A 56787-nucleotide genomic window follows, 5' to 3' on the forward strand; every position below is an offset into this window, starting at 1 on the left:
TCCGTCGGCTCGCCGCCTACCGGGCGCGCAACCTTGCGGGTAAACACCATCGCTACCACCACGCTGACAATGATAATACTCAGGATCATCAGCAAGATGGCGTTACGCAGGTAGTGCCACGCTTCGGCCATGACGACGCTGACTGGCGTCACAATCGCCAGCTTCCATGGCGTCTGACTGTTACCAATGTCGATGGTGCGCCAGGTCACAAACGCCGGTTCTTTTAGCAGGGCATCGTCGGTGCGCACCACCGCTTCCGCGCCGATTGTCCCCGTCCAGGGTTTACCCGTTGCCGCCTTATCAGGGCTGGAAACCACTTTGTTATCCGCCGAGAGCAACAGCGCGTAACCCGTCCCCTCCCATGGCTTGATGGCGCCAATCATTTTTTGCAGCGTTTCCAGCGAGAAATCCGAAGTCACAGAGCCCTGAAACTTACCGTCGCGGATAATCGGCGCCGCGATGGAGGTCAGCATCACATCCACACCGTTATAGGGGTAGATATACGGCTCGATAATCACCTCTTTCTGGCGCTGACGCGGCAAAAGGTAGTAGTCGCCGCTGCCCGGTGTTTCATAATCCACCAGGTTGTGTAGCGCCGGGTTACCACTGTTATCCCGGTCAACATAGCGGGCGTAGCGGCCAGCCGGATCCTGATCCGCTTTTCCCGCAAACTCCGCGTCTTTGCCGTCAAACGTATTGGCTTCAAAGGCCAGTGACATCGACAAAAAATCAGGGTGCTGATGCAGATAATCGGCCAATAACTGGTCCAGGCCACGCCGTTCTGTCAGACCGGCCTGATGTAATGCCCAGGCACTGTTGCCTAAATCGCGCGCGGCGTTCAGCGCAGAGTCGAGCTGTTGCTGAACACGTAATGATTCAGTGAGCGCAATTTGCTGGAGATGCCTTTTGGCGACCGCTTCTTGCTGGCCCATAGATTGCCAGAGCAACAGGCCAATGGTGACCAGGAACCCGGTGGTGATGGTGACAAAAATAGACGCCAGCATGAGTGTTCTGGCTGTGAGTTTTTTACGTGTGCTCATGTTTCCCCGCTCGGGCAATCGCCCTGTGGCAAATAACCCAATTAACTCATGCTTCATATATCGGTAAAGCCTGCTTAACACTTCACAGAAATTTGCATGAAATTTTTTTTACCCGGAAGGAGGTTCATTGAGCGTGCTGAGGAAATCAGAGGGTCTTTCCCTGATAGATTTGATAACCCAAATCGACAGTGTTGTGGTTGAGCGCGTCATTTTTTAGCTTATTCAATAACATCTGTGCTGCCATTCTGCCGATATCGAAGCGCGGCGTGATCACGCTTGCCAGGCTTGGGATCATCTGTTTCCCCATTTCCAGGCCATGAAAACCGGCGATGGAAATGCGCTCCGGGACGGCAAGGTCGTGCTCGCGGCAGTAAAACAGCGCGCCCATCGCAATATCGTCATTCGTGCAAAAAACGCCATCCAGATCCGGGTGGGTTTTAAAGGCTTCGGCCATAAGCTGCGACCCAAGGTAGATAGACGAGCTCGCGCGGGGGTTGATACGGTAAGCCTCCAGTTGATGCTGATTCATGGCATCGCAATAACCGCAAAAGCGCTGCTCATCACGCATATCGTCTTTCGAACCCAGATAGATAATTTTACGCCGCTGACGCTTAGCCAGCATGGTGCTCACCATGTCAAAGGCGGCCTGACGATTATCAAACCCCACTTCCATATCCATTTTGGCGCCCTGCACATCCATCAGTTCAACAATCGGGATTTTGGCGGAGCGCAGAAACTTAACGGTACGAACGGTATGGTGCTTTTCGGAAAGAATAATGCCGTCGATATTGTAGGAGAGCAGATTGATCACCGACTCCTCTTCGGACTCTTTGTTGTAATTATAATTAGCGATAAGTGTCTGATAATTATGGTCGGATGTCACAGACTCAATGCCCGCGAGAATGTCAGCAAACAACTGATTCTGGAACGAGGGGATCAGCACACCCAGTGTATAGCTTTGCGCATTGAGCAACATGCCGGGCGCACGATTGGGTATGTAGTTGATCTCTTCCATGATCATCGCGATGCGCTCGCCGGTGGCCCTGGATACGGTTTTAGGCGAGCGGATATACCGGCTGACGGTCATTTTGGTGACCCCCGCCAGCGTGGCGATATCCTGAAGTGAAATTCTGTGATTTCTCATCGTCTCTCCCTCCCCAGGGGAAGCGGTTTATCCACTTCCCCCGGGAATACCGTCATTGCGAAAAATGAAGTTAATGCAGGATGGCGTTAAGCGTCAGCACACCCAGTAAACCCATAAACGAAATTAGCGTTTCCATTACTGTCCATGTACGCAGTGTCTCACCAACGCTGAGATTAAAGTAGCCTTTGAACAGCCAGAATCCAGGATCGTTGACGTGTGACGCAATTACGCTACCCGCACCGGTAGCCAGCACCATCAGCGCCGGATCGGCATGGGTGACATTAATTATCGGCAGCACAACGCCAGCGGTCGTGATGGCCGCCACGGTGGCAGAGCCCAGCGCGATACGCAGCACGGCGGCAACGGTCCAGCACATCAGCAGCGGCGAGAGAGTTGTGCCCGTCATCAATTGTGAGATGTATTTGCCTACTCCGCTATCAACCAGAACCTGTTTGAACGCCCCACCGCCCGCAATAATGAAGACAATCATTGCGATAGCACCGATGGAGGCGCCGACCATTTCCATCACTTTTTCGAGATTACGACCATTGCGCAACCCGAGAGTGAAAATAGCGATCACGATGGCGATGAACAGGGCCACCGCCGGGTTACCGACAAACTCAAAGAAGAGACGCGCGCTATTGCCTTTTGGCAGGGTAATTTCACAAACCGCGGCAATTGCCATCAGGATCACGGGCATTACCGCCGCGAAAATACTGTTCCAGAAGCCCGGCATTTCATGATCGGCAAAGATATGCGGGTTGAATAACCCCTCCGGCGGCGCTTTTTCAAAACGCGTCAGCAGTTTCGAAAACAGCGGCCCGGCGACAATAACTGTCGGAATAGTAATGATCATGCCATACAGCAGGGTTGTCCCCAGATTGGCTTCAAAAATGGTGGCGATAGCGGTCGGCCCCGGATGCGGCGGCAGAAAACAGTGGGTTACGGACAGCGCGGTCACCATCGGTACACCGACATAGAGCAGCGGCAGACCAGACGACGCCACCACGGTAAACACCAGCGGCAACAGCAGGACAAAGCCCACTTCGAAAAACATCGCCAGCCCCACGACCAGACCGGTAATCACCAGCGCCCATTGCACCCGCTCTTTACCGAATGTCGCAATCAGCGTCGTGGCGATACGCTGAGCGGCACCGGTGTCAGAAATTAGCTTCCCCAGCATGGCGCCAAAACCAAGAATCATCGCCAGGCCGCCTAACGTTCCGCCAATTCCCCCCTGAATGGAGTGCAGCACGGCCTGCGCATCCATACCTTCGGCAAATCCCACAACGGCGGCAACCAGCACCAGGGCGATAAACCCATTAACTTTAAAACCAATCATTAAGACCAGCAGCAGCGCTACGCCTGCCGCGATAATCAGTAATGGCATAATCTTGTCTCTTGTTATGTGCCGAACCAGCAGCGCCGCAGCGCTGCATCTTAGTACTAACGAGTCACACAGCGACCAGCATGCCGCCGTCAACGAACAGAAGATGACCGTTAACAAAATCAGAGGCTTTAGAGGAGAGGAACACCGCAGCGCCAATCAGCTCTTCCGGGTTACCCCAACGCGCCGCAGGCGTACGTTTGCAGAGCCAGCCGGTGAAGGCTTCGTCTTCGACCAGCGCTTTGGTCATCTCGGTTTTGAAATAACCCGGAGCAATACCATTCACCTGAATGTTGTGTCGTGCCAGCTCAACGCACATGCCACGGGTCAGCATTTTTACCGCGCCTTTGGAAGCGGCATACGGCGTGATGGTGTCGCGTCCCAGTTCACTCTGCATGGAACAGATGTTGATCACTTTCCCGGCCTGACGCTCAACCATGCGACGGGTTACCGCTTGCGATACCAGGAAAACCGCCGTCTGGTTAACCGCGATCACGTCATTCCACTCTTGTTCCGGGAAGTCATTAAACGGGTGGCGGCGCTGGATACCGGCATTATTGACCAGAACATCAATCGGCCCGGTTTGTTCTTCGATACGTGCAATAGCGGCATCGATTTCTGCTTTTTTTGTCACGTTAAACGGAGCGGCCACAGCGCGGATATCCGCTGCGCGCAGTTTTTCAACAGCGGCATCAGCCCGCTCCTGATTAATATCGTTAACGATGATTTGTGCGCCGTATTTCCCAAGGCCGGTTGCTAATAAGTAGCCAATACCCTGTGCGGAACCGGTAATCAGGACATTCTTGCCCGCCAGTGAAAAAAGGTCGTTCATGGTCTTATTCCTTATCACGATGCATTAAAAAACGAGTTGAACTTTGGCGGCCTGGGTTTTATCGCCCGCGAATTTCAGCGCCTGCTCCAGCTCGGTGAAGGGGTATTCGCCGCTTAATAACGGCAGGGGATCCACCACGCCATTCGCCAGCCAGGAGACAGCGGTATTGAATTCAGTGGTGAAACGGAAGGAGCCTTTCAGGGCAATCTCTTTGGCGATGAGCATCATCATCGGGAAATCCGCTACCGCTCCGCCCATCCCTACCTGAACCATCGCCCCTCTGGCGCGCGTCACTTCCAGGCAAGTGGTAATGGATGTCGGATTCCCCGACACTTCGAAGCTGACATCGAAGTAACCTTTTTCCGCTTTCCACGGCGTCAGATCAGCGCTACGCGGATCGAGGAGCGTGTCGGCCCCCATTTTTTGCGCCAGTTCCAGCGAGCGAGGGCTGATATCCGCGCAGACGATTTCTGCCGCGCCCAGCGTTTTCACCGCGCTGACAATCAGGCAGCCAATCGGACCTACGCCTGAGATAAAGACACGTTTGCCTTGTAAGTCACCGGCCTGATGAGCAGCGTGAATAGCAACCGCCAGCGGTTCGGCAAAGGCCATGATTTTGGCATCGGCATTACTGGAGAAAGGAACGCATTGCGCGGTATCCACCACTTTAAAGCGGGTAAAACCACCGTCAACATGCGGGAAATACATGGCGCTGCCAAAGAAGCGCATTTCCGTACACTGATTTTCTTCTTTCGCCAGGCAATATTTACAATGACCACAAGGTTTTGATGGATTTACCGCAACAGTCTGTCCTTCTTGTAATTTTTCTGAATCTGAATGAACAATTTTGCCAATAACTTCATGGCCTAACACCATCGGTGCTTTAACAGCAAAATTACCGACCTTGCCTTCCTGATAATAATGTAAATCGGATCCACAAATCCCCCCTCGGGTTATTTGTACCAATGTACCTTTATTATTCCATTCAATTTCCTGGTCGGTAACGTCAACAGTTTGCTTTCCCGCTACAACGCAGGATTGAGTTTTAATCTTCATGTTTCCTCTCTGGTCAGGACGTGGCCTGGTGGGCATTTAAACGGTTTTCCCTGACCTGAATTGTGACGGATGTCACGCTCAAAAATTGTTACACTGCAATGTTACGCATAACGTGACGCGCTTTATAATTCTGCTTTTCATGTGCAGAAAAACATAAACGCATCGCTATTTGCACGGTAATATCCGCGTCATCAAAATGAGACAGGAGTAATTAAATGCGCGGTGAGAGTTATATTTTAATGGGGGTATCGGGAAGCGGAAAAACACTGATTGGAGCCAAAGCCGCCGCCGTACTTGGTGCGAAATTTATTGATGGGGACGACCTCCATCCGGCAAAGAATATCGATAAAATGTCAGCCAGCATTCCCTTAACCGATGAAGACAGATTGCCATGGCTGGAACGATTAAATGACGCGTCTTATAGTCTGTATAAAAAGAATGAAACCGGTTTAATTGTTTGTTCGGCATTAAAAAAACGCTACCGCGATATTCTGCGCAAAGGCAGTCCAAATGTGCATTTTCTGTGGCTGGACGGCGATTATGAAACCATTCTGGCGAGGATGGCGAAACGGCAGGGACACTTTATGCCGGTTGAATTACTGAAAAGTCAGTTCGCCGCGCTGGAACGCCCGGAACGGCAAGAAGATGACGTTATGCGCATAGACATCAACCATGAGGTCGATAATGTGGTTGAGCAGTGCGTGCAGGCAGTTGCAACACTGCGGGCAAAAAAGGGATAACCCACTAAAGCGTTATCAAGAGTGATAGCGGCAAGCCGCCGCCACACGACTGCCTCCATTTCAACGCGCCGTGGATACCGCTGAGTGCAGAATCAACTCGGTAATTTCAGAAGGTCGGCCAAGCCGTAGCGGAAAACCGTTCCACAGCCCGGCACCGTTACTGACATACAGCGTCATTGGGCCGACCGCGTAACGACCGGAGATATAGCCGTTATTGAGGGGTTTCACCAGTTGGTCAAGCCCCAACACCATCCCACCGTGAGTGTGACCGGAGAGCTGCAACTTCACCCCCGCGGCGGCGTTATCATCGGCGGTACCTGGCCGGTGGTCGAGCAGGATAACGGTGTCATCGGGGCGAGTGCCTTCCAGCGCACGTTTCAGGTCCGGCCCATCAAAACCGTAATTTTCCGCCACTTTATCCGGCACGCCTGCCAGCACAAACGAGGCGTCACCGCGCGCAATACGTACATGCTGGTTGGTCAAAAAGGGAATGCTCAGCGTCTGCCAGGCAGGCGCCCAGCTTGCGTAGTCGAAATAGTATTCATGATTGCCGGTGATGGCATAGACACCATCCGCCGCCCGCAGTTGTGTTAGCGGTTCGACATCCGGCAGGCGATCCTCTACGGAACCGTCTGACATATCGCCGGTAATCGCGATGAGATCCGGCTGCAGGGCGTTGGTTCTGGCAACAATCTGCTGCACCCACTGGCGGGGCAACAGGCGCGTGGCATGAATATCAGCCAGTTGTACCAGCCGGTAGCCATCAAAAGCAGGCGGCAGTCCGGGAATCGTCACATGGACGGTACGAACGCCAGGCACGCGCGTAGCCTGCCAAACGCCAATCCCTGCCAGCACCACGGACAGTACCAGCAGAGGTAGTGTGATGGGCAAGCCGGGGAGGGTTTTACGGGTCAGTAGCCCGACAAGTAAAGCGAGCATATCGCGCAGCAGAAGGAAACTGGCGAACAGCACCACGGCACCAAACAATCCGCCAGCCAGCATCACAACCGGGCGCGGCCATTCTGGTGAAAATGAACTCCCCCACAGCCAGCGGCTAAAAAAGCGGAACTCACAAATGCCCACCAGCACAAGGAACAGGCCAAAACGGAGAACAGGAGACAGTGGAAGCCACCAGATAAAACGAGAACCAATATAGAGTGCCGGTAACAACATCCAGATAAAAAACATCGTTATCTCCCTACCTGCGTTTGCATCACAAAGCGCGCGTAAATGAACCCTTTTAAAATTAGCACGTTGTTGTAATGCGCCGGTTGCTGTTTTCTTACGCGCTGCGGCATCTGGTTGAGGTATTTCATAGATTGAAGCCGAACTGTACCTCGGCGTGGTTCTCGGGGTCGAGGCCGCGCCGGATAGTAAGAAAATCGAAGAAGTGACTACCCGCGCAGTGACGGTTTTTCTGCTCGCCTATCGGGCCTGATTCAGGGCAAAAAAAAGCGTATGTCGCCATACGCTTTTGTTTCTGTCACTCTGAATATCAGGCGCCGTAATAGGCGCTGGAATAGAGTGTTTTCACATCTTGTACCGTTGGCTGATTGGGATTGGTCAGGGTGCACGGATCATCCACCGCGTTGTGACTCATCCGGTCGAGTATCTGCATAAATGCGGCCTCTTTAATTTCAACCTCGCCGCATTGCCCAAGGGTTTCTGGAATATTCAGACGCTTATTCAGGTCCTTAATGGCGGTAATCAGGTTGCCAATGCCCAGCGCTTTCTCCAGCTTCTGGTACTTATTGGTATAGATAGAATTATATTGAATGATATACGGCAGCATAATGGCGTTCGCCAGACCATGCGTAATACCAAACTCCCCGCCAATCTTATGCGCCATAGAATGCACTAACCCCAGAGACGCATTGGTGAACGCAATGCCCGCCAGTGCAGAGGCATTATGCATGTGCATACGCGCATTCAGGTCATTTGGCGACAAATAGGCGATTTCCAGATATTCGAACACCAGGCGAATGGCTTCAACCGCATAGGGATCGGTAAAGGAGTTGGCGGCAGTCGAGACATAGGCCTCAAGCGCGTGTGTCATCACATCCATCCCGGTATGCACGGTGACATGCGGCGGCATTTTTGCCGGAATGGTCGGGTCCAGAATGGCAATATCCGGCACCAGATCTGCCGCCACAATCGGGTATTTGATGTGATGAGCCGTATCGGTGATAACCGAGAACGCGGTGATTTCAGAGGCGCTGCCACTGGTGGACGGAATGGCGACAAAACGGGCTTTATTACGCAGTGCGGGCATGGAGCCGACGGGAATAATGTCTTCAAACGTCAGGTGCGGATGCTCGTAGAAACACCACATCACTTTGGCCGCATCCAGCGCGGAACCGCCGCCGAGTGCCACAATCCAGTCCGGTTCAAATGCCAGCATGGCTTTCGCCCCACGCCAGACCGTTTCAACAGAGGGGTTGGGTTCGACATTATCAATGACGGTGCACTCCATCCCGGCTTTCTTTAGCTCGCTGATGGCCCTGTCCAAAAAACCAAAGCGCTTCATTGAACTGCCGCCCGTGACCAGCGCGGCTTTTTTCCCTTTAAGGGTTGCCAGATGTTCTAATGCGTTTTCGCCATAAATAATACTGCGCGGAATAGAGAATGAAAGTGTCATAGAAGACTCCATAAATTTAAGATAAAAGATTGGGTTTTATTTTGCGCGCAGGCAGAAAAAGGAACGGGAAATAAGATGTGCGCAGAGTAAAAGCAAATCTTTGGCAGGACACCGGACGATTGTGGCAGCAATGCCCGAAGGAATTTGTGATGAAAGCAGAGGAATTAGACGGTACCGTTCTGGGCGTCTTTTTTCGCGTGCGCAAGAAGAAGATGGGCGTTAAGCAAAGTGCGCTAAAGCGCGGGCAGGCGGTTCAGCGATTGTCTGCCCCGCCTGAAAAAAGAAGTGGGAATTAAAGCCCCGGATACTCGGGTGAAGGATCCGGCCAGGGCGTTAACAAATCGAAACCGCTGTCGGTAACCGCCACCATATGTTCCCACTGCGCCGAAAGAGAACGATCTTTGGTGACCACCGTCCAACCGTCGGACAGCACGCTTGTCGCGGCTTTACCGGCGTTGATCATCGGCTCAATGGTAAAAATCATCCCTTTTTTCAGTACCAGCCCTGTCCCCGGGCGACCATAGTGCAGGATCTGCGGTTCTGCGTGATATTCCTGCCCCACGCCGTGGCCACAGTACTCTTTCACCACTGAAAAACCGGCAGACTCCGCCACCTGCTGAATAGCCGCGCCGATATCGCCCAGTGTCGCGCCGGGGCGTACGGCTTTAATCCCGGCAACCATCGATTCATAGGTGATATGGGTCAGTCTCCTGGCACGCACGGAGGGCTCACCCACAAAATACATGCGGCTGGTATCGCCGTACCAACCATCCTTGATGATCGCCACGTCAATATTGATGATGTCACCCTCTTTGAGACGTTTCTCCGACGGAATGCCGTGGCACACCACATGGTTGACCGACGTGCAGACGGTGCGGGTATAGCCGTTGTAACCAATGTTCGCCGGGATCACCTTTAATTCGTGGCGAATGAAATCGTGGCACAGTTTGTCGATCTCATCGGTTGTCACACCCGCGCGAACGTGGGGTTTGATCATCTCCAGCACTTTTGCCGCAGCGTGTCCCGCCGCGCGGGCCATTTCAATCTCTTCCTGAGAGTGCAGTTTGATGTTCGTCATCTGGCTTCATGCTCCATTTGCAATGACAGCGGCTCATCGTCAACCAGCTTGTTGATATCCACGCTGCCCTTAAGCTCCGCCCGAACCAGCAGGCGAGTGAGTTCCTGATGCGTCAAATGCGGATACAGCTCTGAAAGCATGCCGATTTTCAGCCAGTGCTCTGCCTGTGCATTGATTGAACGGCTCAGTGCGTTACTGGCAAGACGCAGGTTTTCATGCATCAGGTCCGAGATTTTAACGATACCCATGGTCTATGCACCTCCTTATACGAATCATATATGAAACGTATAATACATACTCTAAACCTGAAGGGGAATTTATTAATTCGCCTGCTAAAGACGGAAAAACCTGCTTTTCGCTATGCAATTTGCCAAAAGCAGCCTAGATTTTGTGAACAAGGGGATTTTTCCGATTTACCGCAACTGCAGCAAAAGGAAGAAAGTACACATGGCCCTTCACCCGGCAACACAGTTTCTTAATTCGTCACAAACCATTCGGCTACCGGTTTTCAGCGCCGAGCTTGCTTTTATTAAAAACGTTGAAGAAAAGCTGGCTTCGTTAAATTTACCGGTCAGTAACAAAGCGGTGATTCTGGCGATTATTCGCCATCTTGAAGAGGAGAGTGACCCGGAAAAAACAAGGATGTACCGTAGTGCTCTGGAAATGGTTGTCAGTAGAACACCGGACGATCTTTGAAAAGCGTGGCGACGAAACGCGCTTCCCAAAAAGTGGAACACATCGCCCCTGCCCGGACATTCTAACTACTACACATAAGGGGCCAGCGGGGACAAAAAAAGTAACAACTTTTTGATACTTAATGTTTTTTATCACCAATACCTGGCGCAACATTATTCAGTTGTAGCAGTTTGCTATTTTTTACGGTTTGCTGATTCCAGCCGGTTCCCTTGTCTGCCGTATGGTCGACAAGTTTGATACTTTCCTGAACCTCTTTAATAGCAGCCAGAATGGCTTCCCGCCGTGATTCCCGCGGTTCCTGTTCGAGATTACGGGCAAGTTGAGCAATGAGTGCCTCGTGGGAAATAGGGGCATCCGCTTCAAGCAGCTCGAGAATGGCATCACCCATAACCAGTTCCACCAGACTCTCTTTGATATTTTTAATCATGCTGACTCCAGAATGCATTTCATGCGAATTCGCGATGACGGCAGCCGCAGATAATTAATCAGCCTCGCGGCTCAGTAATACTCGCAAGATATCAGCATAATGCGCTTCAAGTTCGGGGCGAGTATTTTTTTCAATACATCCAGCAACGGCAATGCAGAGACTATGGCGAGTAATATACCGCCCTTCACGTAACATTTGGATAACAATAGCGCCTAATGTCTGCTCCAGACTAAGCTTGCCATTACCCGAGTCGCCCGCCGTCTCCTGCGGGCCGTCACTGTGTGAGTTATTCATATTTCACCTTACTTATGCATTCAGGAAAATACCTTACGGACAGTAACCATTAACACTGCTAAACAATAAGCATGGCGGGCATTGTGGCATTAGCCGGACATAATTGAAAGGATATCCGATCCTGTTAGCAAAGATAACTGCCCCGGAACAGTGACATTAAAAGCATGATACGTTAAAAAACAGTGTGTCTCACAATGTCAGATGTTTAAGATTTTACTTATCTAATTAATATCAAAGCCAAATAACTTACTGAAACAACAACAATAAAAAAAGCCGAAGGTGGTTATTCACCTTCGGGGTGGTTTAATGAATCTGATAGCTGCTGTGGTAAATTCTGCTGTGAGGTTGAGGCGAAAAATGCTGGTGCGTTCGCACCTCATCAATCGCCCGGGAATAGCTCATTCGCAGGTTATGGTCAGTTGCATTAACCCGTTTATCATCCAGAGTGTGAATTAGTGTGTCATGCGTTATTTCCGCGCCACACTCAAGTAATTGAACCAACGCCTCGCTAATAAGAATTTCTGTGGCTTTGTCGGCTGTTTTTACTGTCATCATCGCCTCCTCATGATTTATATGTCAGGCTGCGGGTATCATCAATGCGCGCAGCCTGGTACATTCATTTACTGCATTTTACGCAAAACCATTTTCCTTGCTTCCTGATAAATAGCCTTACGTTCTGCAATATTTGTTTTCTCCTCTTCCATCAGAAGAGTCAGGCTTAACCCGCGCGTGGTCACGGGTAAATTGTTTTTAATTAAATATGCTGCTGCGAAGCCTATCGCTTCACGAATCAGTTCATCCCGGGTCAAACTTACGTTACCGGATTGTTTAGTCATATAAAGGAAAAAGTCTCCTGTTTCTTTTAGAAAGAAAAATTTACATATTTCAGATACATGTCATTGGGCCTTGAATAATTACTGGCAATGGATGCGTAAATATTTCGCCACCCGTATTCCGTAATGAATCGGGGTATCCGGGAAATCGTTATGAGCCGGACGAATAAAGGCGATGCGTCCTTTTCCCTGGGCCAGTTTGCAAGGCGGCGTATCAAGCTATAAATGAAATCCAAATGGGATTAGCGGCCCGAGTTACGTGCCTGAAAAAGACCCGTTAAAGGGGCTCAGCCTTTTTTCACGGCTGCTTTTAAACCGATTTTTACGGCGTTGGCACGTTACCGGGAACTAATTCTCAGTAAGTGGATTGTGACCATGGCGGGCATTTTTGAGCAGCGAGTGCCCCAACCAGATTTGAGATAATTCGTATTCATTCGTCACCTCCTCAGCGTGTTGTGTTAACATCAGCATTAGTGACTCACGTGATATTTCCTTGTTACTGGCGATATGGCACAGTACTGCTTCACCGATCGCGATATAACCTAACTCATGTTTATCAATGGTTTTTACCAAACCCACCTCCTTTATTTTCAGCCATAAATAATGGCTCGCATTTTTATTATAGCCAGGCGGTTATTCGCCAAATAATATTCAGGGGATTCTTAACAAGGTAATAGAATGGATGAAACGGGGGAACGAGCCGTAGCAAAAGGGAATGCATGCATGTTGCGGGATATAAAGCGAGGAACAGAACAGAGTGAAAGGATTATCACGTAGCGGTGGCTGAACAATGCGAGAAGAATAAACAGAGGGTGGACGGAAGTGAGCGTCTCACTTCCAGCACCGGACACAGAACAGCATGCGCATTACCTTTCCACGCTATGCCCCATGCAACGCGATAGCAAATCCCTGCTCCCGCCAATGGGTAAACTGTTCTTGCTGATGACGCGATAACGCTTTACCGGTCCAGACGAAAATATGCAGGCCAGGAAAAAGCTCCGGACGAAGGGTTTCCAACGGCTCCGCGAGGACGTCAATATTCCAGTCATGCTGAGACAACCGCCAGGCTTCCAGCCACATCCGGGTGCGATCATCGTTGCCCCAACCAATAAACAACGCGTCTTTCCCCATCTTCTTACGAGAACGGGTAAGGCATAAGACGGCGTAATCAATTAAGACACCATCTAATAAACTACACATGGCGCGAGCCGTACTCTGATCGAGCGAAAGCCGTTGGCGTACAGGGACAAAGACATGATCGATAAGAACATCGGCGGTATGCTCCCGTCCCATCGCCGTAATCAAGGCACGTAATTTTGCAGGGCGAACCTGCCTTAATACGGACATGACCTCTTCCTGAAGCGACTCCCAGCCATCATGGGAATCCACTTTTTTATCTTCAAGAAGCGCTTTGACTTTGCCGACCGGGACGCCGCTTTCTATCCAACGTTTAATTTCCTCAATCCGTTGAATATCTTCTTCGTCAAATTGTCGATGGCCCCCTTCACTACGCTGAGGTTTCAACAATCCATAGCGACGCTGCCACGCACGCAGCGTGACAGGATTTATTCCACATCGTTCAGCGACATCGCCAATGCTGTAAAAGGTCATTGCTTCCCTCAATTCAAACCCAATACGTTCCTGTTCGGAACTCACTCTTCTGTACAGGTTGTACAATTTTCATAACTTGTACAAACCAGAAAGTGCTTATGAGCAAGCATAACCGGAAACGGGCCATGTGCAAAAATGGATTTTATTTCACTGATGCCAGTACACAGAGAGAAAAGGCAGGCTTCCCTATACCGCGGATACACGTTGCGGCAAGGGAAATCCAGTTGCTCACAGCAGATGGGATTTAAAGGCCGCCTCTTTTTTCCGGCCACGCAATGGCAGGAATAGCGCCGGACGCAGGAGGGGCAAACAAATACCCCTGGAATTGAGAGATACCCGCAGACTCCAGCCACATCCACTCTTCTGCCTTCTCCACCCCCACGGCCGAAACCATGATTTCCAGAGAAACGCAGCATTTGATGATGGCCTGAATAATGGCCTGCCGGGGACCGCTTTTATGGACATCTTTGATCAGGTCGCGGTTAATTTTGATCCGCTCAGGCTGAAATTGCGCCAGCAACAGCAGGCCTGCGAATCCGGCACCAAAGTGATCGATGGCCACCCGAAACCCGGCTGCTTTCAATAACCTAACGGCATTCGTAAACTCATCCAGGCGGGAAATAATTTCATTTTCGGTGAACTCAACAATGATCTGTTCAGGCACCAGGCCATTGGTTTTAATGGCATCTAAAAGAAAACTAACCGCTCCGGGAACATTCACCAGCGTCATTGGCAGCAGGTTCACGGAGAGTGTCTGAGTCCCCAGATTCAGTGCGGCCGCCATCGCAAACGCCACCTGTTTACTTTTGAGATCGGCCTCATAGATTTCATCACGGCTAAGCCCTTCAAACCAGGCCTGCGCCGAATGGCCCTCAGGGGTACGGATCAGGGCCTCAAGTGAAACCACTTGCCGGGCGAAGGGATCGATAATGGGCTGGAAGGCAAAATAGCAGCCGGCCTCGCGATCAGGGGGCAAGATTTGAGAGAATGCATCCTTTTCATCCGTCACAAACTCCCAGGCATCACCCGGTGGAATCTCAAAATAGTTCTCTTTTTCCAGGTCTTCTACAAACGTGCGAAAGAACTGAAGTGCGCGATCTTCATAGGTCAGTTGGTATCTGGAGGTGCCTTTATCAAGCACATGCTGCAGAACTTCCTCTCTGTCATATTCACGTAAATCAAAGAGTTCCATTCCTGACTTACCAAATCGCCGCAAGGGAGCGTAGTCGCGCAACAACTCAACCAGGTTGTAGTGCCGCTTATCGTTACAAATATGCTGATAAATAGCAGAAACACTTTCCTCAGGGCCTTCAAGCAACTGGAAAAAGTGGGTGCCGTTGAAAAGCAAAATTCCGGTGATATCCGCCTCACCATTTTTGAGATTCGCAGCAGCAACCATCTCCTCCAGCACGCTAAAGGAGACGTTATCGCAGATATGGCTGCGGTAAATAAGAGTTGTGAGCATGAGCTATCCGAGAGAAAGCGTTGTAATTGCCACAATGACAGCGTTTACGCAGGGGACCTTGTAAACAACCATGACCAACGGCGGGTATACAACAGGTGAATGTGGAGACGACAGTCCCAACATCCATGTGGTTTTTTATGTCATCGCAGATAAACGCGTCCCAAAAGTGTAGCCTGGAATAGTGAAATGTGCTGATTTTCTACCGTCTATCTTATTGAAAATAAAGATATAGCATTTATTGTTTAAAATCATTGCCAAATTTGTACAATTTTTATGTACAGCTTTTCTATAGTTGTATAGCTTAACGACTTCAATTATTGATAACGGGTTATACAGGAGTGATGTATGCACCAGAACGGCTACCGTCCGGACACAGCGAATGCCATCGCTCGCTATTTCAGCGCAGCGGATCTTCCGTCACAACAAGAGACGTTAGGGGGGATTGTGGTGGATATCCTCCGGGATGGTCGGCATCTGAACCGTAAATCACTTTGTACAAAATTACTGAGCCGCCTTGAGCAGGCGTCAACGCCAGAAGAGGAACGCCATTATCAGGGGCTTATCAGCCTGCTTTTTGGTAATGATTAAGCCAAATGCAGTAAAAGTATCCTGATAAATCAAGTCACTTCTGAGGGTTAAGGTGTCAGCCTGATTCCTGTCCAGAGATGACTTCATGCCGCGTTTCATTCATGAACAGAGCGGCAAGCAGAGATGCAGTTATGAATAGTAGTGATAATGAACAACTGACAGATGAATTGATTGGAGAGGCGCTGCTTTTTCTTCTTAAAGAAAATGGCCCGATAAATACCCTGGCCCTCATTGCCCGGCTGCAACAGATGGAGAGCAGCGAGCAGGATAGCCAGAGACGGGCGGTGCTTGTGCGTCTGATCGAGGAAATCAGCAGTAATAAATTTGCCTCATCCCGTGTTCAGAATGGGAATGAGCAATACGAGAACATCAGAGACGCCGGAGATAATGTCTATCCATTATTCGGCAATCGCCAACGGCAGGGCCGCAGTAAAAAGCAGTGATAGCTGATGGCCCTATTACGGAAAACTATACTAAGGCGTGAAAATGAACCAGGTGATGATTGAAAAATCAGAGCTTTATAAGAATTTGCCCAACAAGACATTGTCTGATTATTTTCGTAACGCTGGCGATTTATTGGCCGAAGAGGCGATTATTCTCGGGGGCGTGATCCGCAGCATTCTGGCTTACGATGGTCAAGTGACCAACAAAGCCATCATCCTGCGGCTGATTAATCTGATGGAAAATACAGAAGATGTCGTCAGAAAGGACATTCTTCGTAAGACCCTGGAGATCGTGGTCGATCATACGATGGACGATATCTGATCTTCGCATGATCGGAAGGCACAACGGATCATGACCATCCAGAGACCACTTATTCTTCAACCAGCGCCTGCGCACACGCCCAGGCGCTGGCCCATGCCCACTGAAAGTTATAGCCGCCCAGCCAGCCGGTAACATCCATCACTTCACCAATAAAATAGAGCCCCGGTACCTTGCGGGCTTCCATCGTGCGTGAAGAGAGTTCGTTGGTATCGACACCGCCGAGCGTCACTTCCGCCGTGCGATAGCCTTCGGTGCCGTTAGGCTGCACGCGCCAGTTCGTCAGCGTGTCGATCAACGATTCCTGGTCGCGGCTATTGAGCTGCTTAAGCGTGATATCCGGGATCTGCCCCAGTTGTTGCAGACACTCCACCAGCCGTTTCGGCAGTTGCATCGCCAGCGTGTTTTTCAGGCTTTGATTCGGGTGCGCCTGGCGCTGCTCATTCAGCAGGCTGTCGAGATCGCACTCCGGCAGCAGGTTAATAGTGACAAACTCCCCCGCCTGCCAGTAGCTGGAGATTTGCAGCACCGCTGGCCCGGAGAGGCCGCGATGGGTGAAAAGCAGGTTTTCTTTAAATACCGTGCCGTCTTCTGCGGTAATCACAGACGGCACCGAGACGCCGGAAAGCACCTGAAATTGTTCCAGCAAGGGTTTATGCAACGTGAACGGCACCAGTCCGGCACGCGTCGGCAGCACGTTCAGGCCAAACTGTTCAGCGAGCTTATAGCCAAACGGTGATGCGCCCAGACCTGGCATAGAAAGCCCGCCAGAAGCGACCACCAGTTTTTTCGCCGCCACCGTGTCACCATTCAATTGCAACGTGTAGCCATCGTCATCACGGGAAACACTCAGGACTTCGCTACGCAAACGCAGCGTCACCTTGCCTTTTTCACACTCCGCCACCAGCATGTCGACAATCTGTTCAGCAGAGTCATCACAAAAGAGCTGGCCCAGCGTCTTTTCATGCCAGGCGATCCCGTACTTGCCCACCAGGTCAATAAAGTCCCATTGGGTATAACGGGCAAGGGCAGATTTGCAGAAATGGGGGTTCTGGCTGAGATAAGCCGCAGGCTCGACATAAAGGTTAGTAAAGTTACAGCGACCGCCACCGGACATCAGAATTTTGCGGCCTGGCTTCTTGCCATTATCCAGTAACAGCACGCGTAACCCCGCCTGCCCCGCCTGAGCTGCACAAAACATTCCCGCCGCACCGGCACCGATAACAATGGCATCAAACCGTTCCACACTAAAATCCTCTTCATTATGTCGCGGCGGATTGTAAATAGTTCAGGGTGGTCACACCAGCACGAATACGCAGACCAATATCCATTACATTGAAAAATATAAGAATATGCTTAAAGCAAAGGAGGCTAACCAGAAAGAATGTCAAAAAAAGTCCATTTTTCACTTTGCCGATGCTGCCAAACTCCCTGATAATGCGCCGCGTTCATGTCCTCAAAATGGCGTAACGTCCTATGGTACATTTATTTGCCGGTCTGGATCTCCATACCGGGCTGTTACTTTTGCTTGCTCTGGGTTTTGTTCTGTTCTACGAAGCGATCAATGGCTTCCACGACACGGCGAACGCAGTGGCAACGGTTATCTATACCCGCGCTATGCGCTCACAGTTGGCTGTTGTTATGGCAGCGGTATTTAACTTCTTCGGCGTCCTGCTGGGTGGGTTAAGCGTGGCCTATGCGATTGTGCATATGCTACCGACCGATTTGCTGCTTAACGTCAGTTCAGCACATGGCCTTGCCATGGTTTTCTCTATGTTGCTGGCCGCGATCATCTGGAACCTCGGTACCTGGTATCTCGGCTTGCCTGCCTCCAGCTCCCACACCCTGATTGGCGCGATTATCGGTATTGGTTTAACCAATGCCCTGATGTCCGGCACCTCGGTAGTGGATGCGCTTAACATTCCAAAAGTGCTGAACATTTTTGCCTCCCTGATTGTCTCGCCAATTGTTGGCCTGATTTTCGCGGGCGGGCTGGTGTTCCTGCTGCGTCGGTTCTGGAGCGGCAGTAAAAAGCGCGCGCGTATTCACCTGACGCCCGCGGAGCGTGAAAAGCAAGACGGCAAAAGAAAGCCGCCTTTCTGGACGCGTATCGCGCTGATTCTTTCTGCTATTGGCGTGAGCTTCTCTCACGGCGCGAACGATGGTCAGAAAGGTATTGGTCTGATCATGCTGGTACTGATTGGCGTCGCACCTGCGGGCTTCGTGGTTAACATGAATGCTTCAGGTTATGACATCACCCGTACCCGTGACGCGGTGAACAACGTGGAAGTGTACTTCCAGCAACATCCGGAGCTTCTGCAGAAGGCAACGGGCGTAGCGCAACAACCGCTGACACCTGCGGAAACAGCGGCAACCCCGGCACAGTTCCACTGTCATCCGACCCGCGCCATTATTGCGCTGGATCGTGCTAAAGAGATGCTGACCGGGATTGAAAGCTACGACAAACTCGGCGTGGAGCAGCGCAGTCAGTTGCGTCGCATCATGCTTTGTCTGTCGGATATCACCGACCAGGTCGCGAAGCAGCCTGACGTCAATGCCGACGACCAGCGTCTGCTTAAGAAGCTGAAAAGCGACATGCTGAGCACCATCGAATACGCGCCAATCTGGATTATCATGGCCGTCGCGCTGGCGTTAGGTGTGGGTACGATGATTGGCTGGCGTCGTGTGGCGACCACCATCGGCGAAAAAATCGGTAAGAAAGGCATGACTTACGCGCAGGGCATGTCCGCACAGATGACTGCCGCAGTCTCCATCGGTCTGGCAAGCTATACCGGTATGCCCGTCTCCACCACGCACGTACTCTCGTCCTCAGTAGCAGGGACGATGATCGTCGATGGCGGCGGTCTGCAACGCAAAACCGTCACCAGCATTTTGATGGCCTGGGTCTTTACCCTACCGGCGTCAATCATCCTTTCGGGCGTGCTTTACTGGTTAGCCCTCAAGCTGATTTAACAACGAAACGGGTCAGGAAACTGGCCCGTTTTTTTTGCTCAGTGCCAAATCATCAGAGCAATCAGGCTCACCAGAATCAGCCCACAGAGCGCGCTGGTTAAGATGAACTGCCCGCGTACTCGCTCACAGCGGCGAATAAACTCTTCATCATGATGGTCGCGATAGCGCTGGCCATAAATGTACCAGACTAAACGCATCTGCTTGCTGGGTTGTCCATGGGAGGTAAAAAAGCCTCCGCCATCAACATACTGGTAAAGTAAGGGGTCACAACCACGAAGTACCACTAACAATGCGCGCAATGACGAAAAATAACGCGCCATGTTAACCACACAAACGATGCACAAAGCCCAAAACAGCGCGACGGTGCTGATCATATCTCCTCCCCCGGCGAACCGCCCACGGAAACGTGATCCGGGATGACCGCTCCCAGATAATCAACCAAGTCATTCAGTGAAGAGTATTACCAATAGCCGATCGAGATCACAAACTGAAATCCAAACGGCTCATTAAATAGTGTAGGAGATTTGTTTATTTTTTTGCCACAACGTTAATCAATCTTGTGCATCTGGTTGTAAATATTGGTTAAGTGAATCGTGATCCAGGCAGATTGACGATAACTTCACAGAGTTATAAGGTAGAAATATTCCCACACTCAACGTAATTCGGGTTGCAGGAAGGCGGCAAGAGAATGAATCCCCTGAGCATAGAAGACCGTGCGATGGGATAAACGAACGTAGCCAACGCATCTGCAGCGTAAAGTACGAAGAGTATCAAATGAAATGCTTAAGGCCGGGCGCTACCCGTGCAGGTGGTACGCAGGACGCGGGAAACAGTGCTGTGTCAGGGGTGAGTAACCCTATGGTCATCGACAACTTATGGAAGGAGTAACACTATGGCTTACAAACACATTCTCATCGCAGTCGATCTTTCTCCTGAAAGCAAATTGCTGGTCGAAAAAGCAGTATCCATGGCGCGGCCTTATAACGCGAAGGTGTCACTGATTCATGTCGATGTAAATTATTCTGATCTCTACACCGGTCTTATCGACGTTAACCTGGGCGATATGCAAAAACGTATCTCTGATGAGACACACCATGCGCTGACCGAACTGTCTACCAATGCGGGCTACCCGATCACGGAGACCTTAAGCGGTAGCGGTGATTTAGGGCAGGTACTGGTAGATGCCATTAAGAAATACGATATGGATCTGGTGGTTTGCGGGCATCATCAGGACTTCTGGAGCAAACTGATGTCCTCCGCACGTCAGCTCATCAATACTGTCCATGTGGACATGCTGATTGTTCCGCTGAAAGATGAAGACGAAGAATAACCGTCCCTCTTTTCTTGCCTGCTAACGCCCGCTGCTGCGGGCGTTTTATTTTCTGGCGCTGATTTCCCCGCCAAAGGCCGATAAAACCGCCTTGTGCAGTTACATGTAGCCCCGGTACCCGCAGCGTCACCAGGGGTCCCGGACGGCGGCAGTCGCCTTGTCCGGGCTACAAAACCCCTGGGCGCTCAGCACTAAACTGTTCCCTCTCCCTGTGAGAGAGGGCCAGGGTGAGGGCACCAGACCGCACCGCCCTCACAAATTCACTCCGGCGTCCCGGAATAAATATCAAACCGATGCCCCTTGGTGACCACCGCATTGGTAGTCGCCACATCCGCCAGCGGTGGCGCGTAATCCGGGCGCTTCACCACCACACGTTTCGTCGCCAGTTGACGCGCGGGCCCCAGCAGGCCATCCGCATCCAGATCCGGCCCCACCAGCGACTGGAACACCCGCATCTCTTTCTTCACCAGCGCGCTTTTTTGCTTATGCGGGAACATCGGATCGAGATAAACCACCTGCGGACGCGGAGTGATATCCGCCAGCCCGGTCAGGCTGGAGGCATGAATCAACTGCAACCGCTCCTGTAACCAGGCGCCAATTTCCGGGTCCGCGTAGCCACGCGCCAGGCCATCATCCAGCAGTGCGGCAACCACCGGGTTTCGCTCTAACATCCGCACCCGGCAGCCGACTGACGCCAGCACAAAGGCATCACGCCCCAGCCCCGCCGTCGCATCCACCACATCCGGCAGATAATCGCCCTTGATGCCAACAGCCTTCGCCACAGCCTCGCCGCGCCCACCGCCAAACTTACGCCGATGGGCCATTGCCCCACCCACGAAATCGACAAAAATACCGCCGAGCTTCGGCTCATCGCGTTTACGCAGTTCCAGATGCGACGGTGTAAGCACCAGCGCCATCAGGTTATTTTCGTCATGTTCCAGGCCCCAGCGGGACGCAAGAACAGATAAGGCGCCGTCTCCGGCGCCTGTTTCATCTATCAAACAGATTTTCACTACATAAACCCTAAATAATTCAAGCGGCAGGAAGGCGGCAAGTGCGTGAATCCCCAGGAGCTTACAAGAGTAAGTGACTGGGGTGAGCAAACGTCGCCAACGCACATGCAGCTTGAAGTATGACGGGGATTAGCCTTCGATACCATAATGCTCCAGCATCGCATCCAGTTGCGGCTCACGGCCACGGAAACGCTTAAACAGCTCCATCGGCTCTTCGGAACCACCACGGGTCAGAATATTGTCGAGGAACGACTGCCCGGTTTCGCGGTTGAAAATCCCCTCTTCTTCAAAGCGTGAGTAGGCATCTGCCGCCAGCACATCCGCCCACAGGTAGCTGTAATACCCTGCGGCGTAGCCCCCCGCAAAGATATGGCTGAACGCATGCGGGAAGCGGCCCCATGTCGGGCTTGGCACCACGGCAACCTGTTTTTTAATTTCAAACAGCGTATCGAGGATTTTGGCCCCCTGCTCCGGGCTAAACTCGGCGTGCAGGCGGAAATCGAACAGGCCGAACTCTAGCTGACGGAGGATAAACAGCGCCGCCTGGTAGTTTTTCGCGGCCAGCATTTTATCCAGCAGATCCTGTGGCAGCGGCTCGCCCGTTTCATAATGACCCGAGATAAATGCCAGCGCTTCCGGCTCCCAGCACCAGTTTTCCATAAACTGGCTCGGCAGTTCGACCGCATCCCATGGCACACCGCTAATACCAGCAACCCCCGGCGTTTCGATACGGGTCAGCATATGATGCAGGCCGTGACCAAATTCGTGGAACAGGGTGATCACTTCATCATGGGTGAACAGCGCCGGTTTGCCGCTGACCGGACGGTTGAAGTTACAGGTAAGGTAGGCCACTGGTTTTTGCAGCGAACCGTCTGCCAGGCGCATTTGCCCAACACAGTCATCCATCCACGCGCCGCCGCGTTTGTGCTCACGGGCGTAGAGGTCAAGATAGAAACTACCGCGCAGTTCATTGCTTTCGTCATACAGCTCAAAGAAACGCACATCCGGATGCCAGACATCAACATCGTGACGCTCTTTCGCGGTAATACCGTAAATCCGTTTCACCACTTCAAACAGGCCGCTTACCGCTTTGTTTTCCGGGAAGTACGGGCGCAACTGTTCGTCGCTAATGCTGTACAGATGCTGCTTCTGTTTTTCGCTGTAGTAAGCGATATCCCACGGTTGCAGCTCATCCACACCAAACTCTTTTTTGGCGAACGCACGCAGTTGTGCCAGCTCTCTTTCACCCTGCGGACGGGCGCGTTTGGCGAGATCGGTCAGGAAGTCGAGTACCTGCGCCGGGTTTTCCGCCATTTTGGTCGCCAGCGATTTATAGGCATAGCTTTCAAAACCGAGCAGTTGGGCCAGTTCGTGACGCAGGGCGAGAATTTCCGCCATCACCGGGCTGTTATCCCATTTGCCTGCGTTCGGCCCCTGGTCAGAAGCGCGGGTGCTGTAAGCGCGGTACATCTCTTCGCGCAGCGGTTGGTTGTCGCAATAGGTCATCACCGGCAGGTAGCTCGGGATATCCAGCGTCAGCAGGTAACCCTCTTGCTCTTTCGCTTCGGCCTGGGCTTTTGCAGCGGCCAGCGCGCTTTCCGGCATACCGGCCAGCTCGGCTTCATCGGTCACCAGCTTTGTCCAGCCCATGGTCGCATCGAGCACATTGTTGCTGTACTGATTGCCCAGTTCGGACAGGCGCGCAGCGATTTCGCCGTAGCGTTTTTGTTTCTCTTTTTCGAGGCCAATACCGGACAGTTCGAAATCACGCAGGGCGTTATCGACAGATTTCTTCTGCGCAATGCTCAGGGTGGCGTAGTGATCGCCATTGCGTAAGTCGCGGTAGGCGTTGTACAGCCCTTCATGTTGCCCAACCCAGGTGCTGTATTCCGACAGTAACGGCAGCGTCTGCTCATAGGCTTCACGCAGTTCCGGGCTGTTTTTCACAGAATTCAAATGGCTCACCGGGGAGAACAGACGCCCCAGCACATCGTCCACTTCCGCCAGCGGCTGGCACAGATTTTCCCAGGTGTACGGCGCACCATGGGCTACCACGCTTTCCACCGCGGTACGGCAATCATCCAGCGCTTTCGTCACGGCAGGCACGACGTGTTCAGGCAGGATTTTTGAAAACGGCGGTAATTCGAAACGCGTGAGTAATGGATTGGTCATAAGCGCAGTCCTGTCCTGTTAAAGAGAGTGAGTGAAGCGCACGATCCGGCGCTCTGCATAACGTTGTAGCATGGGGTTAAGTGTAGAGGATTTCAATGGCAGGCGTTGCGCTGAACTGCTTATCGCTGCAATACCCATTTACACATAGGATGTCGTTTCCGCTATGAAATCAAAGTAATAAGAACCGTCGTACAGGGCGTATACTCATCACGACGGCGAAAAGGAGACCGCATGTTGAATTTCATTATGACAATACTGCCGCTACTGGCGCTTATCGGGCTGGTACTTGTGTTTCCAAAATGGCGACATCGAAAAAACGACATACAAGCAAATCATGGGTTACGAAAGATATCTATCACCACCAAAACCTTTCGGCCAGGCAAAGGGGGGCAGTTATTACCCACGGATTATTATTTCGATGAAGGGTATTTCTATGAAGTTCAGCTTGATGTGAAAAAATCTGTGCCACTGAGCGCGATAACCAAGATCGAGCGCGACAATATTAAAGTGAATAATCGTTCTTTCTGGATAGTGACTTACATGACTGACGGGCAGATGAAACAGGCAAGATTCCGCCATAACTACACCCTGTTTAACACCGACTTTGCCGATTTCCTGGAGGCGGTTAAACGTGCTAACCCTGCCGCCAGCGTGCGCAAACTGACCGCTTTTAGCCTCTGATTACCAATACGGTGCAGGCAATGCCCGCACCGTTGTCAAAACTTACTTCGCTTTATGCGCCATGGCATAAGCCGCAGGCAAATTCAGGCGCTGCCAGAAGCGCTGATCGGCAGTTTCCCCAGAGAGCGGGTAACCGTCTGGCAGCGCGGTTTTCACCATCAACTCGCGCCGCGCTGTCGCTGACAGGTTTGGCAGCGCCGCCTCCAGTAGCACTTCCGCCCCTTCCGGTACTTTCACTCCCTGCGTCTTCCCTTTTTGCTGCGGCAGGTCGTAGGTCATGGTGAAGCGGTAAAATTCTTTCATCGCCGGATCGCGGTACGGATCGTCTTTCCCCGCCGTTTTCGCACACTCCGCAAGCGACGCACCGCACTCTTTCTCCAGCGCCGTACGCAACTGATCACGGGCTTCGTTGAACAGCTTGCGGTACGCCGGATCATTGAGGTAGTGCGCCACGTTACGCTGGGCCACCATGCGCGAACCCATCACATCCAGCGGATAATGCACGCCAAGCACAATGCGCGAGTAACCATAGCGGGCACCGCGCTCCACCAATGACTCAAAGCGTTCCGGGATCATCCCGGCCATCAACAGCGCATCGGTATAGCCGGTATTGGTATGGCCGCTTGGGAAGGAACCGCCGTCCGCCGAGTACGGTTTGTTGTCTTTCACCACCACATCATCCGGCACCTGGTGAATCGTGTTGCCCTGAATAAGGAACGGACGCTTGTAGTCGAAGTGCTTCTTCGCCGCGCCGGTACTGACTTCGCTGGCTTTAATTAGCGCAGCCGCTTTGCCCAGCTCTCCCTTGTCATAGGCGGTGAGAAACGCTTTACCCAGACGAGGACCAAGCGCGTCAGACAGGAAGTACAAGTAGCTGATACCTTCTGCGTCAGCCAGCGCCTGATGGCGCAGCCCCTGCGTGGCATCGAGATTAATCGTCTCAACGGTTTTCAGGTTGGCATCCAGTACAGGAGCGGGCAGCTTGTTGAACGAGGAGAGCAATTCAATGCCGGCCTGCTGGTTATCTTTTACTTTGAAATCATAGCCGCTGGCTTTCAGCCACGCGGTGTCGGCCTGTTTTACACTTTGCGACGCTTTTTCCAGGTGCTCACGCTCCACCTTTGCACCGTCCCCCTTTAGCGCGGCACGCAGCGCGGCCAGAGACTGGTTTTCCAGGCTATCAAACGCCTGGCTTTCCGAGGCCGGCGTGGTGGTATTGGCAATGTCGTGCGCAGTAGAGAGTGGCACATCTTTCGCCATCGCCTGATGAGCAAGCAGCAGTGAGACAGTTAACAGCGTTAAACGGATTTTCATTTTTTATCCTTTTATTCAAACGATTACCTTGCCTGCGCTCGACGCTAGCCCTGTAAGTTGACGCTTTTGTGACAGGGATAAATTTTGAAACGTTTTACGACTGCCTGAAACAACCGCAGGGTTCAACGACATTCCCGCGCAATCTACGGTAAACTGTGGCTAATCTCGTTCATATTCTGGAATTTCTATCTCCATGCTCAGTTACCGCCACAGCTTCCACGCAGGCAACCATGCCGACGTACTCAAACACACCGTTCAGAGCCTGATCATTGAAGCGCTCAAAGAAAAAGAGAAACCGTTTCTCTATCTCGATACCCACGCGGGTGCGGGCCGCTATCAGCTTTCCGGCGAACATGCCGAACGTACCGGGGAATATCTGGAGGGAATTGGACGCATCTGGCAACAAGACGATATTCCGGCTGAGCTGGAGCCGTACATGAGCGTGCTGCGCCACTTTAACCGCAACGAGACACTGCGCTACTATCCTGGCTCACCGCTGATTGCCCGTCAGTTGTTGCGCGAACAGGACAGCCTGTTCCTGACCGAACTGCACCCGAGCGACTATCCGCTGCTGCGCCAGGAGTTCCAGAAAGACGAGCGTGCCCGCGTTGAGCGTGCCGATGGCTACCAGCAATTGAAAGCCAAACTGCCGCCAGTTTCCCGTCGCGGCCTGGTGCTGATAGACCCGCCGTATGAAATAAAAACCGATTATCAGGCGGTAGTATCCGGCATTAGCGAAGGCTACAAGCGCTTTGCAACCGGCACTTATGCTCTGTGGTACCCGGTGGTGCTGCGCCAGCAAATCAAACGTATGGTGCATGACCTGGAAGCAACCGGCATTCGTAAAATTCTGCAGATTGAACTGGCGGTGCGCCCGGACAGCGACCAGCGTGGGATGACCGCCTCCGGCATGATCGTAGTTAACCCGCCGTGGAAATTAGAAGCACAGATGAATAACGTGCTGCCGTGGCTGCACAGTAAACTGGTGCCCGCCGGGACAGGCCACACCCTCGTTAACTGGATTGTTCCCGAGTAATCGCAGCAATCGAAGGAACCTTGCTGGCTGCGCGTTACAATCGCGACACTTTCGATCTCGTTCAGGATTAAGAGCCTACCCAGTAGGCGTACATTGTTGCAGCGAGTTTGGACACGGACAGCGCGGAACAACCAGAGCGTACACGCAGTACGTGAGGATTGTGAGCACTGCCCAGGTCCAAAATGGCCAATAAAATAGCCTAATTGGATAGGCTCTAAGGAATTAACCATGAGCAAACATTACGACTATATCGCCATTGGCGGTGGCAGCGGTGGCATTGCCTCGATTAACCGTGCCGCTATGTACGGCCAGAAGTGCGCGCTGATTGAAGCCAAAGAGCTTGGCGGCACCTGTGTGAATGTGGGTTGTGTTCCGAAAAAAGTGATGTGGCACGCGGCGCAAATCCGCGAGGCTATTGATCTGTACGGGCCGGACTACGGCTTCGACACCACCGTCAATCATTTCGACTGGAACAAACTGGTTGCCAGCCGCACGGCCTACATTGACCGTATCCATACCTCGTATGACAACGTGCTGGGTAAAAACAATGTCGATGTGATTCGTGGTTTCGCCCGCTTTATTGACGCGAAGACTGTCGAGGTCAATGGCGAGACGATCACCGCCGATCACATCCTGATCGCAACCGGTGGTCGCCCGAGCCACCCGAAAATTCCAGGTGCGGAATACGGTATCGACTCCGACGGTTTCTTTGCCCTGCCCGCGCTACCTGAACGCGTGGCGGTGGTCGGTGCCGGCTATATCGCCGTTGAACTGGCCGGGGTGATTAACGGGCTGGGCGCAGAAGCGCATCTGTTCGTGCGTAAGCACTCTCCGCTGCGCAGTTTCGATCCGATGATCAGTGAAACGCTGGTTGAGGTAATGGCCGCCGAAGGGCCGACGCTACATACCCAGGCAGTCCCCAAAGCCGTGGTGAAAAACGCCGACGGCAGCCTGACGTTGGAGCTGGATGATGGACGCAGCCAGACGGTGGATTGCCTGATTTGGGCGATTGGTCGTGAACCGGCGAACGACACCTTCAATCTGGACGTCACCGGGGTGAAAACCGACGAGAAAGGTTTCATCGTGGTGGATAAATTCCAGAATACCTCCGTGCCAGGTATTTACGCTGTCGGCGATAACACGGGTGCAGTTGAGCTGACCCCTGTCGCCGTGGCCGCAGGCCGTCGTCTGTCTGAACGCCTGTTTAATAACAAGCCGGACGAGCATCTGGATTACAGCAATATCCCGACCGTGGTGTTCAGCCATCCGCCGATCGGCACCGTTGGTTTAACCGAACCGCAGGCGCGCGAGCAGTATGGCGATAGTGAAGTCAAAGTGTATAAATCGTCGTTTACCGCGATGTATACCGCCGTGACCTCTCACCGCCAGCCGTGCCGCATGAAGTTAGTTTGCGTTGGCCCGGAAGAGAAAATCGTCGGTATCCACGGCATCGGTTTCGGGATGGATGAAATTATGCAAGGCTTCGCGGTCGCTCTGAAAATGGGTGCCACCAAGAAGGACTTCGACAATACGGTGGCTATTCACCCGACGGCGGCAGAAGAGTTTGTCACCATGCGGTGAGTCCCTCCCCCGGGTGGCGGCTGACGCCTTACCCGGGCTACGACCGGTTTTCTCCCTCTCCCTCAGGGAGAGGGTTGGGGTGAGGGGAATATGCGGCTCAGGTGGAGGGTTCCGTTCCCCTTTACAATCCCCGCAGCACCGCCTCCGGGAATTTCTCTCCCCCGCCGATCACTCCTGACACTATGCTGTCAGGAGGGGGGTGCCATTATCTCGTTGTCGAAAACACAACGAGGGCAAGAAAATGAGCAACGTTATCAACTGGTTTGAGATTCCGGTTCAGGATCTGCAACGGGCAACCGCGTTTTATGAACATTGCATCGACGCGCAATTTCGTCAGGAGCATGTCGCCGGTATGTCGATGGCGGTCTTTCATTATCAGGAGCCTGCAATCGGCGGGGCGCTGGTAAAATCAGAGGCGTTACAACCTTCCGCAAATGGCACCGTGGTCTATCTCTACACCGCAGACATCGCCGCGTCCCTCAAAAAAGTAGCGGAAAGAGGCGGTACTTGCTGTTTCGGGCCAGAAATTTTACCGGATGATATTGGCACCATCGCACTTATCATTGACAGTGAAGGGAATAAAGTCGGGCTGCATCAACCAGCCTGACAACATTAACCGACCACTGACAGGAAATTTGCCATGAGCCGCCGTGCCGATCGTCTGTTCCAGATAGTCCAGATCCTGCGTACACGTCGTCGGGTCACGGCCGCTCTGCTGGCGGAGAGGCTGGAGGTGTCGGAGCGTACCGTCTATCGGGACATTCGCGATCTGTCGCTCTCCGGTGTGCCCATTCAGGGCGAGGCAGGGAGCGGCTATCGCCTGATGCCGGGGTTTGATATTCCCCCACTGATGTTCACCGGTATGGAAGTGGAAGCGCTGATTGCCGCGATTGGCATGCTGCAAACCTGGAGCGGCGACACACTGGCTAAAGCGGCGGGTTCGGCACAGGAAAAGCTGCTGGCGGTTCTGCCGACAGACCGGCGCATCCTGGCCGAACGAAACCGCATCCTGACCCCGGACTTTGGCAAGTACCCACAGACGCGGCGCTGGTTTGATGTCTTCCATCAGGCCATGCGCCAGCGCGATGAGGTCTGGATCCGTTATGAGAACGAGCAGGGTGAAGGTTCTGAGCGGGCGGTTCATCCCCTGGGCCTGTCGTTCTGGGGAGAAGTATGGGTACTGGTGGCCTGGTGCACGTTGCGTCAGGATTATCGCTGCTTCCGCCTCGATCGCTGCCAGGCTGTGACCTTAACCGGGAAACAGTTTGCCGAACGGCCCGACCGCTCCCTTGAGGATTTTATCCACCAGCAGAAGGCGAGAGCTAAGCGATACAGTGAAAAGCAGTAATAACAGTCGCACCGCCTGACATGACACTCTCAGTCCGCCATCTCCCGAATTCCCGCGCCGGAAAATTACCCTATTTTCCCGGCTCTGATGTTAATCGGCCATGTAAAGACCCGCGTTTGTACCGGGTCGCCCCAGAGAGCGCGTACGTCGTCGTAAAAGCGGGTTAACAGACCCTCCTGCCCGGCGTCATGCGCACGCTTCACCGCAGACCAGGTGGAGAGATAGCCCATCAAGGCGTCGAGATCCCACTGCAAACGAATCGACATTTCCGGGACGGGAATTTCCGTAAACGGGAAGGCGATGTCCGCATAACCGTTATCCACCAGTTGCCTTTCCGGGGGCCAGTAGGGGCCAATTTCGTCATAGTAGAACTGTCGAACGCGCGCCCGAAGGGTCTCGTCAGGGTTGAGCACGCCGTAGCTGATAATCGCAATCACCGCGTTCGGCGCCACAACCCGCCGGACTTCCCGGTAAAAGGCCGGTAAATCAAACCAGTGCGCCGCCTGGGCGACGGTAATCAGATTGATATCGCGTAGCGTCTGCGGAAGCTGTTCCGCCGGGCCTTGCAGATACGTAATGTGGGCATGAGGTGTCGCGTTGTCGATTTGCGTCTGGCTGGGATCAATCCCCGTCACCTTGTCGAAGGCTGAGGCAAGTAACGTGGTCAATTGGCCCGTACCGCAACCGACATCCAGCGCATGGTGATGTTCCGGCGTTATCGAAAGAAGGTAATCCAGCAAGACTGCGGGATATTCCGGGCGATAGCGGGCGTAATCGGCGCCGCCGCTTGCAAACCAGTTTAGCATGGGATGGTCCTCTGTTTAGTAAAAATACAGTAGTGCGAATGGCTTTTTGCGACAAGAGGAATACAAAGCGGGCATTGACGGAAAAGGTAAATGGTGGACGCCAGAGAGAAGAAAGCCGACTCCGCAGAGTCGGCTATGTTGTCTGTCAGAGCTTGAAGCTGCCGACGACGTTTTCGAGTTGTACGGTTTGTTCTTCCATCGACTGCGCAGCCGCCGCCACCTCTTCGACCAGCGCCGCATTCTGCTGCGTGGCGCTATCGAGCTGGTTAATGGCGATATTGATCTGGGCAATCCCGCGACTTTGTTCATCGCTGGAAGAGCTGATTTCTGAAATCAGCACGCCCACACCTTCCACTTTTTCCATCAGTCCGTCCATCGTCGTACCCGCCTGACGGACCAGCCCGCTGCCCTGCTCAATGCTGCTCACCGACTCTTCAATCAATTTCTTGATCTCCTGAGCCGAGCGGGCACTGCGCTGCGCCAGTGAACGAACTTCACCGGCTACCACGGCGAAACCACGCCCGTGCTCACCCGCCCTTGCCGCTTCGACCGCAGCGTTAAGCGCCAGAATGTTGGTCTGGAAGGCGATGCCGTCAATCACACTGATGATTTCCACCACTTTCGAGGAGGACTCATTGATGTTATTCATCGTGGAGACAACTTTGTTAACCACATTGGCCCCTTGTTTTGCCGCAACGGAGGCCTCTTCCGCCAGCTTGTTCGCCTGCAACGCGTTCTCTGCGTTCAGGCGCACGGTACTGGTCAACTCTTCCATTGATGCCGCCGTTTCCACAATCGAGGCCGATTGGTCTTCGGTGCGCGAGGAGAGGTTCAGGTTGCCGCTGGCAATCTGGCGCGAAGCCGAAGAGATCGCCATCGAGCTACTTCCTACCTGCTGCATCAGCTCATTAAGGAACGAAATGAACTTATTGAAGTTATTGATAATGGCGTTAAATTCCGGACTCTTACTTTGCGCAAGACGCTGCGTTAAATCCGCACCGCCGCTGGACAGCGCTTCAATATTACGATTGAGCAAGGTCACATTATGGAAAATATTGCGCACAATAATCATCATGATAAAGACGATAAGTATGCCAATAATCGCCTGTACGATGGTCAGCTTGGTCATAATAGCGTCAGACATGCTTACCAGATGGCTGCTCGGAATATCGACCGCCATAAACCACGGGCTGCCGCTGATTGGCAGAACGAACAGAGAATGCGCCCCATCTTCACCGTCATAGCTGCCACGCACTTCCGTTGTTTTACCCTGGCCTAAAAGACTAACTAACGGTGCCGCCGCCGGAATCCCCAGATCGCGAACGTTTGACAGCGCCGGTTTATCCTGCACGGAGGAACCGTTACCGACGATTTTGCCGTCCGCCTCAACAATCAGTACGCTGCCGTTTACCGCTTTACCCATGTCGACAGCAAGCTGGTTAAAGAAGCCCAGCGTCACATCGATGGTCGCCACACCCCAGGCTTTACCGTCTTTCCAGATTGCCATTGCACAGTTAGTACGCGGCTGCGGGCTGGCCGCGTCCTGATAGGCTTTCGCCCACGCACACTCGCCTTTTGGCGCATTCATACCGTCTTTATACCAGGGCTGTTCCCAGTATTTTGCCGACTCTGGTTGGTTCCAGACGGTGTTGACCTGCAAATTGCCGCCCCCGTCGCGGGCATAGAAGGTACTGAATTTATCCCGCGCCGGATCACGCTGACCAGGCAGAGGCCAAATCCCGCCGCCGAAGACGTTTAAATCGCCGTATTGGTTTACCAGGCGCGGCAGTAATTCGTCAATTTGCTCGCTTTGCAGCCCAACAACCAGTTCAGTGATGGAGCGTTGCTGCGCCTTAACGCGGTTCATCTGCTCTTTTATCGCGTTACTTTGTAATTCAACCGTCGCCTGAATATTTTTGGTCTCCGTTTCGATAATCTGCGGAGAAACGAATAGCTTGATAACAATATAGGTAACTATCAATAAGATAACGAAAAAGCTTATAAGCAACAGGCCTATTCGGCCCTGGGTATTTTTCCAAGTCATAATGGCAGCACTCGATCTGGTTGAATTAGGGGTTATAACGACATTTATTTGAAATTCTTTAATCTAAATTGCGCGACGGTTTCATATAAAAACGCATTCCATATAACAAAATGACGTTTTGAAAAAAACGCTCTGCCGTTCACATTTTTTAAGTGCCATGCCTTGTTTCTATAAAAGATAATATCGTCGTAATAAATCATTCCCATAGATGAACATACTTCGATGATATCAATATCATTTTCATCAATATGCGAACATTCTCATGAAACAGAATGGTACGGACAGCAATATGCTCGTTCGTACGTTTTTTAACCAGGCGGAGGTGTCATCACTCTCGCACCGCAAAACCAGGTCTCAGTGGGGTTCAGGCAGGGATAGACGCAACCACATGTCGTTTAGTCGCATACTTTTAAAGGACTTTTGGGTGAGATTTTTTCGCTGCCTGCCGGTCAAAGGATTCCGGTACCGTTTTAAATACCGGGGTATAGTTATCATCCTGGCAAACCAGATATAAAAGCATTTTAATCTCTGTGAGTAACCTTATATTTCCTCAGGCAATATACTTAAATTAAATATGTGCAATGCTATCCGAAACGAATACCATTCCCATTCAGCCATTCGCCTGTAAAAAAATAACAACATCAAGCCAATATTTTCAGGTCGTTAGATTAAATATTTCCAGGTGAAGCATCGCCGGTCAGCAATTCACAGAATAGTTGCCGGGTTGATAACGCGTACAAAATAAACGGCTGTTTATCGGGATGGGAAATTTTTGATTCACTCACAATACTGGTGCTACACGAGTCTCATACGCCCTTGCGCGTAAATTGCTGTTCCAGCATCTCACTGCCCCACTGCTCCCCATGCCACTCTTTTGTCAGCCGGAAACCAAAGGATTCGTAGAGTCGCCGCGCCGCATCAAGCCCGCTAAAAGTCCACAGTTGCACAGCCGCGAAGTTCTGGCTTTCGCAGAAATTCATCGCCTCAGTTAGCAACCGACGCCCCACGCCGCCGCCACGGCAATCGTCGTCCAGGATAAACCAGCGAAGATGCGCCTCGTTGTTGCCGAGATCCTGCCCATCAATCGCGAGCGATCCCACAATCCGTCCATGATGAATGGCAAGCCAGATACGATTGCACGCAACATCCAGACGCCCGGCGAAGTCAGCCAGCCCGGCCGCCACTTTGCTTTCAAAAAAGTACCCGAAGTCATAATGGCGGGAGTAGTAGCTGGCATGCATTTCGCTGATTCGGCCAATCATGCCGGGGCGATAGCCAGCAACAATCTCAATCTCACCTTGTTGCAACGGCGCTTCACCGTTCCGGCAGGCCGCCAGCGCATACGCATACGCTGAAAGGCCCTCGGCAACCGCGTGCTGCCGGGAAGAGGTGAGATGCGCCAGCGCCTCGACCACCCGCATGCTGGCGTACTGGTTGATGCGAGCGACGCTCTCTTTTCCCTGCGCGGTCAGTTGCAGCTCTTTAAAACGCGCATCATCTCTGGACGGAACTTCCTGAATTTCACCTGCGCGGACGAGCTTACCGAGCATACGACTTACGCTGGATTTCTCCAGCCCCAGCATCTGTACCAGTTGCGCGGCGGTCATAGCCCCCTGATTTTCAATTTCTAACAGGGTATGCACCGCTGAAGGGGAATAGTCTGTGGCGGCAAGGGTGGCATTCATAAACCCTAGCTCACGGACCATAAGACGGGAGGCAACACGGATTTCGTTAATCAGACTGGCGTTTTGCATGCTTATAGCCCTTCGCATTAATAGTTGTATAATACAACCATCTAAGGGCATAGCTGTCAATATGAACTGACGTACTCTCCCCCGCGAGCGTAAAAAAGCTAAAAATAGCCAAAAAAAGCATAAGCCTTGCTGTGTTTGTTTTTTCACCACTAAAACAAACAAATAGCCCCGGTACGGGCCTGCAAAGCGCTCTGCTTGCCGCTTCGCCTTTACAATCCTGTTCCCGCTAATCCCTTCACAGGCCGCACTTTTCGGCGCATAGTTGAACAAATGTTCAGCAGAGGAAGAGAGTGGTTGTAATGACAGACCGTCCGTTAATTATCCTGCAAGTAGGTTTTCCTTCCGAGTCTATTCGTGAAGTCCACGGCGATATTCCCTCCTGGTTCTGTCGTGCCATCCAGCACCCTCTTGAGAAAACAGAAGTGATCCGCGTGTTTGAAGGCGAAGCGCTTCCACCGCCGGATGCCAACCGTGTGGCCGTGATTACCGGTTCATGGGCGATGGTGACGGATCGTCTCTCCTGGAGTGAAGCCGCTGCCGGGTGGATACGCGAAGCCATGTCGATTGGAATGTCGCTGTTTGGCGTCTGCTACGGCCACCAGTTGATGGCGCATGCATTGGGCGGCGAAGTGGAGTGGCACCCGCAGGGGCGTGAGGTCGGCAGCCAGGCGATTCAACTTCATCCGCATGCCAGTAATGATGTGCTGCTGAGCACCTTGCCGCGTGAATTTCCCGCGCATCTGACCCATATGCAGACCGTTTCTCGCCTGCCGGAAGGGGCACTGGCGCTCGCGTCATCCGTTCATGACCAGCATCAGATTGTGCGCTACGGGCCCAACGCCATGTCGACGCAATTCCACCCGGAGTTCACCCCGGAGATCGCCGCTGACATGATTCGCCAGCGCGAAACCGTGCTTACCGAAGAAGGTTTTGACCCGCTGGCACTGCTGTCCGGCGTGCTGCCCTCGCCGGAAGCCACAGAATTATTGCGCCGCTTTGTACATCAGGCGTTTAACCGTGCGGCACCGCAGCATGAAGTGCTGGCGCAGAGTGCATAACAGTAAAGAGGCATCGAACGATGCCTCTTTACTATTTTACTCGTAGGTAATAACAAACTCACTTTTAGCCCTTACCGTTCCGGGATAGATACTCCCATTCTTGGTAAAATAATGGGCTTTAAATTTTAGATTCGTATTTTCGGAAGGCCACCATTTTACTAATACTTCTTTTCCTATTTCGAGAGGCGTATCATCAAACGTTATCTGAATGCCAACATTTTCGTTTCCCGAATTCATATTCTTGAGCACATCATTGCTACCCACGCCGGGCATTTTATCACCATTAAAGGTAATATTCGCTTTAGAGACATTATTTATGCAATCTATATTAATTGAAAATTCTTTGTATGCTCCCTGATAACGCCAAAGTGACCTCATTAAATCACTACGCCTTACCTCCGGTAGCGTCACAGTACTATCATACGTTTTGACATCACAGGTAGGAACGAGGGGCACAATATCTCCATTGAAGACATAGTGAAGATTCCCCATAGTAATGCCCGTTGGCACCAGACCCGTATAATGCCTCATAGTAATTGAGGCTATATTTGTTCCCTGTGGGATAGGGTCATAGGGAGCTTTACTGTTTCTTAATAACCTGACTGAAATGGGTACTGTTGGATAGTCGACATATTGCACTGTGGGCCCTGGAAAAAGCTTGCAATCGCCATCAACCCAGACACACACATCCTTAGCAGCATTTCCTTCGATCCATCCTGAATTATTAATATTTACCTGTAATGTAAACCCCCGAATGGCTAATTGAGGATTAAAATTGACCCACCAAACTCTAACGCTGTCCTTCATTGCTTCAGTTGGTCTACCTGTCGCTTTCAAGGAAGCAGTAGGGCTCGCTGGAGACGTGATATTTCCGAGCGTTTTCGGAAATGTTGAAGCGTTCATATATACCGTGGTTTCCGTATTCGTCCACGTAAAATCCGTCCATTCCTCTGCACCGGCATACTGACTGATTGAACCAATGAAAAGGCCGGATATGAGATAACGTATTAAGCTATTTCTTTTAATCACTCTCCCTCCTTGAAATCATAAATAAAACAAGAAAAACGCTTCCTTTTCTAACACTCTCTTTATTCATTGATAAGTTAAATGGCAACGCTGGTTATGCATAATTATAATAATTAAGTTAACCTAAGTCATTCACTACAATTATATAAAACAAAAAAACACAGAGAATATTATTTAGGCAATCTACGTAGAAACTCCTGATCTGTCAACAATCCACCGTCATTCGAAGATAAAATAAGAATATGCGCACATAATTTATAAATACTAAGGATAAAAATAACACGCTCTAACATTTATACGGCGAATGTTTAAAAAAAACAGATAAAGTTAATATGGGTAAATTTTTTTTAGATTTATGACCCATCCGCTTTAATTTCTTAATCAACCACTTCAAAGCCGACTGGTAATCAAATAAACGATAAGCTAACAGGATGAAGTCATAAGACGGCACGTCCTCGGGTAATGCCATAATTCGTAGTGGCATCATCGCGACGAGATCTTTCGCTATCCGATACGGCAGACAGATCAGATAAGCCACAGCCGCGCAGCACTGTCGTGAGCGGGCGATAAAGGTGCGGCACCAACAGCCAGCTATCAATATGGTCCGCGCCAGAGCTTACCGCGGGAGATGGATTGGTAATTCGGTGACCAGGTGTTTGAGGAGCAGGTATCCAGGGAGTTCGGTATGTTACAGTGCAGTAATCGCTACGAATCGCGCGGCGCCACAGCAGGAAGTGCTGGCGCAGAGTGCATAACAATAAAGAGGCATCGAACGATGCCTCTTTACTATTTTACTCGTAAGTAAGGACAAACTCAGTTTTAGCCTTTACCGTTCCGGGAGAGATACTCCCACCCTTAGTAAAATAATAGGCTTTAAATTTGATCGGGGTATTACCGGAAGGCCACCATTTGACTAACACTTCTTTGCCAATGACAAGAGGCGTGTTATCAAACAAGATCTGAACGCCAACATTTTCATTTCCCGAATTCATATTCTTGAGAACATCATTGCTACCCACGCCGGGCATTTTATCGCCATTAAAGGTAATATTCGCTTTAGCAACATTATTTTTGCAGTCTATATTAATAGTAAATTCCTTGTTTGCTCCCTGATAACGCCAAATTGATCTCATCAGATCACTACGCCTTACCTCCGGTAGCGTCACAGAAGTATCATACGTTTTGACATCACAGGTTGGGACAATGGGGACAATATCACCATTAAATCGATAAATCAGATTAACCATTGACCCGCCAGACGTTGCTGTGGCTGAATAATGTCGCAGAGTTATAGTTGCAATTTCTGTCCAGATGGGAATTGCCTCATAGGCTGCAGTACTATTTCTTAATAATCTTACCGAAATAGGCAGAGTTGGATAGTTTTTATATTCAACGGTTCCCCCCAATACTTTACAACTCCCATCAATCCAGACGCATTTTTGCGCCGCATCATTAGCATTAATCCAACCGGTGTTATTAATATTAACCTGTAAGGTAAAACCACGATTGGCTAAATCGGGGTTAAAGTTTGCCCACCAAACCTTGACACTGTCCTTCGAAACGGAGTCTGGCCAACCAGTTACATTAATAGATGCGGCAGGGCTGGCAGCTGATGTTATATTTCCAAGTGTTTTGGGAAAACTTGCAGCATCCATATAAACGGTGGTTTCAGTTTTATCCCAATAGAGTGCAAATGCCTGATTACTCACTAAACCCAAAAGCAAGCTTAATATTAGCAAGCATTTCAACTTTATCCTTTTAATCATTACAATTCCTCCATGCCCCTGATCAGTAAAAAGTTAGTTCCATTCTTACTTCCCCCTCGAATCCAACACTGCTTTCCTGGATAAACGCTAAATAATGGAAATCACACATATAACCATTACAAATATTCAGAACGAACTTATATGTAATATCTTTCAATCATAAGAACCAAACCAGATAGAATATCTATGATATTATTTTTACAGACTATGGAGATATGCCTGAGCGGTCAAGCGCCACATCCTTTCGCGCAGAAAAACAAGAATATATTTACTAACTTAAAGCATATAGCTTCAACGTGAGAAGTTAAAAGCAACCATCATATTATTTATATATTTGATGTTTGCATTGATTATAATAGATATCAATGATGTAAAGCGTTATTAAAATGCGTCGCTTACCGTTCTCATTTCCTCAATCAACCACTGTAATGCCGACTGATAATCAAATAAACGATGCGTTAACAGGATTAAGTCATAAGACGGCGCTCCCTCGGGTAATGCCATAATCCGTAACGGCATCATCGCGGCAAGCTCCTTCGCAATGCGATACGGCACACACATCAGATAACCCGACGCCACCGCCACTCGGCCGCCTACCGCGTAACTCTGCACCACCGTCGTGAGAGGGCGATAAAGGTGCTGCGTCAGTAGCCAGCTATCAATATGGTCCGCGCCGGAGCTTACTGCCGGAAGGTGGATTTGCGCTTCCGTGACCAGGTGTTTGAGGGTCAGTTGTTCTGGCAGATCACTACGCTCCAGCGAGGCAATCGCCACATAATGGTCGGAAATCAGCGGGTGTTTATTAAAATACTGAGGAATGTATTGCAGGTTATCCACGCCGATAAAGGCATCCAATTGCCCGCGCTCCACCCGTTCAAACTTAATGGTTTCGGAGAGAATATCGACGGACAGACGGACATTCGGCGCAGTGTGTTTAAATTTCGCCGTCAGGGCGGGCATGTACATAAATTCGAAGTAATCCACCGCGCCAATATAAAAGGTGTGCGGATCTTTGGCCGGGTTGAAATTGCCTTTCCCCCGCGTGGCCGCCTCCAGTTTGCTCAGGGCATTTTCAATCACCGGGATCATCGACGCCGCATAAGGCGTCGGTTCCATACCATTGCGGGTACGGACAAACATCTCATCATTAAGCTGCTCGCGCAGGCGATTGAGCGCATGGCTGAATGCCGATTGCGTAATATTGGCTTTGCGCGCGGCCCGCGTGACGTTTTTTTCTTTAGCCAGAATCGGCACCAGGCGCAGCAAATTCAGATCCATCATGACTATGCACCTTGTTCATTATTTCATGCAAATAATACATTTTATGCATAACGCCGGGGATTGCTATAGTCATTGCAACGTAAAGTAAGCACGCCTGGTGTTTATAAACTGCACACTTCAACATCTGCTTTTATGGAGACGCTCATGAGAAATGTAACGGTTGCCGCTACTCAAATGGCCTGCACCTGGGAACTGGAAAAAAACGTTGCCAACGCTGAGCGTCTGGTACGTGACGCGCACAGCCAAGGCGCGCAGGTTATCCTGATTCAGGAGCTGTTCGCTGCTCCCTATTTCTGTATCGATCAGAGCCCGGAACACTATGCGCTGGCGCAAGAAGTGGCCACCAGCCCGCTGATCAAACATTTCTCTGCCCTGGCAAAAGAGCTGGAAGTTGTGCTGCCGTTAAGTCTGTTCGAAAAACACAACAACGCGTACTACAACTCGCTGGTGATGATCGATGCCGATGGCACCGTGATGGAAACCTACCGTAAAACGCATATTCCGAACGGCCCGGCTTATCAGGAAAAACAGTTCTTCATCCCAGGCGACACCGGCTTCAAAGTGTGGAATACCCGCTACGCGAAAATCGGCGTGGGCATCTGTTGGGATCAATGGTTCCCGGAAACCGCACGCTGCCTGGCACTGAACGGCGCGGAAATCATTTTCTACCCGACTGCGATTGGTTCTGAACCCGCTTACCCGGACATCGACAGCCAGCCGCACTGGACGCGTGTTCAGCAGGGCCACGCGGCGGCAAACCTGGTGCCGGTTATCGCCTCTAACCGCATCGGTACCGAAGCGAGCAAGTACATCGAAGGTCTGGAAATGACCTTCTACGGTTCATCGTTCATCGCCGATCAGACCGGTGAACTGGTCGCGCAGGCCAACAAAACTGACGAAGCCGTGCTAGTGCACACCTTCGACCTGGACGCGATTGCCGCACAGCGCGCATCGTGGGGCCTGTTCCGCGACCGTCGTCCGAACATGTACGGCACCATCGCCACCTCTGACGGCAGCGAAAGGAGCAAATAATGTCCGCGCTGACAACTCCACGTCAGGATGGCTTCGCCATGCCTGCAGAATGGGCACCGCATCAGGCAGTGTGGATGTGCTGGCCTTATCGTACTGACAACTGGCGCGCCAACGGTGCGCCAGCGCAAAAGGCGTTCGCCGCCGTGGCTGAGGCTATTTCCCGCAGGACGCCTGTCATTATGGCAGTGCCGCGTGCCGAAATGGAAAAAGCACGCAGCACCATGCCAGCCAGCGTGACGCTGGTTGAGATGGAAAGCGACGATGCCTGGATGCGCGACACCGGCCCAACCGTGGTGCGTAACCCGGCGGGAGAGATTCGCGCCGTAAGCTGGACGTTTAACGCGTGGGGCGGTCTACTCGGCGGCCTCTATGAAAGCTGGGATAAAGACCAGCAAGTGGCAGGCCAGGTGGCGCAGTATCACCAGATGCCGTGCTACAACACCGACCTGATTCTGGAAGGCGGCTCCATTCATGTGGATGGTGAAGGTACGCTGATGACTACCGCAGAGTGTCTGCTCAACCCGAACCGCAACCCGCACCTGTCGCAGGCGGAGATTGAGCAGCAGTTGCGTGAGTATCTGGGCGTTGAGACCTTTATCTGGCTGCCAGAAGGGGTATTTAACGACGAGACCGACGGTCACATCGATAACATGTGCTGTTTTGTCCGCCCCGGCGAAGTGGCGTTGCACTGGACCGATGACGAGAACGATCCGCAGTACGCCCGTTCCGTTGCGGCACTCAACGTCCTGGAAAACACCACGGATGCGCGTGGTCGCAAGCTGAAAGTCTGGAAAGTGCCATCACCGCAGCCGCTGTATGCCAGCGCAGAAGAGACCTGTGACGTTGAGAAAGGGACGGCGATTGAGCGCACCGAAGGTAATCGCCTGGCGGGCTCTTACGTGAATTATCTGGTCAGCAACGACCATATTATTTACCCGCTGCTGGACCCGGCCACCGATGCGCAGGCCGAAGTGCTGTTCCGTCAGATGTTCCCGGATTTCCTGATTACCGGCATCCCGGCACGTGAGATTCTGCTCGGCGGTGGCAATATTCACTGCATTACGCAGCAGATCCCGCGTTAATTCCGCAGACCCTCACCCCAGCCCTCTCCCTAAAAGGGAGAGGGTGAAAAGCCAGCCCGCAGCCCGCATGATCGATCCCCTCTCCCTGCTCGATCGGTCCCTTACCCCCGCACCATCCGCACGTACTCCACCCCTTTTTTGAAGAAGTGTTCGCCTTCGGGACGGAAACCGAACCTGTTGTAGAAATTGACGGCCCCGATACGCGCATCAAGACACACGTCATGTACGCCGGCTGCCGCCATCTTTTCCAGTACAGATTGCAACAAAAAGCCGCCAAAGCCCTGCCCCTGATACGCTTCCAGCGTGGCGAACTTACGAATCTGGCAAACCGAGGCATCCAGCATAAAGACCGACAGGCAGCTCACCAGTTTACCGTTATGTAGTACGCCAAAATGCAGCGCATCATCGTCACCTTCCACCTGTGATGCATCGCGGGGAAGGTGCGGCCATAAAACCGGATGGCGGATATCAAGGCAGTTGTCGAGGGTCGTCGTCACGAATTCCATTATCGTCTCACGCAAATATGGCGAAAACACAGACGATAACATGCCACGATATCAGCCGATCATTCGATAACCTGATGTACCGTTAATGCAGCGTCTCCCATAACAGCTTTATCAACAGCGTTGCGGCAAGAATCAGAAAAAGACGGCGAATCCACAGGTTTCCGCCGCGCAGGGCAACACGCACGCCCACCAGCGAACCACAAATAGCGGAAATCCCTAACGGTATTGCAATATCGTAATGAATAAGCCCATTAGGAATTAAAAAGAACAGCGTGGAAAAATTGGTGCCGAAATTCACCACCTTTGCGCAGGCCGTTGCCCGTAAAAAATCAAAATGGAAAAAACGAATAAATAAAAAGAGTAGAAAACTGCCGGTACCCGGACCGATAAAACCGTCATAAAAGCCAATCGCAAAACCTAACAGTATCCCCTTCGCCAAATCACCTCGGGTGGGTTCCCGGCTGGTATCACTATGACCAAACTGCGGTTTAAACCAGGTGTACGCCAGCATGATCGCCAGCACCACAATCACTATCGGACGCATCCAGTCTGATGGCATAAAATCCAGTAATCTTATGCCCGTGTACGCGCCGATAACCGCACTTATTGCGGTCGGCAAAATCAATGACCATGGTAATCGCAGGCGCGCGGTGAATTGCTTGATAGACATCAGGTGCCCCATCACGGAGGAGCACTTGTCGATTCCCATTATTTCGGCAGGTGTGAACTGCGGCAGGGTAGAATAAAACGTCGGCATAGTAATCAACCCGCCCCCGCCCACCGCCGCATTGATAATTCCGGCAATAAACGCCACGGGTATTAATACCAATAACTCACTGCTCATCTGTTTTCCCTGGTATCAGCGCACAGCCCGCACGCGCGGTGCAGCCTTAAAAGAGTGGAATAGCGTTTTATTTATAATCTGACGGCTATGGTAAGGTTGCGATTTATACCTGTCCAATATATAAATCTACATGTATTTATATAGCTGGAAATATAAATGGAATTCCGTCACCTTCGCTATTTCCTGGCCGTGGCTGAGGAGCTGCACTTTACCCGCGCGGCAGAAAAGCTCAACATTGGCCAGCCGCCATTATCACAGCAAATTCAGGCGCTTGAAGAAGAGCTGGGCGTTCTGTTATTCAATCGCACCCGGCGCAAAGTCGCGTTGACAGAAGCGGGCGAGCATTTCGTGATTAAAGCCAGAGAGATGCTGCGACTCAGCAGCGACCTTCCCGCCGAGCTACAGGCCATCGCGCAGGGTAAAAGCGGCGAGTTACGCATTGGCTTTACCACCACCGGGCTGCTGGTCGATGAACTCAGCGCGCCGCTAAAAGCTTTCCGCCGTCACTACCCCGAGGTTCGGGTCACGCTCAGCGAGATGTACTCACAACAGCAATTCACCGCTCTGCTCAATGAGGATATCGACGTGGGATACATTCGCGTCACGCCAGGGACCACCCGCGATGGCCTGAATATCCGGGTACTCAGGCGCGACCAGCTCTGCGTCGTGCTGCCCGATGATCACCCCAAAGCCGCCTGTGAAACCCTGACCATTGTCGATGTGAAAGATGAGCCTTTCATCTTTTATCCCGACACGGCCGGCGCATCCGTGCCGGATAAAGTCAGGCGCATGTGCCAGAAATCGGGCTTCACTCCCTATGTCGTCCAAGAGGCGGCGGAAGTATTGACGCATATTGGACTTGTCGGCGCAGGCGTGGGGGTTTCCGTCTTACCCAGGCCCATTGATCAGCTCAAGCCGAAGGGGGTGAAATTTATCCCGCTTGCCGAAGATGACGCAGAGTTATGCATGGCGATCGTGACCCGAGAGAGTGAAAATAACCCGCGAACGCTAAATTTTTTGCGGTTACTGACTGGCGTGAATGCGGGAAAGTTACCAGGCTAAAGGAATTGCCCTGAATATTCATAACCTGTTGCATTTTGAATGTTCTGAATTCTGTCGTTTCGCTTTCGGAGGAGCGGCAATTAAGCGATTGAAATTATAAAAATTAATTGATTTCGCTCTTTTTCCACCCGCACCTAAACGTGATCTAGCGCACGCTTTGCGCCCCAAAGATCGAAGCGAATGTCTAAGCTTATAGATATGCCGGGAAACACCCGTAATCTCTTACGACGACCTCCGGAGGCCAGTATTATTATGTTCAACCAGAAACTTCACAGCGCTGAATCCGTAGAATTTGGGATCGCACAAGAACCCCGCTACGAAATCGATCCCTGCGAGTTAAAACTGGCTGAAATGATCGACGCGGAGCCGGAACCGGAAATGATCGAGGGGCTACCTGCTTCGGACGCCCTGACCCCATCCGATCGTTATCTTGAACTGTTTGAACACGTGCAGTCATCGCGTATTTTTGCCGATAGCAAAACATTCCCGGACTGTGCGCCGAAAATGGATCCGCTCGATATTTTAATTCGCTATCGCAAAATTAAGCGCAAACCCGATTTTGACCTGCGGCTGTTTGTTCAGGCGCACTTCTGGATGCCGGAAACCTATGGCAGTGAATATGTTTCCGACCCGGAAAACTCCCTCAAAGAGCATATCGACCAGCTCTGGCCAGTGCTGACGCGTGAACCACAGGACCATATTCCGTGGTCATCACTGCTCGCTCTGCCACAGGCCTATATCGTCCCCGGTGGACGATTTAGCGAAACCTACTATTGGGACTCCTACTTCACCATGCTGGGGCTGGCGGAAAGTGGTCGCCACGACATGCTGAAATGTATGGCGGACAACTTCGCGTGGATGATTGAACGCTACGGGCATATTCCGAACGGTAATCGCACCTACTATCTCAGCCGTTCGCAGCCGCCGGTGTTCGCCCTGATGGTCGAACTGTTTGAAGAGGATGGCGTGCGCGGCGCGCGGCGCTACCTGGACCATCTGCTTATGGAGTATGACTTCTGGATGGATGGCGCGGAGTCGCTGCTGCCGAACCAGGCCTATCGCCACGCGGTACGTATGCCTGACGGCTCCCTGCTCAACCGTTACTGGGACGACAGGGACACGCCGCGTGATGAATCCTGGCTGGAGGATGTGGAAACCGCGAAGCACTCCTCTCGCCCGGCTAACGAGGTCTACCGGGATCTCCGTGCGGGTGCGGCTTCCGGCTGGGACTATTCGTCGCGCTGGTTGCGAGATGCCAATCGCCTGGCGAGTATTCGCACCACCCAGTTCATCCCTATCGACCTGAACGCCTTCCTGTTCAAACTGGAAAGCGCTATAGCCAATATTGCCGGCTTAAAAGGTGAACGGGAGCAGGAGGCGGAATTCCGTCTTAAAGCCAGCGACAGACGCGCGGCGGTCAATCGCTTCTTGTGGGATGAGGAAAAAGGCTGTTATCGCGACTATGACTGGCGTCGTGGCGAAATGGCGCTCTTTTCCGCTGCCAGCCTGGTCCCGCTGTATGTCGGCATGGCTACGCATGAGCAGGCAGATAAACTGGCTGAGGCCACGCGCACGCGCCTGATGACGCCTGGCGGTATTCTGGCGACGGAGTATGAAACCGGTGAGCAGTGGGATAAACCCAACGGCTGGGCGCCCTTACAATGGATGGCGATTCAGGGCTTCAAACTGTACGGCAACGACGCGCTGGGTGACGAGATTGCCCATAACTGGCTGCGCACCGTTAACCATTTCTACCAGCGCCACCACAAGCTTATCGAGAAATACCATATCGCCAGCAGCACGCCGCGCGAAGGGGGTGGGGGTGAATATCCGCTCCAGGATGGCTTTGGCTGGACAAACGGTGTGGTTCGTCGCCTCATCGGGTTATACGGGGAGCCGTAGCTCCCCCGTTTATTCAGTCGATAGCATCATAAATTGCCGACTGAATATCTGCCCATTTCTTCGTGTTATCGTCAGGCGCAGCCTCATAACGCAGCTTCGCCTGTTCCATTTCATAACGCTGACGTCTCACGACGGGTTCCGATGTACAGAACGCCTGCAGGTAATTCTTACGCAGCGATGTCAGTTTCGTGCCGGAAGCCATCTCATGCCCCATGTTTTCGATAAACCGGCGGCATGGACGGCTTTCTTCCATCTGTAGCCGATAACGCAGCAACATCTCCAGCACATCCGTGTAATCGTTCGCCATCGCCTGCTCGGTCCACGACAGTTTCCAGCTCATGCCCGTACGTAGAAACAACGACACGACGCGGGTATCGTTGCGGTCGATTGCGGAACGGAAGTTACTCTCATCGCGGGGGATCCCCATTTTGGTCAACTCTTCTTTGGGCGTCGCTTTTTCCTTATCCTGAGAGATAGGCACCGTAATCCGCCCCTGCCCTGACACCGGTACCGATACTGATGAGTCGCTAAACAACCAGAATGCTCCCGCCACGATGACCAGCACCGCAACGCCGACTGCGCCCCACAGTGCTTTGGAAAGCATCTGTTCACGCTCCTCGCGGGTACGCGCGGCGCGTTTTTCCGGCCTTTCAATTCCATCGCGAATTTGCATAGCATCACCTCCCGCCGCCCGATCTTTCTTGCGCGCCTGTTCCCAGAATGTATCTAAATCATCTTCCGCCTCTCGCAGCAAGCTTGCGGGATTAACCTGTATGCGCCCGTCTTCCCATGCCCGTTGCACTGGCCCGGCAATCTGCGGGTAATAGTTCTCCAGTAGCATCAACTGGTTCGAGGTTAACGGTTGCCCCGCGACTACAGCGCTGCGTATTTGCCGAATATCGTCCAGAAAGGTTTGCAGTGTTTTGCGCGGCTCGAGAAACAGACTCAATACCGGTGAATCGTTAAAAAGCCGGGCATAATGCTGACTAAATTCTTTTTTATCAATTAATAACAGCGCCAGTTCGCTAAATAACATACCACTGAGTACATCGTTGCGATCGCCGACTTTCAACCAGCGACGAACACAATCGGCGCCAAATCGCGTTTTCAGGTGATTGCTAAGCCGCAACGCATCCGGCCAGGCATTAGTCACCAGCGATTTGAGCATCAACTCCAGCGCGCGTAACTGTTTTAACCCCTGCTGCTGCCCTTCTTTGTCTGCATTGAGGGTTGTCGCATAGGTCAGTAACGGTTGCTTCGCCCGCAGATGTTCCAGCGTGCGCACGAAACGCAGCGCGACAATGAGCTGGTTCTCCGTAACGTTCTGCCCCTTTTCATAATACGGCACCAGTTGTTGCAAATGGCGTAGCTGTAAGGTGAATTGGGTTAATTCCGCATCATTAAGCCTTAACCGTTTTGCGACAGCGCCCCATCCGCCAAGGCTCAGACGTGCGATATCGAGTTGTTCAAGAAACCAGCGAGGGTCCTTCCCTTCGTCAAAATGCACATTAAGCAGCATTAATATTTCTTTTGATGCCTGACGAATAATTCCTGTGCATTGCTCGAATTGTTCCCCCAGGTTCTGCGAGGATATTTGGGTCATTCTTTTCCTTTAAGTACAACCAGTGAAATAATTAACTGGAAAAAAGAAACGTTAATTTTTTCTTTATTTATGAATACTTAAAACATAGACCAGTTAATGATTATTATCAGTGATAGCGGTTTTAACACGAAAAAAACAATGGGGCTATTTTTATGCCGACACTGGTCACGCCACGGCTCATTTGCACGCCGATAACACCGCAAGACTGGTCTTTTTTCCTCGCATTGCAGCAGGATCAGCAGGTCATGCGTTATGTTGCAGAAGACCGCCCGCAGGAAGCCATCCGCGAGGCGTTTGAATCCCGCTTGCCCGCCTGGTCTCCCGGTTGTGAACACTGGCTATGTCTTGTGGTGCGCGACAGCGCCACGCAAACCCCGCTTGGGGTGACGGGCTATCGCCATCACGAAGCAGACTGCGCCGAAGTCGGATTTCTCTTTGCCCCCCAGGCGCAGGGAAAAGGTTATGGGCTGGAGTCATTACAGGCGGTCTGCCGCTATGCCTTCACCGAAGGGGGCATTCGTCGCCTTGTCGCGACTGTAACGGCAGGAAACGACGCCTCTAAACGTTTACTGGAAAAGGCAGGATTTGTGCAGGAAGGTGAACTGCGCGAAGCCTTCTGGCTGGCGGGCCGCTGGCATAACGACTGGCTGTTTGGCCTGCTGCACCATGAATACCGTGAAAGCAGATAATTCACCTGTCATCTTCCTCTCTCTGTGCCAGGCTTAGGCAGTGTTTTGGCAATAAAGAGGAGTGCATATGAAGAAGATTCTGCTGATAACAAGTTTTACAGCATTATTCTCCATGGCGGCATTCGCGCAGGATGCACCAGGGTTAAAGACGGACAAAGCGCCGCCACCGCCGCATAAAATGGAAGATGGCTATCGCGGTATGGAAGATGCCCGTAGCATGACAATTAAACAGGCGAAAGCCATGCATGACGGCGCTTCCGTTTCGCTCAAAGGGAACCTTGTGAAGAAAACAGGGGAAGATCTCTACCAGTTCCGCGACAAAACCGGGCAAATTGACGTGTATATACCCATGGCCGTTTTCGATGGCAAAAATGTCTCCCCGGACGAACTGGTGGGCATTAGCGGGTCGTTAGACGCTAAACAGAAACCGGCCCGAATCAAAGTCACTCACTTTCAGAAGCAATAAGTCTCACCGCCCGGTGGCATAACGCCGCCGGGCAGCGGAGGATTCATAAGCCAGACGCAAGTTGACCCATAAATCACGCTAAACAATCTTCCTGCTACAGGAACATCCCGCCAGAGACTTCCACGCGTTGAGCATTCATCCACGCCAGATCGTCGCTCAGCAGAGCCGCCATCGCGCCGCCAATATCATCCGGCTTACCGACGCGCCCCAGCGCCGTTTGCCCGGCAATATGTTTATTAATTTGCGGGTTATCACGGACTTCACCGCCGCGGAAATCGGTCTCAATCGCGCCAGGGGCAATGATATTGACGGAAATCCCGCGCGGGCCCAGCTCTTTAGCCTGATAGCGGGTCAGCACTTCCATTGCCCCTTTCATCGCGCCATAGGTCGCGTATCCTGGCAGCGCAAAGCGCGCCAGCCCGCTTGAGACATTGAGGATGCGTCCGCCATCTGCCAGCAAGGGCAACAGACGCTGTGTCAGGAAGAACGGCCCTTTAAAATGAATGTTCATTAATTCATCAAATTGCGCTTCACTGGCCTCAGCAAAGGGAACCGCGATGCCGACACCGGCATTGTTTAATAAATAATCAAACGTATCCCGATTCCAGACGTTTTTTAACTGATGCTGTACGTCCAGGGCGAAAGTCCCGAAGCTTGCGACATCGCCGACATTCAACCGCAAAGCCACCGCTTTCACGCCTTTTCTCTCAATTTCCGCCACAACTTCATCAGCCGCCTGCTGATTGCTGTTGTAGGTCAGGATGACGGCGGTTCCGCGTTCTGCCAGCTTCAGCGCTGCGTTTTTCCCCAGTCCACGGCTGCCGCCCGTTACTAATGCGATACGTTGTGTCATAAGAAACCTCGTTTTGTTTGGTATTGACTGTGGAAAAAGCTTATTAGCTGGTGGTAAAACAATAAAGACGCTGAATTACGCTTCACTGTTTCATTTACAACAACAATGGATGCGTTCGATGGATAAAATTTATGCAATGCAATTGTTCATCCGCGTGGCAGAACTGGAGAGTTTTTCCCGCGCGGCAGACTCTTTAGGCCTCCCTAAAGGCAGCGTATCGCGGCAGGTCCAGGCGCTGGAAAATCACCTCGGTACGCAGTTGCTGCATCGCACAACGCGACGGGTGCAGCTCACCCAGGACGGGATGGTCTATTACGAGCGGGCGAAAGATTTGCTCGCCAATATGGACGAACTTGACGGGCTTTTTCTGCACGATCCGTCGAGCATCAGTGGGCGGTTGCGAGTTGATATGCCCGTGGCCGTGGCGAAAAACCTGGTGATTCCACGGCTACCGGCGTTTTTGCAGCAATATCCCGGTATTGAACTGGAACTCAGCAGCAGCGACCGGCTGGTGGATATTATTCGCGAGGGGTTTGACTGCGTGGTTCGCGTCGGCACGCTGAAAGATTCCGGCCTGATTGCCCGCCCGCTGGGTAAGCTTTCCATTATCAATTGCGCCAGCCCCGACTACCTGGCGCGTTTCGGCTACCCGGAAAGTCTGGACGATCTCTCTTCGCATGCGGTTGTGCATTATGCCCTCAACCTCGGCGCGCGTCCGCAAGGCTTTGAAGTCTGCCTCGATAAGCAGACCACGTGGGTGAAAACCGGCGGCATTTTGACAGTCAACAGTACCGAGACCTATCACGCCGCCTGCCTCGCAGGGCTTGGCATTATCCAGGTGCCGCGCGTCGGCGTGCGGGAAGCGCTGCGCGCAGGAAAGCTGGTGGAGATCCTGCCGCAATATCGTGCAGAACCTATGCCGGTATCACTTATTTATCCCCATCGGCGTAATCTGTCGCGTCGCGTGCATCTGTTCATGGAATGGCTGGCCGGGGTGATGAAAGATTACGTTGATTAGACGCAGTCTATAATTTTATTCACTGCGAGTTAAAAAGAAGGAAAATTGCCCTGATGACGCCGGAAAACAGCGAAAAACGTCCGACCCAGGATCTGGATTACGAGCCAGTCAGAAAAATGGATACATCGGGAACATCAACGAAAGACACCCCTCCCAACGCCGATGACAACAAAGCGTCCTCACCGCTGGAAACGGTCACCCAAGTGGCGAAAAAAGTGCAGCGCCGTCCAATGGTTGCGCACCTGATCCGCGCCACTGAGCGCTTCAATGATCGTATGGGGAACCAGTTTGGCGCGGCCATCACCTATTTCTCATTTTTGTCGATGATCCCCATCCTGATGGTCTCCTTTGCCGCTGCCGGGTTTGTGCTGGCCTCACACCCCACGCTATTGCAGGACATTTTCACGAAGATCCTGACCAACGTTAGCGACCCGACGCTGGCGACAACCCTGAAAAGCACCATCAATACCGCCGTGCAGCAGCGTACCACGGTGGGGATTGTCGGACTGGCGATTGCGCTCTACTCCGGCGTTAACTGGATGGGCAATCTGCGCGAGGCGATACGCGCCCAGTCGCGGGATGTCTGGGAGCGTAACCCACAGGACCAGGAAAAAATCTGGGTGAAGTATTTCCGTGATTTTATTTCGCTGATTGGCCTGCTGGTGGCGCTGATTGTTACGCTTTCCATCACCTCGATTGCCGGTTCGGCGCAGCAGATGATTATCTCCGCCCTCTATCTTGATAATATTGAGTGGCTAAAACCTGCATGGCGACTGATTGGTCTGGCGATCTCTATATTCGCCAACTACTTGTTGTTCTTCTGGATTTTCTGGCGGCTACCGCGTCACCGTCCCCGGAAAAAGGCATTGATTCGCGGTACGTTTATCGCGGCGATCGGCTTTGAGGTGATCAAGATTGTGATGACCTACATGCTGCCCTCGCTGGTTCAATCTCCTTCTGGCGCCGCCTTTGGTTCTGTACTGGGCTTGATGGCGTTCTTCTACTTCTTTGCCCGGCTGACGCTGTTTTGCGCCGCATGGATTGCCACTGCGCATTACAAAGACGACCCACGGATGCCAGGCAAAACACACCGCTAAATGCCTAACTGGGCTGAATATTTCAGCCCAATTCATCATTTCAGCATTAATATCCAAGCCGTAACTTTTATTTAACCTAAAACCAGTTTTAAATTCTATTATTGAAATTATGTGAAGCATTTCATAGAAGCGAAATCGCAGGTCTGAAAATTATCCGCTTTTTGCCTGGTTTTTGTACGTTTCCCCACTTTGTTACAGATTGAAATGTCGCTTTTGCTGTGGCTAATATGGTCGTTCGTTCGCCAAAAAATAAGAAAATTTTATGCAAGCCACAGCCACAACTTTAGACAACGAGCAGGAAATCACGCCGGTAAACTCACGCAGTAAAGTCGTTATCGCTTCACTGATTGGCACCGCTATCGAGTTCTTCGATTTCTATATCTATGCCACTGCGGCGGTTATCGTTTTCCCGCATATCTTCTTCCCGCAGGGTGACCCGACCGCCGCAACGTTGCAGTCGCTCGCCACCTTTGCGATTGCTTTCGTCGCGCGTCCAATTGGTTCCGCCGTGTTTGGTCACTTCGGCGACCGCGTAGGGCGTAAAGTCACCCTGGTGGCGTCGTTGCTGACGATGGGGATCTCCACCGTATTAATTGGCCTGCTGCCAGGCTATGAAACCATCGGCGTGATGGCTCCGCTGCTGCTGGCGCTGGCACGTTTTGGCCAGGGTCTGGGGCTGGGTGGTGAATGGGGCGGCGCGGCGCTTCTGGCGACTGAAAACGCACCGCCACGCAAACGCGCGTTGTATGGCTCTTTCCCACAACTGGGCGCGCCGATTGGTTTCTTCTTTGCGAACGGCACCTTCCTGCTGCTCTCCTGGTTACTGACCGACGAGCAGTTTATGAGCTGGGGCTGGCGCGTACCCTTTATCTTCTCCGCCGTGCTGGTGTTGATTGGCCTGTATGTTCGCGTGTCTCTGCATGAAACGCCGGTATTTGCGAAAATCGCCGCCGCGAAGAAACAGGTGAAAATCCCGCTTGGCACCCTGCTGACCAAACATGTCCGTGTGACCGTGCTGGGCACCTTCATCATGTTGGCCACCTACACGCTGTTTTACATCATGACCGTCTATTCCATGACGTTCAGCACCTCGCCTGGCGGGCTGGGTATGCCGCGAAACGAAGTGCTGTGGATGCTGATGATGGCGGTCATTGGTTTTGGTGTGATGGTGCCGGTTGCCGGGCTGCTGGCCGATAAATATGGCCGTCGCAAAAGCATGATCGCCATTACAACACTGATCATTCTGTTTGCGCTGTTCGTCTTCCCACCGCTGTTAGGCTCCGGCAACCCGGCGCTGGTAATGGCTTACCTGCTGATCGGTCTTAGCCTGATGGGGCTGACTTTTGGCCCGATGGGTGCGCTGCTGCCGGAGCTGTTCCCGACCGAAGTACGCTACACCGGTGCATCGTTCTCGTATAACGTGTCCTCGATTCTGGGGGCGTCCGTTGCGCCTTATATCGCCACCTGGCTGCAGGCGAACTACGGTCTGATGTATGTGGGGATTTATCTGGCGGCGATGGCAGCCCTGACGCTGACCGCGCTGTTGTTGACTCACGAGACCAAACACCAGTCGCTGTAATGGTCATTACGTCTTTCCCGGATGCGGCGTCAACGCCTTATCCGGGCTACCGCCCCGTCATCTGATGCTCACTCGTACCTTATCCGGGCGACGATGTTACAACGGTATGGTAAAACCTGGCACTCCGCCGACATTCACTCGATCGGTCCCCTCTCCCTTTGAGCTGAGGAATCCCCACAAAAAATGCGAGCACGATCGGTCCCCTCTCCTCTTTGGGGAGAGGGTTAGGGTGAGGGGGAAGATGCGGCTCTGATGGTCATTCCGTTCACCTTATGTCCCTTGCTTTTCTGTCGCGACAGAACTCGTGAACGTGCCAGGGTGGCTCACCGCCACCACCCTGGCGACCCGGGCTCCCGGCCAGGAAAATCGCCGCTGGCGCGGTCCATGATGCTTATGTCGTCTGACTTTCGGGTCGGGGACCAGCCTGCGTCCTTGCAGGCTATCCCCTCCGCCCGCTTCCCTGCGGGCGGCCCCGGTCAGCCGCCAACGCCTCATCGATTTTCAGCCGGACCCTGTCATCGCTGTCACTGTTTTATTCTTATTAAGCGGCGTTGTAGCTGTAAAACGTAAGATTACTGGGGATTCCTCAGCCCTTTGAGGGAGAGGGGCAACCACCGCACCAACCTCTTACTTTTTCATCTGTGCCAGAATCGCCCGGCACTGGTTGGCTTCGCCTTCCGATGGCGAAATCAATGCCAGCAGTGCTGCCGCAGGTGTCACCAGCGTTGCCAGCGCTGCGGCCACCGCACCACGGGCAATCAGCGGCCCCGGTTTTACCCCCGCCTGCGGATTTTTAAATGTTCCGCGCACATATAAAGGTGAACGCAGCGTAACGATACGCACCCCTTTACTTTCCGGGTTAATGGTCAGGTCCAGTTGCTCCGAGGCGAAACTCGCCGTACCCGTCACATTCACCAGCGCGTTTTCGGTATCAAAAGCGAAGATTTGCGGACGCGCCACACCATTTACCAGATCGAGATTCGCCGCCGCGCAGTTTACCCGCACCTCATCGTCGCCAAAGATCTTGCCGATAACGTAGTTACCCACATTCAGCCCGGCAATCTCCATCAGGTTACGGCTGATAAGCCCGTCATTCATCAAGAGCTTAAGGTTACCGTTGCTGGTGCCCAGCAGCGCCGCAACGGAGTTCCCTGTCCCCCGGAAATCCGCATCGCCATTCATCTCACCGAGGGTTTTCTGCATCAGCTCGACATTTGGCATCAGTTGTTTCAGTTTTAACCGTCGCGCCTGGATTTCCGCGCGCCCCTGCATCGGCTTTTTATCCCCTTCAAGGCGAATATTGGATGAGATCGTCCCGCCCGCTAAGCCGAATTTCAACGGCTGCAGTTTCAGATCCGCATTCTGTAAAATGATATGGGTTGTGAGGTCGCTTATCGGCAATGTGCTGCCATGCTCAATGCGCTTCCCTTTAAAACGCACGTCGGCATCCATCGTGTTCCATTTATCGGTTTCAAAGCGATCGTAAGGCAACACCTTCCCGGCAGGCTGGATATTTTTTTCACCCTTCTTCTGCTCTGCCTGTTTCGCTTTATCTCCCCCTTTACCGGAGTCCACGCCGATCAAGGGGCCAAGGTCGGCCAGACGAAGCTGACGAGATTCCAAATCGCCTTCCAGTTTCGGACGTGGTTTACCGGTGGTATAGGTGAGTGAGCCATGTATGTCACTTTCGCCGATACGCCCGTTAAAATCGCGATAATCATAGACACTGCTTTTTTCGCTATCTATCTTCGCCACCAGATGACCATCCGTTTCAAACGGCGGGGTATCCGGCAGCAGCACGCCTGTCAGTTCGTAGAGATCCCCCAGGGTATCGCCAGCAAATTTCAACTGGAGGTCGACGCCGCCCATTTTCATCGGGTCGTTAACCTTGCCGACAAAGGCCACACGGGTGTTGCCGGAACGGAAATCTGCCTGCACCGGGAAAGGCGTGTCTTCGCTGCGTAGCGCCAGCATGCCGCCGATTTTCCCCGTGCCTGTCAGCGGTTGGCCGTTATAACGCCCCTGAGCTTTCAGCCCGAAAACATAATCTGCCACGCGCGTTTTATCTTTACTGTCGCCCGTGACTTCATTGAAAGGGAGCGGTTTGCCTAACGGATCGACGAGGATCTCGATATCCGCTTTGCTCACCTTGTCGTTAATAGCGATACGCCCTTGATCGAAGAGAATATTATCCAGGCGGAACGACCAGCCGGAAGGTTGCGCATTGGGATCGTTGTTTTCTGCACTGGCGAGCTTAAAGGTCCAGTTGTTGTTCTTTTCAGACAGGCGGATCAGGCGCGCATCCGGCTTTTGCAGTTTGATCCACGGCAGGTAAACGGTTTTCGTTAATAGCGCCAGCGGTGCGAGAGTGGCTTCGACGCGCGGCAGGTGCACCATGGTGACGTCGGGGATCTCAGGTGGGTTACCGAGGACAATATCGTCGGCATGAATGTGCGGCCAGGGTATCCAGCTACGCCAGCCCGTCTCCTCTTTTTGTCGCTCCCACACCACGCCCAAATCACCGCGAATCGCAAAGGGGCGATTAAGTTCGGTAGAGACTTTCTGATTAATGGTCGGTTTGAGACGGTTCCAGTCAAAGGTGGCAATGATAATGATGGCCACCACAATCAATAAAACCAGTGTTCCAGTGACAGCAATAATCGCTTTGCTTGTTTTTGTCATGCGGGCACCCTTTCTTTATTGCCTTGCCTGTCATAAAGATAGCCGAGGCTGGCAGAAAGGGGTGCCCTGCGATCAGAGCTCCAGCAGTACGTTTTCCAGCGTATTCAGTGGAACCGGGCGCGAAAGGAAGTAGCCTTGTGCGGCAAAAGCCGGAGAATTCTGAACGTCACGCCACTCGTCAAGGGTTTCAACACCTTCAACAATCACCCCCTGGCAATAGCGATTCATCAACTGAATGAGCAGCGCGAACAGGTTGCGTCCTTCGGTCGTCTTGCGCAGCATAATAAACAGGTCGCGCGACACTTTGATGTAGTCATAATGCATTTCGCTAAGCGCCGAGAAGTTGGCCATTCCGGTACCAAAATCATCCAGCCACAGCGGTCCCATTTCACTGATCGTAGCGAACGTGGAGTCTTGCGGCAGGCGGATATGTTCCACCAGTTCAAAACGGATCCACGGCACGGTGTCGATGAGGGCTCTTAATGCTTTATTCGAGCGCATTGCAATCAGCGTCGGCCCATCGACATTTACGGAGGCCAACACGCCGTGCTGCTCGAAAAAGTCTTTTTGTTTGGCCAGCAGGGCGATCTGTTCGTGT

Annotated in this window: 57 protein-coding genes (2 of these 57 running past the window's edge); 24 read left to right on the top strand and 33 right to left on the bottom strand. The window is 52.2% G+C overall.

All coding sequences use genetic code 11. The features are described 5' to 3' along the window. The 5 genes from ABU190_RS13230 to idnD form a co-directional block, all read right to left on the bottom strand. On the bottom strand, positions 1-1040 hold the 5' portion of the coding sequence (locus ABU190_RS13230) for a methyl-accepting chemotaxis protein (RefSeq protein WP_354691558.1). 898 nt of this gene lie to the left of the window's left edge; the window shows 1040 of its 1938 coding nt (coding positions 1-1040); the start codon lies at positions 1038-1040; its stop codon lies off the left edge, out of view. A 145-nt stretch (positions 1041-1185) separates the two neighbouring features. After that, positions 1186-2184, bottom strand: a complete 999-nt coding sequence (locus ABU190_RS13235) for a LacI family DNA-binding transcriptional regulator (RefSeq protein WP_041851308.1) — start codon at positions 2182-2184, stop codon at positions 1186-1188. A gap of 70 nt (positions 2185-2254) precedes the next feature. Then, positions 2255-3574 carry a gluconate:H+ symporter gene (locus tag ABU190_RS13240; protein ID WP_041851307.1) on the bottom strand — a complete coding sequence of 440 codons (1320 nt, stop codon included), beginning with the start codon at positions 3572-3574 and terminating at the stop codon, positions 2255-2257. 64 nt (positions 3575-3638) lie between these two features. Beyond that, complete coding sequence (gene idnO, locus ABU190_RS13245) at positions 3639-4403, bottom strand: gluconate 5-dehydrogenase (RefSeq protein ID WP_041851306.1); 765 nt, start codon at positions 4401-4403, stop codon at positions 3639-3641. 24 nt (positions 4404-4427) lie between these two features. Next, on the bottom strand, positions 4428-5459 hold the full coding sequence (idnD, locus tag ABU190_RS13250; protein ID WP_354691559.1) for an L-idonate 5-dehydrogenase: 1032 nt from the start codon (positions 5457-5459) through the stop codon (positions 4428-4430). A 215-nt stretch (positions 5460-5674) separates the two neighbouring features. Between idnD and idnK the strand changes: the two genes are divergently transcribed. Beyond that, positions 5675-6199 (top strand): gluconokinase, encoded by a 525-nt coding sequence (idnK, locus tag ABU190_RS13255; RefSeq protein ID WP_103245162.1) that lies wholly within the window; start codon positions 5675-5677, stop codon positions 6197-6199. A 60-nt stretch (positions 6200-6259) separates the two neighbouring features. On the opposite strand, the gene ABU190_RS13260 is transcribed toward idnK, so the two are convergent. Then, positions 6260-7387, bottom strand: a complete 1128-nt coding sequence (locus ABU190_RS13260) for a metallophosphoesterase (RefSeq protein WP_354691560.1) — start codon at positions 7385-7387, stop codon at positions 6260-6262. Positions 7388-7529: 142 nt separating this feature from the next. On the opposite strand from ABU190_RS13260, the gene ABU190_RS13265 reads away from it, so the two are divergent. After that, positions 7530-7637 carry a hypothetical protein gene (locus ABU190_RS13265; RefSeq protein ID WP_354691664.1) on the top strand — a complete coding sequence of 36 codons (108 nt, stop codon included), beginning with the start codon at positions 7530-7532 and terminating at the stop codon, positions 7635-7637. Between the two features lie 57 nt (positions 7638-7694). Here the strand turns inward: ABU190_RS13265 and ABU190_RS13270 are convergent, their stop codons facing one another. Beyond that, positions 7695-8837, bottom strand: coding sequence for an iron-containing alcohol dehydrogenase (locus ABU190_RS13270; protein ID WP_354691561.1), 1143 nt, complete (start codon positions 8835-8837; stop codon positions 7695-7697). Positions 8838-8986: 149 nt separating this feature from the next. Here ABU190_RS13270 and ABU190_RS13275 point away from each other — a divergent pair, with 149 nt between their 5' ends. Then, positions 8987-9133, top strand: coding sequence for a hypothetical protein (locus ABU190_RS13275; protein WP_354691562.1), 147 nt, complete (start codon positions 8987-8989; stop codon positions 9131-9133). On the opposite strand, the gene map is transcribed toward ABU190_RS13275, so the two are convergent. Together map and ABU190_RS13285 are read right to left on the bottom strand one after the other, a co-directional pair. Then, complete coding sequence (gene map / locus ABU190_RS13280) at positions 9130-9915, bottom strand: type I methionyl aminopeptidase (protein ID WP_071194995.1); 786 nt, start codon at positions 9913-9915, stop codon at positions 9130-9132. The genes ABU190_RS13275 and map overlap by 4 nt on opposite strands. Beyond that, positions 9912-10163 carry a ParD-like family protein gene (locus ABU190_RS13285; protein WP_041851297.1) on the bottom strand — a complete coding sequence of 84 codons (252 nt, stop codon included), beginning with the start codon at positions 10161-10163 and terminating at the stop codon, positions 9912-9914. The genes map and ABU190_RS13285 overlap by 4 nt, the downstream gene beginning before the upstream one ends. 199 nt (positions 10164-10362) lie before the next feature. Here ABU190_RS13285 and ABU190_RS13290 point away from each other — a divergent pair, with 199 nt between their 5' ends. Next, the gene (locus ABU190_RS13290; protein ID WP_052249310.1) at positions 10363-10611 is read left to right on the top strand and encodes a biofilm development regulator YmgB/AriR family protein; all 249 of its coding nucleotides are present in this window, start codon (positions 10363-10365) and stop codon (positions 10609-10611) included. A 118-nt stretch (positions 10612-10729) separates the two neighbouring features. Here the strand turns inward: ABU190_RS13290 and ABU190_RS13295 are convergent, their stop codons facing one another. From ABU190_RS13295 to ABU190_RS13325, 7 genes are all read right to left on the bottom strand, one after another. Continuing rightward, on the bottom strand, positions 10730-11038 hold the full coding sequence (locus tag ABU190_RS13295) for a hypothetical protein (RefSeq protein WP_354691563.1): 309 nt from the start codon (positions 11036-11038) through the stop codon (positions 10730-10732). 54 nt (positions 11039-11092) lie between these two features. Next, positions 11093-11332, bottom strand: a complete 240-nt coding sequence (locus ABU190_RS13300) for a hypothetical protein (protein ID WP_071194997.1) — start codon at positions 11330-11332, stop codon at positions 11093-11095. Between the two features lie 303 nt (positions 11333-11635). Then, positions 11636-11887 (bottom strand): hypothetical protein, encoded by a 252-nt coding sequence (locus ABU190_RS13305; protein ID WP_354691564.1) that lies wholly within the window; start codon positions 11885-11887, stop codon positions 11636-11638. Positions 11888-11952: 65 nt separating this feature from the next. Next, a complete protein-coding gene (locus tag ABU190_RS13310; RefSeq protein ID WP_296414797.1) occupies positions 11953-12168 on the bottom strand; it encodes a hypothetical protein in 216 nt (71 codons plus the stop codon). Positions 12169-12513: 345 nt separating this feature from the next. Then, positions 12514-12738, bottom strand: a complete 225-nt coding sequence (locus ABU190_RS13315; RefSeq protein ID WP_354691565.1) for a hypothetical protein — start codon at positions 12736-12738, stop codon at positions 12514-12516. 306 nt (positions 12739-13044) lie between these two features. Next, on the bottom strand, positions 13045-13776 hold the full coding sequence (locus ABU190_RS13320; RefSeq protein ID WP_354691566.1) for a MerR family transcriptional regulator: 732 nt from the start codon (positions 13774-13776) through the stop codon (positions 13045-13047). Between the two features lie 244 nt (positions 13777-14020). Beyond that, entirely contained in the window at positions 14021-15241 is a 1221-nt protein-coding gene (locus tag ABU190_RS13325; protein WP_354691567.1) for a diguanylate phosphodiesterase, read from the bottom strand. 345 nt (positions 15242-15586) lie between these two features. Here ABU190_RS13325 and ycgZ point away from each other — a divergent pair, with 345 nt between their 5' ends. The 3 genes from ycgZ (at position 15587) to ABU190_RS13340 (ending at position 16594) form a co-directional block, all read left to right on the top strand. Continuing rightward, on the top strand, positions 15587-15829 hold the full coding sequence (gene ycgZ, locus ABU190_RS13330) for a regulatory protein YcgZ (RefSeq protein ID WP_354691568.1): 243 nt from the start codon (positions 15587-15589) through the stop codon (positions 15827-15829). Between the two features lie 101 nt (positions 15830-15930). Next, positions 15931-16272 carry a hypothetical protein gene (locus tag ABU190_RS13335; protein WP_354691569.1) on the top strand — a complete coding sequence of 114 codons (342 nt, stop codon included), beginning with the start codon at positions 15931-15933 and terminating at the stop codon, positions 16270-16272. 55 nt (positions 16273-16327) lie between these two features. Then, positions 16328-16594, top strand: a complete 267-nt coding sequence (locus tag ABU190_RS13340; protein WP_041851440.1) for a biofilm development regulator YmgB/AriR family protein — start codon at positions 16328-16330, stop codon at positions 16592-16594. 49 nt (positions 16595-16643) lie between these two features. On the opposite strand, the gene ABU190_RS13345 is transcribed toward ABU190_RS13340, so the two are convergent. Next, entirely contained in the window at positions 16644-17837 is a 1194-nt protein-coding gene (locus ABU190_RS13345; protein ID WP_354691570.1) for an NAD(P)/FAD-dependent oxidoreductase, read from the bottom strand. Positions 17838-18067: 230 nt separating this feature from the next. Here ABU190_RS13345 and pitA point away from each other — a divergent pair, with 230 nt between their 5' ends. Next, positions 18068-19564: an inorganic phosphate transporter PitA gene (gene pitA, locus ABU190_RS13350; RefSeq protein ID WP_354691571.1), complete on the top strand. Its 1497-nt coding sequence runs from the start codon at positions 18068-18070 to the stop codon at positions 19562-19564. A gap of 38 nt (positions 19565-19602) precedes the next feature. Here pitA and uspB read toward each other — a convergent pair whose 3' ends face one another. Continuing rightward, positions 19603-19938, bottom strand: a complete 336-nt coding sequence (uspB, locus tag ABU190_RS13355) for a universal stress protein UspB (protein ID WP_041851285.1) — start codon at positions 19936-19938, stop codon at positions 19603-19605. A 518-nt stretch (positions 19939-20456) separates the two neighbouring features. On the opposite strand from uspB, the gene uspA reads away from it, so the two are divergent. Then, positions 20457-20894: a universal stress protein UspA gene (gene uspA, locus ABU190_RS13360; protein ID WP_041851284.1), complete on the top strand. Its 438-nt coding sequence runs from the start codon at positions 20457-20459 to the stop codon at positions 20892-20894. 260 nt (positions 20895-21154) lie between these two features. Here uspA and rsmJ read toward each other — a convergent pair whose 3' ends face one another. Both rsmJ and prlC read right to left on the bottom strand, forming a co-directional pair. After that, positions 21155-21907: a 16S rRNA (guanine(1516)-N(2))-methyltransferase RsmJ gene (gene rsmJ / locus ABU190_RS13365; protein ID WP_079496961.1), complete on the bottom strand. Its 753-nt coding sequence runs from the start codon at positions 21905-21907 to the stop codon at positions 21155-21157. A gap of 129 nt (positions 21908-22036) precedes the next feature. Next, positions 22037-24079 carry an oligopeptidase A gene (gene prlC / locus ABU190_RS13370; protein ID WP_071195002.1) on the bottom strand — a complete coding sequence of 681 codons (2043 nt, stop codon included), beginning with the start codon at positions 24077-24079 and terminating at the stop codon, positions 22037-22039. Positions 24080-24310: 231 nt separating this feature from the next. Here prlC and ABU190_RS13375 point away from each other — a divergent pair, with 231 nt between their 5' ends. Continuing rightward, a complete protein-coding gene (locus tag ABU190_RS13375; protein WP_354691572.1) occupies positions 24311-24760 on the top strand; it encodes a hypothetical protein in 450 nt (149 codons plus the stop codon). A 42-nt stretch (positions 24761-24802) separates the two neighbouring features. Here ABU190_RS13375 and ABU190_RS13380 read toward each other — a convergent pair whose 3' ends face one another. Then, complete coding sequence (locus ABU190_RS13380; protein WP_354691573.1) at positions 24803-26074, bottom strand: phosphatase PAP2 family protein; 1272 nt, start codon at positions 26072-26074, stop codon at positions 24803-24805. A gap of 193 nt (positions 26075-26267) precedes the next feature. Here ABU190_RS13380 and ABU190_RS13385 point away from each other — a divergent pair, with 193 nt between their 5' ends. The 4 genes from ABU190_RS13385 to ABU190_RS13400 all read left to right on the top strand — a co-directional run bounded on the left by ABU190_RS13385 (position 26268) and on the right by ABU190_RS13400 (position 30039). Next, entirely contained in the window at positions 26268-27110 is an 843-nt protein-coding gene (locus ABU190_RS13385; protein ID WP_041851280.1) for a 23S rRNA (adenine(2030)-N(6))-methyltransferase RlmJ, read from the top strand. 228 nt (positions 27111-27338) lie between these two features. Further along, a complete protein-coding gene (gene gorA / locus ABU190_RS13390) occupies positions 27339-28691 on the top strand; it encodes a glutathione-disulfide reductase (protein WP_354691574.1) in 1353 nt (450 codons plus the stop codon). A gap of 241 nt (positions 28692-28932) precedes the next feature. Beyond that, positions 28933-29298, top strand: a complete 366-nt coding sequence (locus tag ABU190_RS13395) for a VOC family protein (protein ID WP_354691575.1) — start codon at positions 28933-28935, stop codon at positions 29296-29298. A 33-nt stretch (positions 29299-29331) separates the two neighbouring features. Then, positions 29332-30039, top strand: a complete 708-nt coding sequence (locus ABU190_RS13400; RefSeq protein WP_039080252.1) for a YafY family protein — start codon at positions 29332-29334, stop codon at positions 30037-30039. A 65-nt stretch (positions 30040-30104) separates the two neighbouring features. Here ABU190_RS13400 and ABU190_RS13405 read toward each other — a convergent pair whose 3' ends face one another. From ABU190_RS13405 to ABU190_RS13415, 3 genes are all read right to left on the bottom strand, one after another. Next, a complete protein-coding gene (locus ABU190_RS13405) occupies positions 30105-30845 on the bottom strand; it encodes a class I SAM-dependent methyltransferase (RefSeq protein WP_354691576.1) in 741 nt (246 codons plus the stop codon). A 145-nt stretch (positions 30846-30990) separates the two neighbouring features. After that, positions 30991-32889: a methyl-accepting chemotaxis protein gene (locus ABU190_RS13410; protein WP_354691577.1), complete on the bottom strand. Its 1899-nt coding sequence runs from the start codon at positions 32887-32889 to the stop codon at positions 30991-30993. Between the two features lie 806 nt (positions 32890-33695). Beyond that, positions 33696-34643 carry a bifunctional helix-turn-helix transcriptional regulator/GNAT family N-acetyltransferase gene (locus tag ABU190_RS13415; protein ID WP_354691578.1) on the bottom strand — a complete coding sequence of 316 codons (948 nt, stop codon included), beginning with the start codon at positions 34641-34643 and terminating at the stop codon, positions 33696-33698. Between the two features lie 299 nt (positions 34644-34942). Between ABU190_RS13415 and ABU190_RS13420 the strand changes: the two genes are divergently transcribed. Next, the gene (locus ABU190_RS13420; RefSeq protein ID WP_354691665.1) at positions 34943-35701 is read left to right on the top strand and encodes a glutamine amidotransferase; all 759 of its coding nucleotides are present in this window, start codon (positions 34943-34945) and stop codon (positions 35699-35701) included. A gap of 36 nt (positions 35702-35737) precedes the next feature. On the opposite strand, the gene ABU190_RS13425 is transcribed toward ABU190_RS13420, so the two are convergent. From ABU190_RS13425 to ABU190_RS13435, 3 genes are all read right to left on the bottom strand, one after another. Beyond that, positions 35738-36730, bottom strand: a complete 993-nt coding sequence (locus ABU190_RS13425; protein WP_354691579.1) for a fimbrial protein — start codon at positions 36728-36730, stop codon at positions 35738-35740. A gap of 788 nt (positions 36731-37518) precedes the next feature. Beyond that, positions 37519-38493: a fimbrial protein gene (locus ABU190_RS13430; RefSeq protein ID WP_354691580.1), complete on the bottom strand. Its 975-nt coding sequence runs from the start codon at positions 38491-38493 to the stop codon at positions 37519-37521. Positions 38494-38874: 381 nt separating this feature from the next. Further along, on the bottom strand, positions 38875-39774 hold the full coding sequence (locus tag ABU190_RS13435; RefSeq protein WP_110295425.1) for a LysR family transcriptional regulator: 900 nt from the start codon (positions 39772-39774) through the stop codon (positions 38875-38877). 144 nt (positions 39775-39918) lie between these two features. Between ABU190_RS13435 and aguB the strand changes: the two genes are divergently transcribed. Then, the gene (gene aguB / locus ABU190_RS13440; RefSeq protein WP_354691581.1) at positions 39919-40806 is read left to right on the top strand and encodes an N-carbamoylputrescine amidase; all 888 of its coding nucleotides are present in this window, start codon (positions 39919-39921) and stop codon (positions 40804-40806) included. Further along, positions 40806-41888: an agmatine deiminase gene (gene aguA, locus ABU190_RS13445; RefSeq protein ID WP_107224335.1), complete on the top strand. Its 1083-nt coding sequence runs from the start codon at positions 40806-40808 to the stop codon at positions 41886-41888. The genes aguB and aguA overlap by 1 nt, the downstream gene beginning before the upstream one ends. A 101-nt stretch (positions 41889-41989) precedes the next feature. Here the strand turns inward: aguA and ABU190_RS13450 are convergent, their stop codons facing one another. Both ABU190_RS13450 and ABU190_RS13455 read right to left on the bottom strand, forming a co-directional pair. After that, positions 41990-42394 (bottom strand): GNAT family N-acetyltransferase, encoded by a 405-nt coding sequence (locus ABU190_RS13450; RefSeq protein ID WP_354691582.1) that lies wholly within the window; start codon positions 42392-42394, stop codon positions 41990-41992. A gap of 82 nt (positions 42395-42476) precedes the next feature. Beyond that, positions 42477-43238: a sulfite exporter TauE/SafE family protein gene (locus ABU190_RS13455; RefSeq protein WP_271849344.1), complete on the bottom strand. Its 762-nt coding sequence runs from the start codon at positions 43236-43238 to the stop codon at positions 42477-42479. A 156-nt stretch (positions 43239-43394) separates the two neighbouring features. On the opposite strand from ABU190_RS13455, the gene ABU190_RS13460 reads away from it, so the two are divergent. Both ABU190_RS13460 and ABU190_RS13465 read left to right on the top strand, forming a co-directional pair. Then, positions 43395-44300 (top strand): LysR substrate-binding domain-containing protein, encoded by a 906-nt coding sequence (locus ABU190_RS13460; protein WP_354691583.1) that lies wholly within the window; start codon positions 43395-43397, stop codon positions 44298-44300. A 252-nt stretch (positions 44301-44552) separates the two neighbouring features. After that, on the top strand, positions 44553-46202 hold the full coding sequence (locus ABU190_RS13465) for an alpha,alpha-trehalase (RefSeq protein WP_354691666.1): 1650 nt from the start codon (positions 44553-44555) through the stop codon (positions 46200-46202). A gap of 13 nt (positions 46203-46215) precedes the next feature. On the opposite strand, the gene ABU190_RS13470 is transcribed toward ABU190_RS13465, so the two are convergent. Further along, the gene (locus ABU190_RS13470; RefSeq protein ID WP_354691584.1) at positions 46216-47805 is read right to left on the bottom strand and encodes an STY4199 family HEPN domain-containing protein; all 1590 of its coding nucleotides are present in this window, start codon (positions 47803-47805) and stop codon (positions 46216-46218) included. 152 nt (positions 47806-47957) lie between these two features. Between ABU190_RS13470 and ABU190_RS13475 the strand changes: the two genes are divergently transcribed. Together ABU190_RS13475 and ABU190_RS13480 are read left to right on the top strand one after the other, a co-directional pair. Further along, complete coding sequence (locus tag ABU190_RS13475; RefSeq protein WP_354691585.1) at positions 47958-48494, top strand: GNAT family protein; 537 nt, start codon at positions 47958-47960, stop codon at positions 48492-48494. A 67-nt stretch (positions 48495-48561) separates the two neighbouring features. Continuing rightward, complete coding sequence (locus ABU190_RS13480; protein ID WP_193794614.1) at positions 48562-48960, top strand: YdeI family stress tolerance OB fold protein; 399 nt, start codon at positions 48562-48564, stop codon at positions 48958-48960. A gap of 94 nt (positions 48961-49054) precedes the next feature. On the opposite strand, the gene ABU190_RS13485 is transcribed toward ABU190_RS13480, so the two are convergent. Further along, positions 49055-49813 (bottom strand): SDR family oxidoreductase, encoded by a 759-nt coding sequence (locus tag ABU190_RS13485; protein ID WP_354691586.1) that lies wholly within the window; start codon positions 49811-49813, stop codon positions 49055-49057. Between the two features lie 118 nt (positions 49814-49931). Between ABU190_RS13485 and ABU190_RS13490 the strand changes: the two genes are divergently transcribed. The 3 genes from ABU190_RS13490 (at position 49932) to ABU190_RS13500 (ending at position 53507) form a co-directional block, all read left to right on the top strand. Then, entirely contained in the window at positions 49932-50831 is a 900-nt protein-coding gene (locus ABU190_RS13490; protein ID WP_071195020.1) for a LysR family transcriptional regulator, read from the top strand. Positions 50832-50884: 53 nt separating this feature from the next. Continuing rightward, a complete protein-coding gene (gene yhjD / locus ABU190_RS13495; RefSeq protein WP_354691587.1) occupies positions 50885-51928 on the top strand; it encodes an inner membrane protein YhjD in 1044 nt (347 codons plus the stop codon). 262 nt (positions 51929-52190) lie between these two features. Continuing rightward, positions 52191-53507 carry an MFS transporter gene (locus ABU190_RS13500; protein ID WP_271849351.1) on the top strand — a complete coding sequence of 439 codons (1317 nt, stop codon included), beginning with the start codon at positions 52191-52193 and terminating at the stop codon, positions 53505-53507. A gap of 627 nt (positions 53508-54134) precedes the next feature. On the opposite strand, the gene ABU190_RS13505 is transcribed toward ABU190_RS13500, so the two are convergent. Continuing rightward, positions 54135-56189, bottom strand: coding sequence for an AsmA family protein (locus tag ABU190_RS13505; RefSeq protein ID WP_354691588.1), 2055 nt, complete (start codon positions 56187-56189; stop codon positions 54135-54137). Between the two features lie 72 nt (positions 56190-56261). Then, positions 56262-56787, bottom strand: the 3' portion of a protein-coding gene (pdeH, locus tag ABU190_RS13510) for a cyclic-guanylate-specific phosphodiesterase (protein WP_354691589.1). Its footprint extends 245 nt past the window's final position; 526 of the gene's 771 nt are visible here — the last part of the coding sequence; its start codon lies beyond the right edge, outside the window; the stop codon is at positions 56262-56264.

Origin of the sequence: Phytobacter sp. RSE-02 (assembly GCF_040578655.1) — a bacterium.
GTDB classification, from domain to species: domain Bacteria; phylum Pseudomonadota; class Gammaproteobacteria; order Enterobacterales; family Enterobacteriaceae; genus Phytobacter; species Phytobacter diazotrophicus.

Coding starts and splice junctions, on each gene's coding strand:
- ABU190_RS13235 (WP_041851308.1), bottom strand. CDS start 2,184: ATGAGAAATCACAGAATTTCACTTCAGGATATCGCCACGCTGGCGGGG.
- ABU190_RS13240 (WP_041851307.1), bottom strand. CDS start 3,574: ATGCCATTACTGATTATCGCGGCAGGCGTAGCGCTGCTGCTGGTCTTA.
- idnO (WP_041851306.1), bottom strand. CDS start 4,403: ATGAACGACCTTTTTTCACTGGCGGGCAAGAATGTCCTGATTACCGGT.
- idnD (WP_354691559.1), bottom strand. CDS start 5,459: ATGAAGATTAAAACTCAATCCTGCGTTGTAGCGGGAAAGCAAACTGTT.
- idnK (WP_103245162.1), top strand. CDS start 5,675: ATGCGCGGTGAGAGTTATATTTTAATGGGGGTATCGGGAAGCGGAAAA.
- ABU190_RS13260 (WP_354691560.1), bottom strand. CDS start 7,387: ATGTTTTTTATCTGGATGTTGTTACCGGCACTCTATATTGGTTCTCGT.
- ABU190_RS13270 (WP_354691561.1), bottom strand. CDS start 8,837: ATGACACTTTCATTCTCTATTCCGCGCAGTATTATTTATGGCGAAAAC.
- ABU190_RS13275 (WP_354691562.1), top strand. CDS start 8,987: ATGAAAGCAGAGGAATTAGACGGTACCGTTCTGGGCGTCTTTTTTCGC.
- map (WP_071194995.1), bottom strand. CDS start 9,915: ATGACGAACATCAAACTGCACTCTCAGGAAGAGATTGAAATGGCCCGC.
- ABU190_RS13285 (WP_041851297.1), bottom strand. CDS start 10,163: ATGGGTATCGTTAAAATCTCGGACCTGATGCATGAAAACCTGCGTCTT.
- ABU190_RS13290 (WP_052249310.1), top strand. CDS start 10,363: ATGGCCCTTCACCCGGCAACACAGTTTCTTAATTCGTCACAAACCATT.
- ABU190_RS13295 (WP_354691563.1), bottom strand. CDS start 11,038: ATGATTAAAAATATCAAAGAGAGTCTGGTGGAACTGGTTATGGGTGAT.
- ABU190_RS13300 (WP_071194997.1), bottom strand. CDS start 11,332: ATGAATAACTCACACAGTGACGGCCCGCAGGAGACGGCGGGCGACTCG.
- ABU190_RS13305 (WP_354691564.1), bottom strand. CDS start 11,887: ATGATGACAGTAAAAACAGCCGACAAAGCCACAGAAATTCTTATTAGC.
- ABU190_RS13310 (WP_296414797.1), bottom strand. CDS start 12,168: ATGACTAAACAATCCGGTAACGTAAGTTTGACCCGGGATGAACTGATT.
- ABU190_RS13320 (WP_354691566.1), bottom strand. CDS start 13,776: ATGACCTTTTACAGCATTGGCGATGTCGCTGAACGATGTGGAATAAAT.
- ABU190_RS13325 (WP_354691567.1), bottom strand. CDS start 15,241: ATGCTCACAACTCTTATTTACCGCAGCCATATCTGCGATAACGTCTCC.
- ycgZ (WP_354691568.1), top strand. CDS start 15,587: ATGCACCAGAACGGCTACCGTCCGGACACAGCGAATGCCATCGCTCGC.
- ABU190_RS13335 (WP_354691569.1), top strand. CDS start 15,931: ATGAACAGAGCGGCAAGCAGAGATGCAGTTATGAATAGTAGTGATAAT.
- ABU190_RS13340 (WP_041851440.1), top strand. CDS start 16,328: ATGATTGAAAAATCAGAGCTTTATAAGAATTTGCCCAACAAGACATTG.
- pitA (WP_354691571.1), top strand. CDS start 18,068: ATGGTACATTTATTTGCCGGTCTGGATCTCCATACCGGGCTGTTACTT.
- uspB (WP_041851285.1), bottom strand. CDS start 19,938: ATGATCAGCACCGTCGCGCTGTTTTGGGCTTTGTGCATCGTTTGTGTG.
- uspA (WP_041851284.1), top strand. CDS start 20,457: ATGGCTTACAAACACATTCTCATCGCAGTCGATCTTTCTCCTGAAAGC.
- prlC (WP_071195002.1), bottom strand. CDS start 24,079: ATGACCAATCCATTACTCACGCGTTTCGAATTACCGCCGTTTTCAAAA.
- ABU190_RS13375 (WP_354691572.1), top strand. CDS start 24,311: ATGTTGAATTTCATTATGACAATACTGCCGCTACTGGCGCTTATCGGG.
- ABU190_RS13380 (WP_354691573.1), bottom strand. CDS start 26,074: ATGAAAATCCGTTTAACGCTGTTAACTGTCTCACTGCTGCTTGCTCAT.
- ABU190_RS13385 (WP_041851280.1), top strand. CDS start 26,268: ATGCTCAGTTACCGCCACAGCTTCCACGCAGGCAACCATGCCGACGTA.
- gorA (WP_354691574.1), top strand. CDS start 27,339: ATGAGCAAACATTACGACTATATCGCCATTGGCGGTGGCAGCGGTGGC.
- ABU190_RS13395 (WP_354691575.1), top strand. CDS start 28,933: ATGAGCAACGTTATCAACTGGTTTGAGATTCCGGTTCAGGATCTGCAA.
- ABU190_RS13400 (WP_039080252.1), top strand. CDS start 29,332: ATGAGCCGCCGTGCCGATCGTCTGTTCCAGATAGTCCAGATCCTGCGT.
- ABU190_RS13405 (WP_354691576.1), bottom strand. CDS start 30,845: ATGCTAAACTGGTTTGCAAGCGGCGGCGCCGATTACGCCCGCTATCGC.
- ABU190_RS13410 (WP_354691577.1), bottom strand. CDS start 32,889: ATGACTTGGAAAAATACCCAGGGCCGAATAGGCCTGTTGCTTATAAGC.
- ABU190_RS13415 (WP_354691578.1), bottom strand. CDS start 34,643: ATGCAAAACGCCAGTCTGATTAACGAAATCCGTGTTGCCTCCCGTCTT.
- ABU190_RS13420 (WP_354691665.1), top strand. CDS start 34,943: ATGACAGACCGTCCGTTAATTATCCTGCAAGTAGGTTTTCCTTCCGAG.
- ABU190_RS13430 (WP_354691580.1), bottom strand. CDS start 38,493: ATGATTAAAAGGATAAAGTTGAAATGCTTGCTAATATTAAGCTTGCTT.
- ABU190_RS13435 (WP_110295425.1), bottom strand. CDS start 39,774: ATGATGGATCTGAATTTGCTGCGCCTGGTGCCGATTCTGGCTAAAGAA.
- aguB (WP_354691581.1), top strand. CDS start 39,919: ATGAGAAATGTAACGGTTGCCGCTACTCAAATGGCCTGCACCTGGGAA.
- aguA (WP_107224335.1), top strand. CDS start 40,806: ATGTCCGCGCTGACAACTCCACGTCAGGATGGCTTCGCCATGCCTGCA.
- ABU190_RS13450 (WP_354691582.1), bottom strand. CDS start 42,394: ATGGAATTCGTGACGACGACCCTCGACAACTGCCTTGATATCCGCCAT.
- ABU190_RS13455 (WP_271849344.1), bottom strand. CDS start 43,238: ATGAGCAGTGAGTTATTGGTATTAATACCCGTGGCGTTTATTGCCGGA.
- ABU190_RS13460 (WP_354691583.1), top strand. CDS start 43,395: ATGGAATTCCGTCACCTTCGCTATTTCCTGGCCGTGGCTGAGGAGCTG.
- ABU190_RS13465 (WP_354691666.1), top strand. CDS start 44,553: ATGTTCAACCAGAAACTTCACAGCGCTGAATCCGTAGAATTTGGGATC.
- ABU190_RS13470 (WP_354691584.1), bottom strand. CDS start 47,805: ATGACCCAAATATCCTCGCAGAACCTGGGGGAACAATTCGAGCAATGC.
- ABU190_RS13475 (WP_354691585.1), top strand. CDS start 47,958: ATGCCGACACTGGTCACGCCACGGCTCATTTGCACGCCGATAACACCG.
- ABU190_RS13480 (WP_193794614.1), top strand. CDS start 48,562: ATGAAGAAGATTCTGCTGATAACAAGTTTTACAGCATTATTCTCCATG.
- ABU190_RS13485 (WP_354691586.1), bottom strand. CDS start 49,813: ATGACACAACGTATCGCATTAGTAACGGGCGGCAGCCGTGGACTGGGG.
- ABU190_RS13490 (WP_071195020.1), top strand. CDS start 49,932: ATGGATAAAATTTATGCAATGCAATTGTTCATCCGCGTGGCAGAACTG.
- yhjD (WP_354691587.1), top strand. CDS start 50,885: ATGACGCCGGAAAACAGCGAAAAACGTCCGACCCAGGATCTGGATTAC.
- ABU190_RS13500 (WP_271849351.1), top strand. CDS start 52,191: ATGCAAGCCACAGCCACAACTTTAGACAACGAGCAGGAAATCACGCCG.
- ABU190_RS13505 (WP_354691588.1), bottom strand. CDS start 56,189: ATGACAAAAACAAGCAAAGCGATTATTGCTGTCACTGGAACACTGGTT.